Source organism: Tahibacter sp. (assembly GCF_032229445.1).
Taxonomy (GTDB): Bacteria; Pseudomonadota; Gammaproteobacteria; order Xanthomonadales; family Rhodanobacteraceae; genus Tahibacter.
In genome coordinates this window covers 5,197-62,867 of the sequence record NZ_JAVTWC010000054.1, presented here as the reverse complement: position 1 = coordinate 62,867, position 57,671 = coordinate 5,197, and the positions used below count along the sequence as shown (strand labels likewise).

47 protein-coding genes and 1 pseudogene (1 of these 48 running past the window's edge) are annotated in these 57,671 nt (G+C 67.4%); 11 read left to right on the top strand and 37 right to left on the bottom strand.

The annotated features are described in order from the left end of the window. From RUU78_RS10725 to RUU78_RS10685, 9 genes are all read right to left on the bottom strand, one after another. Positions 1-11, bottom strand: the start of a protein-coding gene (locus tag RUU78_RS10725; RefSeq protein WP_313916424.1) for a DUF5682 family protein. The gene continues 2,374 nt to the left of window position 1, outside the view; 11 of the gene's 2,385 nt are visible here — the first part of the coding sequence; the start codon lies at positions 9-11; its stop codon lies off the left edge, out of view. Continuing rightward, positions 8-1,120 (bottom strand): AAA family ATPase, encoded by a 1,113-nt coding sequence (locus tag RUU78_RS10720; RefSeq protein WP_313916422.1) that lies wholly within the window; start codon positions 1,118-1,120, stop codon positions 8-10. Before RUU78_RS10720 ends, RUU78_RS10725 begins: the two co-directional genes overlap by 4 nt. Before the next feature lie 160 nt (positions 1,121-1,280). Then, complete coding sequence (locus RUU78_RS10715) at positions 1,281-5,228, bottom strand: DUF4132 domain-containing protein (RefSeq protein ID WP_313916420.1); 3,948 nt, start codon at positions 5,226-5,228, stop codon at positions 1,281-1,283. A 46-nt stretch (positions 5,229-5,274) separates the two neighbouring features. Then, on the bottom strand, positions 5,275-5,955 hold the full coding sequence (gene ung, locus RUU78_RS10710) for a uracil-DNA glycosylase (RefSeq protein WP_313916418.1): 681 nt from the start codon (positions 5,953-5,955) through the stop codon (positions 5,275-5,277). Further along, positions 5,952-6,800, bottom strand: a complete 849-nt coding sequence (locus RUU78_RS10705) for a response regulator (protein WP_313916416.1) — start codon at positions 6,798-6,800, stop codon at positions 5,952-5,954. Before RUU78_RS10705 ends, ung begins: the two co-directional genes overlap by 4 nt. Positions 6,801-6,866: 66 nt before the next feature. After that, the gene (gene ftsX, locus RUU78_RS10700) at positions 6,867-7,868 is read right to left on the bottom strand and encodes a permease-like cell division protein FtsX (protein WP_313916414.1); all 1,002 of its coding nucleotides are present in this window, start codon (positions 7,866-7,868) and stop codon (positions 6,867-6,869) included. Beyond that, positions 7,868-8,542 carry a cell division ATP-binding protein FtsE gene (gene ftsE / locus RUU78_RS10695; RefSeq protein WP_313916435.1) on the bottom strand — a complete coding sequence of 225 codons (675 nt, stop codon included), beginning with the start codon at positions 8,540-8,542 and terminating at the stop codon, positions 7,868-7,870. Before ftsE ends, ftsX begins: the two co-directional genes overlap by 1 nt. 17 nt (positions 8,543-8,559) lie before the next feature. Beyond that, positions 8,560-9,765, bottom strand: a complete 1,206-nt coding sequence (gspF, locus tag RUU78_RS10690; RefSeq protein WP_313916412.1) for a type II secretion system inner membrane protein GspF — start codon at positions 9,763-9,765, stop codon at positions 8,560-8,562. A 160-nt stretch (positions 9,766-9,925) separates the two neighbouring features. Further along, on the bottom strand, positions 9,926-10,339 hold the full coding sequence (locus RUU78_RS10685) for a glyoxalase superfamily protein (RefSeq protein WP_313916410.1): 414 nt from the start codon (positions 10,337-10,339) through the stop codon (positions 9,926-9,928). A 76-nt stretch (positions 10,340-10,415) separates the two neighbouring features. On the opposite strand from RUU78_RS10685, the gene RUU78_RS10680 reads away from it, so the two are divergent. Further along, positions 10,416-11,264, top strand: a complete 849-nt coding sequence (locus tag RUU78_RS10680) for a helix-turn-helix domain-containing protein (protein WP_313916408.1) — start codon at positions 10,416-10,418, stop codon at positions 11,262-11,264. A 29-nt stretch (positions 11,265-11,293) separates the two neighbouring features. Here the strand turns inward: RUU78_RS10680 and RUU78_RS10675 are convergent, their stop codons facing one another. Then, a complete protein-coding gene (locus RUU78_RS10675) occupies positions 11,294-12,730 on the bottom strand; it encodes an amino acid permease (protein WP_313916406.1) in 1,437 nt (478 codons plus the stop codon). Positions 12,731-12,885: 155 nt separating this feature from the next. Next, complete coding sequence (locus tag RUU78_RS10670) at positions 12,886-14,307, bottom strand: amino acid permease (RefSeq protein ID WP_313916404.1); 1,422 nt, start codon at positions 14,305-14,307, stop codon at positions 12,886-12,888. 185 nt (positions 14,308-14,492) lie between these two features. Between RUU78_RS10670 and RUU78_RS10665 the strand changes: the two genes are divergently transcribed. Further along, on the top strand, positions 14,493-14,756 hold the full coding sequence (locus RUU78_RS10665; protein ID WP_313916402.1) for a hypothetical protein: 264 nt from the start codon (positions 14,493-14,495) through the stop codon (positions 14,754-14,756). Here the strand turns inward: RUU78_RS10665 and gspE are convergent. The 4 genes and pseudogenes from gspE to RUU78_RS10645 form a co-directional block, all read right to left on the bottom strand. Next, positions 14,740-16,260, bottom strand: coding sequence for a type II secretion system ATPase GspE (gspE, locus tag RUU78_RS10660; RefSeq protein ID WP_313916400.1), 1,521 nt, complete (start codon positions 16,258-16,260; stop codon positions 14,740-14,742). The two genes, RUU78_RS10665 and gspE, sit on opposite strands and share 17 nt — an antisense overlap. After that, positions 16,257-18,341: a type II secretion system secretin GspD gene (gene gspD, locus RUU78_RS10655; RefSeq protein ID WP_313916398.1), complete on the bottom strand. Its 2,085-nt coding sequence runs from the start codon at positions 18,339-18,341 to the stop codon at positions 16,257-16,259. The genes gspE and gspD overlap by 4 nt, the downstream gene beginning before the upstream one ends. Further along, complete coding sequence (gene gspC, locus RUU78_RS10650) at positions 18,338-19,279, bottom strand: type II secretion system protein GspC (RefSeq protein ID WP_313916396.1); 942 nt, start codon at positions 19,277-19,279, stop codon at positions 18,338-18,340. Before gspC ends, gspD begins: the two co-directional genes overlap by 4 nt. 122 nt (positions 19,280-19,401) lie before the next feature. Continuing rightward, a pseudogene (locus RUU78_RS10645) lies at positions 19,402-20,754 on the bottom strand (DEAD/DEAH box helicase); the annotation flags it as partial. 222 nt (positions 20,755-20,976) lie between these two features. Here RUU78_RS10645 and trxA point away from each other — a divergent pair. Next, positions 20,977-21,303 (top strand): thioredoxin TrxA, encoded by a 327-nt coding sequence (trxA, locus tag RUU78_RS10640; protein WP_313916394.1) that lies wholly within the window; start codon positions 20,977-20,979, stop codon positions 21,301-21,303. Between the two features lie 213 nt (positions 21,304-21,516). Continuing rightward, on the top strand, positions 21,517-23,487 hold the full coding sequence (gene rho, locus RUU78_RS10635; protein WP_313916433.1) for a transcription termination factor Rho: 1,971 nt from the start codon (positions 21,517-21,519) through the stop codon (positions 23,485-23,487). A 281-nt stretch (positions 23,488-23,768) separates the two neighbouring features. Here rho and RUU78_RS10630 read toward each other — a convergent pair whose 3' ends face one another. The 3 genes from RUU78_RS10630 to RUU78_RS10620 form a co-directional block, all read right to left on the bottom strand. Then, on the bottom strand, positions 23,769-26,534 hold the full coding sequence (locus tag RUU78_RS10630) for a serine/threonine-protein kinase (protein WP_313916392.1): 2,766 nt from the start codon (positions 26,532-26,534) through the stop codon (positions 23,769-23,771). Between the two features lie 70 nt (positions 26,535-26,604). Further along, complete coding sequence (locus RUU78_RS10625) at positions 26,605-27,561, bottom strand: patatin-like phospholipase family protein (RefSeq protein ID WP_313916390.1); 957 nt, start codon at positions 27,559-27,561, stop codon at positions 26,605-26,607. 182 nt (positions 27,562-27,743) lie between these two features. After that, positions 27,744-28,715 (bottom strand): YafY family protein, encoded by a 972-nt coding sequence (locus tag RUU78_RS10620; RefSeq protein WP_313916389.1) that lies wholly within the window; start codon positions 28,713-28,715, stop codon positions 27,744-27,746. Between the two features lie 134 nt (positions 28,716-28,849). On the opposite strand from RUU78_RS10620, the gene RUU78_RS10615 reads away from it, so the two are divergent. Both RUU78_RS10615 and RUU78_RS10610 read left to right on the top strand, forming a co-directional pair. Continuing rightward, positions 28,850-29,434, top strand: coding sequence for a hypothetical protein (locus RUU78_RS10615; RefSeq protein ID WP_313916387.1), 585 nt, complete (start codon positions 28,850-28,852; stop codon positions 29,432-29,434). 109 nt (positions 29,435-29,543) lie between these two features. Further along, a complete protein-coding gene (locus RUU78_RS10610) occupies positions 29,544-30,479 on the top strand; it encodes a hypothetical protein (RefSeq protein ID WP_313916385.1) in 936 nt (311 codons plus the stop codon). Between the two features lie 109 nt (positions 30,480-30,588). On the opposite strand, the gene RUU78_RS10605 is transcribed toward RUU78_RS10610, so the two are convergent. From RUU78_RS10605 to RUU78_RS10550, 12 genes are all read right to left on the bottom strand, one after another. Then, entirely contained in the window at positions 30,589-31,509 is a 921-nt protein-coding gene (locus tag RUU78_RS10605; RefSeq protein ID WP_313916382.1) for a hypothetical protein, read from the bottom strand. Next, positions 31,509-31,826, bottom strand: a complete 318-nt coding sequence (locus tag RUU78_RS10600) for a hypothetical protein (protein WP_313916380.1) — start codon at positions 31,824-31,826, stop codon at positions 31,509-31,511. The genes RUU78_RS10605 and RUU78_RS10600 overlap by 1 nt, the downstream gene beginning before the upstream one ends. Before the next feature lie 265 nt (positions 31,827-32,091). Continuing rightward, positions 32,092-32,760 carry a class I SAM-dependent methyltransferase gene (locus RUU78_RS10595; RefSeq protein ID WP_313916378.1) on the bottom strand — a complete coding sequence of 223 codons (669 nt, stop codon included), beginning with the start codon at positions 32,758-32,760 and terminating at the stop codon, positions 32,092-32,094. Between the two features lie 200 nt (positions 32,761-32,960). After that, positions 32,961-34,271 (bottom strand): type II toxin-antitoxin system HipA family toxin, encoded by a 1,311-nt coding sequence (locus tag RUU78_RS10590; RefSeq protein ID WP_313916376.1) that lies wholly within the window; start codon positions 34,269-34,271, stop codon positions 32,961-32,963. Continuing rightward, positions 34,261-34,599 (bottom strand): helix-turn-helix transcriptional regulator, encoded by a 339-nt coding sequence (locus RUU78_RS10585; protein ID WP_313916374.1) that lies wholly within the window; start codon positions 34,597-34,599, stop codon positions 34,261-34,263. The genes RUU78_RS10590 and RUU78_RS10585 overlap by 11 nt, the downstream gene beginning before the upstream one ends. A 192-nt stretch (positions 34,600-34,791) precedes the next feature. After that, a complete protein-coding gene (locus RUU78_RS10580) occupies positions 34,792-36,042 on the bottom strand; it encodes a tryptophan 7-halogenase (protein ID WP_313916372.1) in 1,251 nt (416 codons plus the stop codon). 6 nt (positions 36,043-36,048) lie between these two features. Then, positions 36,049-37,917 carry a LodA/GoxA family CTQ-dependent oxidase gene (locus RUU78_RS10575; RefSeq protein ID WP_313916371.1) on the bottom strand — a complete coding sequence of 623 codons (1,869 nt, stop codon included), beginning with the start codon at positions 37,915-37,917 and terminating at the stop codon, positions 36,049-36,051. Positions 37,918-38,651: 734 nt separating this feature from the next. Then, a complete protein-coding gene (locus RUU78_RS10570; protein WP_313916369.1) occupies positions 38,652-41,108 on the bottom strand; it encodes a hypothetical protein in 2,457 nt (818 codons plus the stop codon). Positions 41,109-41,440: 332 nt separating this feature from the next. Beyond that, positions 41,441-42,580 (bottom strand): sulfate ABC transporter ATP-binding protein, encoded by a 1,140-nt coding sequence (locus RUU78_RS10565; protein ID WP_313916367.1) that lies wholly within the window; start codon positions 42,578-42,580, stop codon positions 41,441-41,443. Between the two features lies 1 nt (position 42,581). Further along, positions 42,582-43,463 carry a sulfate ABC transporter permease subunit CysW gene (cysW, locus tag RUU78_RS10560; protein WP_313916365.1) on the bottom strand — a complete coding sequence of 294 codons (882 nt, stop codon included), beginning with the start codon at positions 43,461-43,463 and terminating at the stop codon, positions 42,582-42,584. 1 nt (position 43,464) lies between these two features. Then, positions 43,465-44,283, bottom strand: coding sequence for a sulfate ABC transporter permease subunit CysT (gene cysT, locus RUU78_RS10555; RefSeq protein WP_313916363.1), 819 nt, complete (start codon positions 44,281-44,283; stop codon positions 43,465-43,467). Positions 44,284-44,286: 3 nt separating this feature from the next. Further along, a complete protein-coding gene (locus tag RUU78_RS10550) occupies positions 44,287-45,297 on the bottom strand; it encodes a sulfate ABC transporter substrate-binding protein (RefSeq protein ID WP_313916361.1) in 1,011 nt (336 codons plus the stop codon). A gap of 185 nt (positions 45,298-45,482) precedes the next feature. Here RUU78_RS10550 and RUU78_RS10545 point away from each other — a divergent pair, with 185 nt between their 5' ends. Next, positions 45,483-46,127 carry an energy transducer TonB gene (locus tag RUU78_RS10545; RefSeq protein ID WP_313916360.1) on the top strand — a complete coding sequence of 215 codons (645 nt, stop codon included), beginning with the start codon at positions 45,483-45,485 and terminating at the stop codon, positions 46,125-46,127. 165 nt (positions 46,128-46,292) lie between these two features. Here RUU78_RS10545 and RUU78_RS10540 read toward each other — a convergent pair whose 3' ends face one another. Continuing rightward, positions 46,293-46,985, bottom strand: a complete 693-nt coding sequence (locus tag RUU78_RS10540) for a serine/threonine protein kinase (RefSeq protein ID WP_313916358.1) — start codon at positions 46,983-46,985, stop codon at positions 46,293-46,295. A 50-nt stretch (positions 46,986-47,035) separates the two neighbouring features. On the opposite strand from RUU78_RS10540, the gene RUU78_RS10535 reads away from it, so the two are divergent. Continuing rightward, a complete protein-coding gene (locus RUU78_RS10535; RefSeq protein ID WP_313916356.1) occupies positions 47,036-47,524 on the top strand; it encodes a DUF456 domain-containing protein in 489 nt (162 codons plus the stop codon). Positions 47,525-48,450: 926 nt separating this feature from the next. Here RUU78_RS10535 and RUU78_RS10530 read toward each other — a convergent pair. The 5 genes from RUU78_RS10530 to RUU78_RS10510 all read right to left on the bottom strand — a co-directional run bounded on the left by RUU78_RS10530 (position 48,451) and on the right by RUU78_RS10510 (position 55,244). Continuing rightward, entirely contained in the window at positions 48,451-50,673 is a 2,223-nt protein-coding gene (locus RUU78_RS10530; RefSeq protein WP_313916354.1) for a VIT domain-containing protein, read from the bottom strand. A gap of 515 nt (positions 50,674-51,188) precedes the next feature. Beyond that, on the bottom strand, positions 51,189-52,175 hold the full coding sequence (locus RUU78_RS10525) for a zinc-dependent alcohol dehydrogenase family protein (protein WP_313916352.1): 987 nt from the start codon (positions 52,173-52,175) through the stop codon (positions 51,189-51,191). Between the two features lie 196 nt (positions 52,176-52,371). Beyond that, complete coding sequence (locus RUU78_RS10520; RefSeq protein ID WP_313916350.1) at positions 52,372-53,307, bottom strand: response regulator; 936 nt, start codon at positions 53,305-53,307, stop codon at positions 52,372-52,374. Beyond that, entirely contained in the window at positions 53,304-54,641 is a 1,338-nt protein-coding gene (locus RUU78_RS10515; RefSeq protein WP_313916348.1) for an ATP-binding protein, read from the bottom strand. The genes RUU78_RS10520 and RUU78_RS10515 overlap by 4 nt, the downstream gene beginning before the upstream one ends. A gap of 171 nt (positions 54,642-54,812) precedes the next feature. Further along, positions 54,813-55,244 (bottom strand): hypothetical protein, encoded by a 432-nt coding sequence (locus tag RUU78_RS10510; protein WP_313916347.1) that lies wholly within the window; start codon positions 55,242-55,244, stop codon positions 54,813-54,815. 145 nt (positions 55,245-55,389) lie between these two features. Here RUU78_RS10510 and RUU78_RS10505 point away from each other — a divergent pair, with 145 nt between their 5' ends. Genes RUU78_RS10505 through RUU78_RS10495 form a run of 3 tightly spaced genes read left to right on the top strand, consistent with a single transcriptional unit; the run spans position 55,390 to position 57,139 of the window. Further along, positions 55,390-56,214: a universal stress protein gene (locus RUU78_RS10505; RefSeq protein ID WP_313916345.1), complete on the top strand. Its 825-nt coding sequence runs from the start codon at positions 55,390-55,392 to the stop codon at positions 56,212-56,214. A gap of 8 nt (positions 56,215-56,222) precedes the next feature. Beyond that, entirely contained in the window at positions 56,223-56,687 is a 465-nt protein-coding gene (locus tag RUU78_RS10500) for a DUF2721 domain-containing protein (RefSeq protein ID WP_313916344.1), read from the top strand. Beyond that, positions 56,684-57,139 carry an OsmC family protein gene (locus RUU78_RS10495; RefSeq protein WP_313916342.1) on the top strand — a complete coding sequence of 152 codons (456 nt, stop codon included), beginning with the start codon at positions 56,684-56,686 and terminating at the stop codon, positions 57,137-57,139. Before RUU78_RS10500 ends, RUU78_RS10495 begins: the two co-directional genes overlap by 4 nt. 16 nt (positions 57,140-57,155) lie before the next feature. On the opposite strand, the gene RUU78_RS10490 is transcribed toward RUU78_RS10495, so the two are convergent. Next, positions 57,156-57,419, bottom strand: coding sequence for a hypothetical protein (locus RUU78_RS10490; RefSeq protein WP_313916340.1), 264 nt, complete (start codon positions 57,417-57,419; stop codon positions 57,156-57,158). Between the last annotated feature and the right edge of the window lie 252 nt (positions 57,420-57,671).

Below are 57,671 nucleotides of genomic sequence, written 5' to 3'. Positions count from 1 at the left end.
CGCAGGCTCATGGCAGGCGGTGCCGCGCCTCGAAATACGCGCGCCAGTGCGCGCCGGTCTTCTTCGCGACCTTCTGCTCGAAATAGCGCCGCAGCTTGGCGCGGTCGTCGGCGTCGTCCTTGGCCACGGTGCCGGCAATGCAGTCGACGAGGTCGGCCGGCTCGCCGGCGCGCTGTTCGAGAAACCACGCGCGCACGCCGACCGCGTGGGCGACGTTGACCGCCTCGGCCGTCGACATGACCGCATTGAGCGTGTCCATGCTGCCGTCGCGCCGGCCGCTGTCCTGGTGCGCACGCAGATCGCGGAAGGTCGTCACGAGCAGTTCCAGCACAGGCTCGGGCAGCGTCTTCGGAATGCCGCTGCGCGCCAGCAGTTCGGCCGAGGCCTGCTGCACCAGCGCAAGCTCGCGCTCATAGTCGAGGATCGGGAAAACGGTCTCGAAGTCGAAGCGGCGCTTGAGCGCGGCCGACATCTCGTTGACGCCGCGGTCCCGCGTGTTCGCGGTCGCGATGATGTTGAAGCCTTCGCGCGCATACAGCATGCCGTCTTCGCCGCCGAGTTCGGGCACGGCCATGACGCGGTCCGAGAGCATGCCGAGCAGGCAGTCCTGCACCTCCAGCGGGGCACGCGTGATCTCCTCGAAGCGCACGATGCGGCCTTCGCGCATGCCCTGGTACAGCGGCGCCGGCACCAGCGCGCGCGGACTCGGCCCCTCGTTGATCAGCAGCGCGTAGTTCCACGAATACTTGATCTGGTCCTCGGTGATCGAGGCTCCGCCCTGGATCGTCAGCGTGGAGACGCCGCAGACCGCAGTGGCCAGGAGCTCCGACAGCAGTGACTTGGCCGTGCCGGGTTCGCCGACCAGCATGAGGCCGCGGCCCGTCGCGAGCGTGACGAGCATGCGTTCAATCGCGGCGACCGGCGCGACGATCTTGCGCGACACTCCGAGCGCGGCATCGCCGAGCACGAACGTACGCGCCGCCTTGAGACTCAGCGCCCAGCCCGGCGGACGGGGGTCGCGGTCGGCCGCGGCCAGGCGCTGCAGCTGCTCGGCGTAGAGGATTTCGGCGGGCGGCCGCTGCAGCACCGGCGCTGCGACTTCGGGTTTCTTTGTAGCCATGGGAATAGGGAGCCTCTTAACAAGTCGACACTTGCATTTGATTCTGGAGCCCCCTTGACCAAATGCCTGCGCAGCAGGCGTTTGGCGGGGTTGTGGAGACCGGGTGCCGAGTACAAGAGCCGTATGCCGGGACTTGCTCAGGTGTGCGAACCGATTCAGATCAGGCGCACAGCGCCTGCATGTCGCGGATCAGTTCGCTCGCGGCGATCGGGTCGAGTGTCGCGAACGGTTTCGTATCCTGCATGTCGCCCCACTCACTCGGCCTGCCGACCTGCAGCTGCAGCAGGGTCTGCTGCGGATACTCGTCGACCAGGCCGACGATGATGCCGGGCTCGAAGCTCAGCTCGATCGCGAGATCCCCTGCGAGCGGCTTGGTGAAATACCAGATGCCGCCGCCGTCTTGCGCCGCGCCACGCCGCCAGCCCTTGTTGGCGAGGCCGAGCACGCGGCCGGTCGGCACGACCTTGCCCTTCCAGCGCTCGAGATTCAGCATCGCGCGCTCCTCGTCGCTCAGGGCAAAACTCTCGCGACCGAGCTGCGGGAACGGCTGCATCAGTTCGTAGTCCGCGAATAGCTGGCCGAACGCAGCGGCGGCCTGTGCCGGCAGTTCCAGTGCATGCGGCAGGCCCAGGCGGATGTTTTCGCCCTGCGGCAACGACAGCGGTGCGTCGTCCGCATCGCTGTAGCTGCCGTCCTCGGCGACGCGGAAGCACTGCAGCAGCCGCCCGCCCTGGCGATCTGCGCCAGCATCCATCTCGTAGATCCCCCAGACCAGGCGCTGCACCAGATGGCGCAGCAAAGGATGTCCGGCAAGGAACCGTTCGAACACGGCCTGGTCCCAGCGCCGTCGCGTGCACATGGCGATTTCCAGGCGCAGCACCTGCTGGCTCGCGATCGTGCGCGCGTCTTTCTTGAGAAGCTTGAAGCGCTCCACCGCAACCGCGGCCAGCGACGCATCGTCGGTCTTCTTGGGCTTGGGCAGGTCAGCAAGGCGCGCGCCGTCGGCGTCGCGTACGTACGGTTTCAGCGCCTCGTCGAAACCGACGCGGAACTGGCGCGGCCCGAAGTCCAGCAACAAGGTGCCGGCATCGTCGAGCCCCAGATCCGGCGCGAGCCGGTCTTCCAGTTCTTCGGTGCTGAGGCTGCGTGCCTCGGCGATCGCGTCGATCTTCTCGCGCGCCTTGTCCTGCAACCCTTTGAACTTGACTTTCTGCGCGATGCCGTTGAGCAGCATCAGCGCGACGTCGCTGCCGATCGCGGCCAGCACGTCGAGACCGAGCACCGCGCGCGCATGCGCGCCCTCGCCGGGCCAGTTGCGGATCAGCGGGGTCAGCCGCCGCGCCGTGTCGTCGTTGCCGAGCCAGCCCAGCGCGGCCATGCCCCAGCCGTCCTTCGACGGCGCCGCCGCAGCGAGCCAGGCGTTGAACAGGTCCCAGGCGAAATCGCCGAGCGATTCGGGCGTGCAGGCCGCGACCACCTCGGCGATGCCGGGATAGATCTCCTCATTGCTCGGGAACGCGAGCATGCTGCCCAGATGGTCGATCGCCGCATCCGGCAGGGCCTTGCCGTTGCTGCGCAGCAGCGGTCGGCGCCAGCCGCGCGGCGCCCAGAACGCCGGCAGGTTGCTGCGCCGGCTCGGGAACCGGTCCAGCGGATCTTCCGCGAGCATCAGCCGCACGGCCGCGTCGACATCGTCGCGGCCGTAGCGAGCAGCGACGTCGAGGATCACCGCCTCGTGCCCGTTCGCGGCCAGGAAGCGCAACGCCGCACCGGCGCAATCGCGCGCCTCGCCCGCCTTGCCCAGCGCTGGCGCGATCAGCCCCGCCGCCGCGTATTCGGGATGGCGCAGCAGCCAGTCGCGCCCGAACTGGCGCAGCGTCTTGAGCTTGACCAGGGCGCGCGCAGCAAAAGCAGCAAGTTCCACATCGGCAAATTTCAGCGCCAGTTCGGTGAAACTCGACGGAGTGCGCCGGATCGCGCGCAGCGCGCCGGGCCAGACATCCAGGCCGAACCGCGCGAGCATGTAGGTGACGTGCGCATCGGCGCTGCCGTCGCCGGCCAGCCGGTTCCAGACCTCGATCGCGATGCCATCGGGCAGCTGGCCGATCAGACCGCCGTCGACGGTCAGGTACAGATAGCGCCGGTTCGCCTTCATGCGTGTCCAGGCGGAGTGCAGCGCGTCCATGTCGCGGGTCCGCAGCGCCTTGACTGCCTCGTCGCGCAGCGCGGCTTCAAGCTTCTCGTCAACCGCACCGTAGGCCCGGTTGAAACCGAGTTCCTCGACGAACGCGAGCATGTCCTTGCCGGACTTGGCATAGCGCTGCTGCTGCCACTGCCCGAGGACAGCAGCGCGCTCGCGTTCGCCCTCGGGCCAGTGCGCCTGCGTCGGCAGCGCCAGCGGCGCGAGCGCGCTGACGCTCGCCAGCGTCTTGCGCGGCTTGAGCCACGGCGGATCCGCCAGCACGCGCGGCAGGTCGACGGCATCGGCCACCTCGGCAGGACCGTCCAGCTGCGCGACCAGCCGGTCGACTACCGCGACCGCTGGTGCATCCAGCCATGGCCGCAACGCTGGCAGCGCGGCGGCCTGGGCCTGCAGCAGTCCACTGAGCACCGGCACGAACTGTCCAGCCTCGCGGCCGCCGGCAGCGATGACACGCGCCAGCGCGGGAATCGCCGCCAGCGGCCAGCGCTGCGCGGCCACGTTCAGGCGCTGCAGGCAGGTCTTGCTGCTGCTGGCGACGCGAGCCAGCGCCTCGACCGCTTCCGGCACGCCGAAATACGTGAGTACATCGCCCGTGTTGTCGAGCGCCGGCTCGGCGGCGAACAGCGGCAGCGCCTGCAGACGTCGCTCCTGCAGCACAGTGGCGAGTAGTGCTCCGTTGTGGAAAAAATAGCCGTAGCTGATTTTCGCGACCTGGATCGCGGCCAGTCCCGCCGGATCGGTCGCCGTCAGCTGCAGCCAGTGCAGGGCATCGGGCGCAGCCGGCCCGGCCAGTTGCAGTGCGAGTGTGTTCGACAGCTCCGGCGCATCCGGCAGCAGCAGCGCGAGCGTGACCTGACGCGCCGGATGCAGCGCCGGCAGGCTGGCCTCTATCAGCGCCACGCATTCGCGCCACAGCGGCTCGGGCGCCTGCGCCAGGAAGCGGCGAAAGCACAGCTCCTCGGCGCTCAGCGGGTTGCTCCAGTGCAGGCTGGCGACACCGCTGACCTGGCGCGTCACGCAGAGCTTGTGGACCGAGCTGCGCCCACCTTTCCAGTCGTTTTCCAGCGTGACCGCAAAGCCGTGCGCCTGCACCAGCAGTTGCAATGCGCTCGCGAGTCCCTGCTGCTCGATCAGGTAGCGCGCGACGCTGCCCTCGCTGCCATGCGGCACCAGTGCACACGCCAATGCCAGCAGCAGCGCCTGCGATTCATCGCTGCCGTCGAGCCGGTCTTTCGCAAGCCGGGTCCAGGTTTCCAGCAGCAGCGGAAGCAGCGCCGGATCACACCCGGCGAGGTCCAGCTCCTTGTCCTGCCGGATGGCATTCTTCGCCAGCACCCAGGCGCGACGCGTCTCCGAGTCATAGGCAACCGCCGGAAAGCGTCGCGACGGCAAAGGCTCGCTGGCCTTGCCGTCGTAGTCGGGCTGCAGCAGGCGCTTCATCGCGGCGTCGAACTCCAACGGCTCCCCGGCCGCGAGCCAGGGCGGCGTGGCGCCGTGAAGGCTGGGCAGCGGCGGCAGATCGTCGAGGACGACGGCGGCTACGGCTTGTGCTTCTGGCGCAGCCACGGGCGTCAACGTCGCTGCGGGCGAAGCCGCGACGGCCGACGACGCCGGAGTGTCGGCCGGTGCCACAGGCGCCGAATTTTTCTTTTTGTCTTTTGCTGCATTCGTTGCAGCAGGGGAACCTGTGGCAGCGTCGGCACCCGCTTCGACATACCCCTTGCCGGTCTTCTCGCTGACCAGCTTGTCCAGCGCGGAGGCGGCCTTGGCTGCGTCGGCAAAATTCTTGGTCTGGTTTTGCCCCTGGGTCCCGATGCGGCCCCAGCGGATGACGAGATCGGAACCGTCCTGCTCGATTTCCCAGAACTTGTTCGACGCACCTTCGGAGAATTCGAAGCGGCGCATGGTTTCCCTGCTGCGATGGCGAAGCGCCAAACCTAAACGCAGCCGGTTACAGCGTCCAGTCGACCGGCGTGATGCCGTGGCGCACGAGGTATTCGTTGGCCGCGGAGAAATGCCCACAGCCGATGAAGCCGCGGTGCGCCGACAGCGGCGAGGGATGTGGCGCCTTGAGCACCCTATGCCGGCTCGTGTCGATGAGCTTTCCCTTGGCCTGGGCGTAGGAGCCCCAGAGCAGGAACACCAGGTGCTCGCGCTCGCGGTTGAGCACGTCGACGACGGCGTCGGTGAAACCTTCCCAGCCCTTGCCCTGGTGCGAGCCGGCCAGGCCCTGTTCGACCGTGAGCACCGCATTGAGCAGCAGCACGCCCTGTTCGGCCCAGGGCGTGAGGCAGCCATGCCGCGGCGGCACGAAGCCGAGATCACGCTGCAGCTCGACGTACATGTTGCGCAGCGACGGCGGTACCGCCACGCCGGGCTGCACCGAGAAGCACAGGCCATGCGCCTGACCGGGACCGTGGTACGGATCCTGGCCGAGGATCACGACCTTGACCTGCTCAAACGGCGTCGCGTCGAGCGCGGCGAAGATCTGTTTCGGCGGCGGGAAGATGACCTTGCCGCCGCGCAGCTCGCTGCGCAGGAATTCCGACAGAGCCTGCATGTCGGGCCGGTCGAGATAGTCGCCGACGCGTTGCCTCCAGCTCGGCTCCAGCTTCACCCGCGCCTCGGTCATGCGGTTTCCGTCAGCAGCGCGCGCGAATGCTGGCCGACGCGCAGCTGGAACAGCAGCTTGGTGATGAGCAGGCGTTCCTCGATCGGCTTCTCGACCAGATCGTTCGCGCCCTGGCGGATCAGCACGGCCTGATTCTTCGGATTGTCGTCGCCGGTCATGACGAGCACCGGCAGCAGCGCCTTGCCGTAGCCGAAATCGTTGCGGATGCGCTCGAGCAGGTCGCCGCCGGTCAGTTCGCCCTTGAGGTTGACGTCGGTCAGGACGATGTCGGGGCCCGGACCTTTGCCCTGCGCCTTGGCGGTATCGAGCAGGGCGAGCGCGTCTTCGACGCTGACCACATGCAGCACGGTCAGGCCGTGCTTTTCCATCATGCGCCGCGTCGCCAGCGCGACGACACGGCTGTCCTCGACATAGAGCACTTCGCCGGTGACGTTGGACTCGGGCCGCACGTAGCCGCGGATGAACGCGGCCAGGGCGGTGAAGCCGAGCGACTTGTCGAAATAGTCGGTGACCGCGTCGGACATGGTGCGGGCGACCAGGCGCTCCTGCACGTCGCCGGAGACGACCACGATCGGGATATAGGCCTGCGGCGCGTGCTCGCGGATGTACTGGGCGAGTTCCAGCCCGTCCATATCGGGCAGGCGCAGCGCCGTCGTGACGAAATCGACGACACCGGCCTCGAGCTGCTGCTTGGCCTCGGCGCCGGTTTCGCAGGCAAGGACCGTGACGCCCGGCAGGTCGGCCTTGAGCACCTGCTCGATCAGGCGGCGCACGACCTTGGAGCCGTCGACCACCATCACCCGGGGTTCGTCGCTCGATATGTGTCGGGTGAGATGCGCTTCCATTGGTTCCCCCTGAGGAACTCCGTCTTCGTACTGCGCGATGGATGACGAACCGGTCCCGGCGCCCGCTCAGTCCGGGTGGGCTTCGGCCAGATGCCGTGCGGTCGCAAGCATAGCGCCAAGCCACCCCAAAACGGCACTGAGCACCGGCACGGCCAGGGCCGCCAGCAGTGGAAGACCGTGCAGGATGAACCGGTTGTCGTAGCTCTCGAGCAGATGGTTGACGGGCGCATGCAGCGCCCACTGCACCGCGAACACCACGATCAGGGCCAGCGCGCCGCTGAACAGGCCGTACCAGATGCCGGTGTACAGGAAGGGCCGGCGCACGAAGCCCGGACTGGCGCCGATCAGCTGCATGACGGCGATCTCTTCCGCACGCGACTGGATGTCCAGCCGCACCGTGTTGCCGACCACGAGCAGCGTTGCGAGCGCGAGCAGGCCGGCGAGCACGAGCACGCTGCGCTGCGACAGGCCGAGGATCGCGCCGAGCCGGCGGCGCCAGGCCGCGTCGTACTGCACCAGGTCGACCTGGGCCTCGGCGCGAAGATCCGCAAGCACGGCCGGCTCGACCGCGCCCTGCGTCTCCCGCGGGGTCACGATCAGCACATGCGGCAACGGGTTGAACTGCAGCACGTCGAGCGCGTCGGAAAACCCGGACATCGCACGGAATTCCTCCAGCCCCTGCTCCGGCGTGGTCTGCTTGACCGCCGCGACGTCGCCGCGCATGCGCAGCTTCGCCGCGAGCGCGGCACTGGCCTGCGCATCGGCCGCAGGCTTGAGGAACACGGTGATCTCGCGCGCGTCCTGCCAGCCGCCGGCCAGTGCGCGCGCATTGTCGAGCAGGATCAGGAACAGCAGCGGCAGGGCCAGCGCCAGGCCCATGACCAGCGCGGTCAGCGCGGTCGCCCAGGGCCGCGCGAGCAGGCGGCCGAGGCTCGAAAAGAAACTGTAGAGATGCTGGTCGCGCCAGCTGGAAAACCCGAGCCGGCGCCGCGGCGCCGCACGCTCGGCCGCGCGCGGCGGCGGCGCGGTCGCCTTGAGACGGTTGCCGGTAGGCTTCTTCGCGAACATCAATCGTTCCCCGGCCGCCAGTCGTCGAGCAGGCGCCCGTGGTTGAGCACGAGCACGCGCTTGCCCATGCGCTTGACCAGCGGCAGATCGTGGCTGGCGATCAGCACGGTCGTACCGACCTGCTGGAAATCGGCGAACAGCCGCATGATCTCGGCCGACAGCTGCGGGTCCAGATTGCCGGTAGGCTCGTCAGCGATCAGCACGGCCGGCTTCGCCACGATCGCGCGAGCTATGCCGACACGCTGCTGCTCGCCGGTGGACAGCGTCACGGGTTCCGAACGCTCGCGTTCGAGCAGGCCGACCTTGTCGAGCGAGGCACGTACGCGCTTGGCGATCTCCTCGCGCGACAGCCCGGCGATGATCAGCGGCAGCGCGACATTGTCGTAGACGCTGCGGTCCATCAGCAGGCGGTGATCCTGGAACACCATGCCGATGCCGCGGCGCAGTTCCGGGATGCGGCCGCGGCGCAGGCCGTGCAGGTTCTGCCCGTTGACCGTGACATGCCCGCGCGTCGGCCGTTCGATCAGCGCGATGAGCTTGAGCAAGGTGCTCTTGCCTGCGCCGGAATGCCCGGTCACGAAGGCCATCTCGCCGGCGCCGAGTTCGAACGACAGCTCGTGCACGGCCTCCTGCCCGGACGGGTAGCGCTTGGTGACCTGGTCGAAGCGGATCATCGGCGCGCCACCATCGCTCACTTCACCATCTGGTTGAGGTTGAAGATCGGCAGCAGGATCGCAAGCACGATGAACAGCACCATCGCGCCGACCAGCAGGATCACCGCGGGACCCAGCACCGCGGTCAGCACCGCGAGCCAGCGATCGAGTTCGCGCGCCTGGTGCGCCGCGGCCTCGTCAAGCATGCGCTCGAGCTGGCCCGAGCGTTCGCCGCTTGCGATCAGGCGCACGGCCACCGGCGGGAAATAGCCGCTGTCGGCGAGCGCGCGCGAGAACGCGCCGCCTTCGCGCACCTTGTGCGCGGCGCGGCGCAGCGCTTCGCGCATCGGCAGGTTGGGCACGACCTGGGCCGAGATCGCGAGCGCATCGAGCAACGGCACCGCGCTCGCGCTGAGCAGGGCGAGCGTGCGCGCCGCGCGCGCCGTGTTCGACGCGCGTGTGAGCTTGCCGACCAGCGGCAGGCGCAGCAGCCAGCGGTGCCAGACCATGCGCACCGCGTCGCGCCGCAGCGCGAAGCGCAGCGCAATCACCACTGCGACGAGCCCCGCGAACAACACGATGCCCCAGCGCTTGACCAGCTCGGACAGGCCGATCAGCAGCGTCGTCGGCAGCGGCAGTTCCTGCTTCATGCTCGCGAATACGCCGACGATCTGCGGCACCACGTAGACCAGCAGTCCCGTGACGACGGCAACGGCGACGAGACTGAGCAGGATCGGATAGGCCAGCGCGGTGAGCATCTGCTGGCGCAGCGCATCGCGCGATTCGGCGTAGTCGGCGAGACGTTCGAGCACGGTCGACAGCCGTCCGGACTGCTCGCCCGCGGCGATGGACGCACGATAGATTTCCGGAAAACTCTCCGGGTAGTCGGCAAATGCCGCGGCCAGCCCGGCCCCTTCCATGACCCGCGAGCGCAGCGCGACGACGAGGCTGCGGGAGCGCTCGTCCTCGCCCTGTTCGCCCAGGGCGGCGAGCGCTTCGTCGATCGGCAGTCCGGCCGCGAGCAAGGTCGCGAGCTGGCGCGTGAACAGCGCGAGCTGCGGCGTCGACAGGCCGCGCCGGCCCAGCGGCGAACTTTGCTGCTTCTCGTCGACCTGCGTCACATCCAGCGGATTCAGCCCGCGCTCGCGCAGGATCTGCCGCACGGCCCGCGCGGTATCACCCTGCAGAACGCCGCGCTGGGTCTTGCCGCTGGCGTCGAGGGCTTGATAGGCGAATGCCGGCACGCGGACGGTTCCGTTCGGGGAGAACCGGATTGTGTATGGAATCCCAGAACAGTGGTAGCGGACGGCCGGCGCAGGCGTGGTCGGCGCTGCGACGGCCTGCGCGCGGTCAGGCGGCTGCTCTGATCAGTGCGATCTGATCAGTGCGATCTGATCAGCGTGGTCAGATCAGTGTCACGCCCGCTGGCGGCTGCATCTCGCCAACGGTCTTCCAGAACCAGATCGTATGGCCCGCCGGGTCGACGACCGCGAAATTGCGGTCGCCCCACCACTGCGTGGACAGCGGCTGCGTGATCGCAATGCCGCTCCCGACGAGCTGGTCGTGGTAGGCATCGACGTCATCGGCCTCGACATAGATTTCGACCGCGCCGGTCAGCGTGCCGCCATCCTGCGGCCGCGACAGCATGAGCATCGCGCCGGCGCGCTGGACGATCGCGAAATCGAGCTGGCCGTCCTTGCCGACCACGCCCATCAGGTGTTCGAAGCCGAGCTTGTCGAGGTAGAAACTGCGCATCGCATCGACCGATTCGACGAAGCGCAGCGGCATCACGCCGGCGGGTCTGGCAGCAGTATTCATGGTGTCTCCTTGCGGGTTGCGGTGACGGAAGTATCGGCAGACACTCGCCGCGTTTCATCTACTTTATGGAGTAGACATGGGCGTGGCCTGGGCCGAATTCGGACTGCTCGATGAAGCCGGTTTCGGCAGCTACGAGAAGCGCGCGCTCGTCACGCTGGCCGTGCACGGCGTCAGCGACGCCGCCACGCTGTGCCGCGAAGGCGACATTCCGACCTCCAAGATCTACGCCGCGATGGAGAAACTCGCGCGGCTCGGCCTGATCGAGGTGCGCCGCTCGCGCCCGCAGCTGTACGCGGCGCTGCCGCCGGAACCGCTGATCGAACGCCTGAATGCACTCGCGCGCGAGCGCGCCGAGGCGTTCGCGACCGCCTCGGCCGGATTGCGCGCGGCGTTCGAGAAGCTGCCGCGCAAGCTCAAGGGCAGCCAGGCGCGCGTCGATCTCGCGCTGGGTGCCGACAGCCACATCAAGCGCCATGTGAGCCGCCTTGCCGGCGCGCGGCGGCGCGTGCTGTCCTACCTCGAAAGCGGCGACATCAACGCCATGCGCACGTTGCGCGACCAGGGCTTCGACGTGCTCAAGGCGATCGCGCGCGAGCGCGAGCGCAGCGGCGTGGAACACCGCGTGATCTTCGGATTCAGCGATCGCTCCGCGCCGCGCCTGCTGGAGTTCCTGCGCGAGTTCTCCGCATCCACGCGCACCCTCAGCGGCGTGCGCTACAGCGGCGAGATGGGCCATCCCTTCCATGTCGTCGACGACGACATCGTGATCCTCGCACTGGACCATCCCTTCGTCGGCGAAGGCCGTTTCGCCTCGCTGCTGGTGCAGGACGCCGGCCTCGCCGCACAGCTCACCGAAGGCTTCGAACAGCTGTGGCAGCGTGCATTGAAGAACCTGCGCGAGATCCGCGCGTGGCCCGGGCGTTAGTTGCCCGGGCCTGTTGCGGGTCTTCCGTACTACGCTTTCTTCGCCAACCCGCTGTGGCGTATGCCGTAGCCGAAATAGATCACGAGCCCGGCCAGCATCCACAGGCCGAAGCGCTCCCAGGTCACCAGCGGCAGACCGGTCAGCAGCCAGATCGAGAACACGATGCCGATGATCGGCACCAGCGGCACGAGCGGCGTGCGGAACGCGCGCTTCACTTCCGGACGCGTGCGACGCAGCACGACGATGGACGCGCAGATCACGATGAAGGCGCAGAGCACGCCGACGTTGACGAGTTCAGCGAGATCGCCGATCGGCAGCGCGCCGGCGGCCAGCCCCGTGAGCACGCCGAGGATCAGCGTCGGCCGGTACGGCGTGCCGTAGCGCGGATGCAGCTTGGCGAACCACGACGGCAGCAGGCCGTCGCGGGCGAGCGAGAACCAGATGCGCGCCGCGGCGAGCATGAAGGCGAACACCACGCTGATGATACTGGCCACGGCCACGGCGGAGATCGCCGCACTGATCCAGGTCAGGCCCAGCGACTGGAACGCGTTGGCCACCGGCGCGTCGTTGTTGAGCGTGCTGTAGTGCGCCACGCCGGTGATCACGAACGAAATGGTCAGGTACAGCACCATCGACACACCGAGCGACAGCAGGATCGCGCGCGGCAGGTCGCGCTGCGGGTTCCTGGATTCCTCGGCCGCCGTGGTCAGGGTGTCATAACCGAACACCGCGAAGAACACGACCGAGGCTGCCGCCACGACGCCCTGGAAGCCGAAATGCGTCTTGCCGTCGGCGCCGACGACTTCCGGCGGAATGAACGGAAACCAGTTCGCCGTATTGATGTAGAACGCACCGACGCCGATCACGAGCAGCACGCCGATGACCTTGACCGCGACGACGATGGTGTTCAGGCGCGCACCAGTCTCGGTGCGCACGGTCAGCAGAACCGCCACGCCCATCGCGACCAGGGCCGCGATCACATTGAACACGCGCCCCTCGCCCGTACCCATCGCACCCTGCGCCCAGACCGGCAGATGGATACCGACATGCGCGAGCAGGTTCTGCAGATAGCCGGACCAGCCGCTCGCGACCGCGGCGACGATCAGCGCATATTCGAGCAGCAGATCCCAGCCGATCAGCCAGGCCACGCCTTCGCCGAGCACCGCATAGCCATAGGTGTAGGCGCTGCCGGTGACCGGGATCATCCCTGCGAATTCCGCATAGCACAGCGCCGCCGCGGCGCTGGCGATGCCGGCGATGATGAAGGCCAGCGCGACCGCCGGTCCCGCATTGGCCGCCGCCTGCTGCCCGGCCAACACGAAAATACCGACCCCGATGATGCCGCCGAGGCCGATGGCGGTGAGCTGCCACAGGCCCAGCACGCGGCGGAATTCGCTGCGCGAGCCCGCTTCGCTCTGCAACTGCTCTATCGTCTTGTGACGCGTGATCTGTCGGATGAGGCTCATGGTTCCCTCCCAGGAATCGGGGCGATCATAGCGGAGCCGGACGCGGCTGCGCGGGTGCCGGACGCCGCGTTGCCAGGTGCTGTAACGATGCGGCGCACCAGGGCACGCGCATCGGGCCTTCGTCGCGTAGCGCAGCACGCGCCAGCCTACGGCCATCAATCCGGTGTGCGAGCCGACCGGCCGCGCAACAGATAGAAGACCGGCACGCCGAGCAGCACGATGACCAGCCCAGGCCAGGTATACGCCGGCTTCCAGATCAGCAGACCCACGCCGATGGCGCTCGCGAACACGATGTACAGCGCCGGCAGCACGGGATAGGCAAAGGCCCGGTACGGCCGCTCGAGGTCGGGCCTCGTGCGGCGCAGGCGGAACAGGCCGGCGATGGTCATCACATAGAAGATCAGCGTGGCGAGGATCACGTAGTCGAGCAGGTCGCCGTAGCGGCCCGACAGGCACAGCACGCAGGCCCATAGCGCCTGCAGCCACAGGCCCCAGCCCGGCACGGCATTGCGGTTGAGGTTGCCGGCGCGCGCGAAGAACAGGCCGTCGCGCGCCATGCTGTAGTAGACGCGCGCACCGGCGAGCACGAGGCCGTTCACGCAGCCGAACGTGGATACCATGATCAGCACGGCGATGAGTCCTGTGCCCCAGGATCCGAACGCGGCCTGCGCCGCGGCCACGCCGACGCGATCGGATTCTGCGTGCGCGATGCCGTCGAGCGGCAGCACCGCGAGATACATCAGGTTGGCGACGAGATACAGGCTGCACACAAGCACGGTGCCGAGAAACAGGCTGAGCCCTACGTTGCGCCGCGGGTGGCGGATCTCGTCGGCGACCGATGCGGCGCTGTGCCAGGAGTCCGACGAGAACAGCGCACCGACCATGGACACCGCGATCGCCGGCAGCAGCGCGAGCGCGAGCCCTTCCGGCGTCGCCGCGGTGCGCTGCCAGGCCTGCGCCCAGTTGGCCTGCCAGACGTCCGCATTGGCGCCGAGCAACAGCCCGAAGCCGATCAGCGCGAGCACCGCGCCGATCTTCGCCAACGTGAATACCGTTTGTATCCATTTTCCATAGTTCACGCCGCGCGCGTTGACGAAGGTCAGCGTGAGCACGACGGCGATCGCCACGAGCTGCGCCGCCGTGAGGCGGAACCCGCCCACCTGCAGCAGCACGTTGGCGTCGCCGAGCGACGGCACGAGATAGGCCGTGAACTTCGCAAACGCCACGCCGACCGCGGCGATGGACCCGGTCTGGATCACCGCGAAGAACGACCACCCGTAGAGAAAGGCCGGCAGCTTGCCCCAGGCTTCGCGCAGATAGACGTATTGCCCGCCGGCCTTCGGAAACATGCCGGCAAACTCGGCGTAGCTCAGCGCACCGGCGACCGTCATGAAGCCCGAGATCAGCCAGACCAGGATCAGGTAACCCGCCGAACCGGTAGTGCGCACGATATCGGCGCTGACGATGAAGATGCCCGAGCCGATCATAGTGCCGGCGACGAGCATGGTGCCGTCGAGGAGGGTCAAGGAGCGGCGGAACCCATTCGCTTGCGCATCGCTTGCGATCTGTTGCGTCATGACTGCGCTCCCTGCTGATCGGCCGATCTTAGCGAGACGAAGACCACGTCGACGAGGTAAATTCCTGCGTGCGAAGCGCTGAATAAGTCAGTTGTCGTGCGACCGCCCGATTTCGAACTGCAATCGGCCGCAGAGCACTACCTGCCCGCGTCACCACTCAACCGTCTTGCCAGTCGGGAAACGACATGAACAGACACTGGGCATTCTGGAAGCGAGGCTGGTGGGCATGGCTGTTCGTGCTCTGCGCCAACGTTTCGATGGGACTGCTGGTTATTCCGCTGGCGATCGCCTTCCGCGACAACAAGAGTCTCTATTGGGTATCCGCGCTCGTCCTGTGGTTCGTCGTAGGAGCACCGCTCTGGGGCTGGATATTCGAGCGGTTTGCCTCCGACTCGGCACGCGTTGCGACGAACCGCGCCGGCGAAGCGTTGCCTAATCCTCCCGCGTAACCCTCAACACCTCATCCACCGACGTCACACCCGCCAGACACTTCGCCCACCCATCCGCCGCAATCGCCGCTGCGCGCGTACGCGCGTAGCGTTCCATGTCGGCCTCGGATGCGCCTTCGTGGATCTGGCGGCGGAAGTTCTCGTCGACGGCGATGAGTTCGTAGATGCCGGTGCGGCCGCGGTAGCCGGAGGATCGGCCGACCAGGCCATCCGCGGGCTTGTACAGCAGCGCGTGCGTGTCGGTGGGCTGGCCGAATGCGGACAGTTCGCGCGGCGTGGCCGCATACGCTTCGCGCGTGGCCGGGTCGAGCACGCGCACGAGACGCTGGGCGAGTACACCGATCAGCGACGAGGACAGCAGGAACGGTTCCACGCCCATGTCGCGCAGGCGCGTGACGGCACCGACCGCCGAATTGGTGTGCAATGTGGATAAAACCAGATGTCCCGTCAGCGACGCCTGCACCGCGATCTGCGCGGTTTCAAGGTCGCGTATTTCGCCGACCATGACGACGTCCGGATCCTGGCGCAGGATCGCGCGCAGTCCGCGCGCGAAGGTCATCTCGACCTTGGTGTTGACCTGGGTCTGGCCGACGCCGTCGATGTAGTACTCGATCGGGTCTTCCACGGTCATGATGTTGCGGCTGGCGTCGTTGAGCTTGAGCAGCGAGGCGTACAGCGTCGTGGTCTTGCCCGAGCCGGTTGGACCGGTGACGAGGAAGATGCCGTGCGGCCGCGAGATGATGCTTTCCAGCCGCGCGCGATCGTCAGCGGCCATGCCGAGCTGAATCAGGTCGAGGCGTCCGGCCTGCTTGTCGAGCAGGCGCAGCACCACGCGTTCGCCGTGGCCGGCCGGGATCGTCGACACGCGCACGTCGACCGGGCGGCCGGCAATTTTCAAACCGATCCGGCCGTCCTGCGGCAATCGCTTCTCGGCGATGTCGAGCTTGGCCATGACCTTGATGCGGCTGACCACGGCGTTCGCGACGGCCTTCTGCGGCGACAGGATCTCGCGCAGCACGCCGTCGATGCGGAAGCGCACGACGAGGCGGTTCTCGTAGGGCTCGACGTGGATGTCCGACGCGCCTTCCTTGACCGCCTCGGTCAGCAGCGCGTTGATGAGCCGGATGATCGGCGCATCGTCGTCGCTCTCGAGCAGGTCCTCGGGCTCGGGCAGGTCGTCGGCGATGGAGCGCAGGTCCATGGACTCGTCCATGTCCGAGACCACGCCGCGCGCGTCGTCGCCCTGTTCGTACAGGCGGCGCAGCAACTGCTCGAATTCCGCGGCGCTGTGGCGCGTGAGCTTGAGTGGCGCGCCGAGATAACGGCGCAGTTCGGCCAGCACCTCGGGCTTTACGCCGTCGCGGCAGGCGACCTCGGCGTGATCGTCGTGCCAGGCGACGAGGGTCGCGCCGTTGCGCCGCGCGAAACCGAAGTTCGGCCGCGCCGGGCGCACGACGCGCGCAGCGTCGGCGGTGCCGGTTGGCGGCAGTCTCGCTTCACTCACTTGCCGCCTCGGTTGGCTTTCCTCGCGCCGCCCTTGCCCGTGGCCGGCGGCAGTGTGGCGGGCGTGGCCGGACCATTCGGATCAGACATGAAGTCATGCATTTCCGGGATCACCGGCTGGCGTTCCTGGGGCGTCAGCGCCTCGCGGTTGCCGCGCATCTGCAATTGTTCGGTGCGGATATAGTTGTACTTTTCGCTCGACACCGACTGCTCGGTGGCCGCGTCGCGCAGGATCTTCGGATGCAGGAAGATCATCAGGTCGCGCTTGTTGAGGCGGTTGCTGCGGTAGCGGAACAGGTTGCCGAGCACCGGGATGCTGCCCAGTCCCGGCACCTTCTGGTTGCTGTCGTTGGCCGTCTGGTCGGTCAGCCCGCCGAGCACCAGGGTCGCGTCATCTGCGACCAGCACGCTGGTCGTGAGTTCGCGCTTGTTGGTGATGAGGTCCACCGCGCCGTCCACCGACGGAGCCAGCGACGATACCTCCTGATGCAGATCCAGGCGCACCGAATCGCCTTCGTTGATATGCGGCGTGACCTTGAGGGTCAGGCCCACGTCCTTGCGCTCGATGGTCTGGAACGGATTGAGCTGGTTGTTCGTGCCGCCGGTGCCCGAGGCGTTGGTGTACTGGCCGGTCTTGAACGGCACTTCCTGCGCGACCTTGATGGTTGCCTCGGTGTTGTCGAGCGTGAGCACGGACGGCGTGGACAGCACGTTGGACTTGCCGTCGCCCTTGAGCATGCGCAGCAGGAAGCCGAGATTCACGATGTCGCCGAGGCCGGGCACGTTGGTGACGCCGGTGATGTAGCCCAGCGACAGGCCGGTGCCGAGCGCGCGTGGGTTCTGCGCCACGTCGATGATGTTGCCGCGGCCGTCCGAACCGGTGAAGTTGGTGCCGCCGATGAAGTTGTTGTCGGCGCCCTCGATGGGCGCCTGCCACTGCACGCCGATCTCGCTCGCGGTCTCGTCGGACACCTCGGCGATGATGGCTTCGATGAGCACCTGCGCGCGGCGCACGTCGAGCTGGCGGATCACGCCTTCGAGCGAGCGGAACACCGCCGGCGAGGCACTGATGATCAGCGCATTGGTTTCCTCGTGCGCCTGGATCGTCGCGCTGCCGCCGCCGGTCGCCGCGCCCGTGCTGCCAGCCGCACCGGGCGTTACCACCGCCGCGCCGCTGGCGCTGACTTCGTTGTTCAGCGTGCTCGCCACGCCGGTGAGGATCGGCACCAGTTCCTTGGCTTTGGCGTAGCGCAGGTAGATCACGTTGGTGCCGCCGCCGCTCTGCAGCGGCGTGTCCAGGTGCGTGACCAGGGTGCGCAGGCGCAGGCGGCCGCTCTTGGCGCCGGCGATCAGGATCGAATTGGTGCGCTCGTCGGCAAGGATGCGCGGGCTTTCGCCGCTGGCCTGGGTCGCCTTGTCCTCGGCGAGGATGGTCAGCGTGCGCGCCATCTCCGACGCATTGGCGTGCTGCAATGGCAACACTTCCACTTCTGTATCCGACACCGTGTCGATGCGCGCAATGATGCCGGCGACGCGCTGCACGTTGCTGGCGCGGTCGGAAACCACCAGCGAGTTGCTGGTCTGGTGCGCGATCAGCTGCGCCCCCTGGGGCAGCAGCGGGCGCAGGATCGGCACGAGCTCGGCCGCCGCCACGTGCCGCAGCGGCACGATCTGGGTCACGATCGCGTCGCCCGATTCGGCGGTCGCGACGCTGTTGCCGCCTTCGGCCTGGGCCATCGCCTCGGGCACGATCTTGATCATGCTGCCGGCCGGCACCGCGGCGTAGCCGTGCACGCGCAGCACCGAGAGAAACACGTCGTAGATCTCGTCGGGCTGCATCGGCCGCGCCGAAATCACGCTGACCTTGCCCTGCACGTTCGGACCGACAATGAAGTTCTTGCCGGTGATTTCCGACACCGTCGCGATCAGCGCCTGGATGTCGGCGTCCTTGAGATTCAGCGTATGCGTGCCCGGCGGATTACCGGCCGCCGACGGCGGCGGCTGCGCAACCGCGCTCGCGGCGGCGAGCGACAGGGCGAAAGCCAGCAGGCAGGTTCGCAACGAGGCAGATATGCGCGTCATTTGATGTTCACGCTGAGAGTGACGGGCTTGCCGTCGCGATTCACCGTGACGGTGACGCGACTGGCGTTCTTGAGGGAATCGACGACCTGGGTCGCACGCCCCATGGAATCCAGCGGTACGCTGTTGATCGACGTGACGACATCGGTGGGCTGCAGGCCGAGCTGCGCGATCAGTGCCGCGTTCGGTCCGCCGGACAGGCGCACGCCCGCCATGCGGCCGTTTTCCATGACCGGCTGTGCGCTGATCTGGCGCATGAGTTCGGAGGGATCGGAGACGCCGAGCTGCTGCTGGATGCGCGAGAAATCGACGGCGCCCTGCGCCATCTGCGGCGCGACGAAGACGGGTGTGGCCGTCGGGATCTGATCGGGTGCCGGCGCGCTCGCCGAAGCTGGCGAGGTGTTGCGGCCGGCCGCGGCCGGCTGTGCTGCCGTGGCCGCCGACGTGGCCGGTGTGCCGGGCTGGTCGTACGGCAGGCCCAGTGTTTCCTGCACGCCTTCGTGCAGCAGGATCACGCGATCGGGGTAGACGCCATCGAGACTCGCGCCGCCGGGCAAGGCATCGCCGACACGATAGGCGCGCTCGCCGGTTACCGCATCGGCGATCACCGCCATGCCGGCGCGCGGATCGGCCTCGGCCAGCGTCCCGCGCAATTGCAACTGCAAGGTCGTCGCCGGTGCGCTGCGAGCAAGTTCCGCCGTGGTCAGACCGGCGTTGCCGAACAGATGCCACTTCGACACGCTGACGGCCGCCTTGCCGCTGGGCGCCGGCACCGTCGCGATCGGGACATTCGCATCCGTGTCACCGCCCGTGGGAACGAGCAGCCAGAGCATCTTCACCGCGAGCCAGACACAGGCGAGTGCGAGCAGGCCGCAGACCAGCATGCCGCCGAGCAGGGAAACCCGCTCGACCTCGCTGCTGTTCCATTCCCGCATGGCCATGACTGCCATCGTCTTCCCCCTGCTCTGCCGCCTACCGCCTACGACGCATCCGGTGCCGCGGACGCAGCACCGCTCTTTCCACCGCCGCCGTGACCACTGCCGCCGCCACTGCCGCCACTGCCGCCACTGCCACCTCTGCCACCACCACCACCACCTCCGCCGCTGCGCCCGCGCCCGCCACTGCGCCGGCGCTTGGGCTTGCCGTCGGTCGGTGCGGGCGGCGGTGCATCGGCCGCGTCGGCCGCGTCGTCGATCGCGTTCTGCGCATCGGAAGGATGCGCGACACGCTCACGCCTGGCCGGTACGATCAGCAGTTCACGTGTGACCGTCGCGACCGGGATCTTCTGCGCGATGAACCGCTCGATGTCCGGCAGGCCCATGGCGTAGAGGTCGCAGGCAAAACTGATCGCATCGCCCTCGGCGCCGAGGCGCGCAGTACGGCCGATGCGGTGCACGTAGTCTTCCGGGTCGTGCGGCAGGTCGTAATTGAACACGTGGCTCACGGCCGGGATATGCAGACCGCGCGCCGCCACGTCGGTAGCCACGAGCACGTCGACTTCGCCGCGCTGGAAGCGTTCGAGCAGTTTCTGGCGCTTCTTCTGCGGCACGTCGCCGGACAGCGCGCCGACACGGAAACCATGCCGCTCCAGCCGCGTCGTCACGCGCTCGGCGACAACCTTGGTGTTGACGAAGACGATGCTGCGCTGCACGTCATCGGTCGCCATGAGATTCAGCAGCAGCGGCATCTTTTCTTCGGTCGCCGGGAAATACACGCGCTGACGCACGCGCGACGCGGTGACCGATTCGGTCTCGGCCGACAGCTTCTCCGGATTGTTCATGTGCTCGTAGGCCAGCTCGAGCACGCGGTAGCTCAGCGTGGCCGAGAACAGCAGGCCGAGACGCTTGTCGCGTGGCGGCAGGCGGCGCATGAGGAAGCGCACGTCCTTGATGAAGCCAAGGTCGAACATGCGGTCGGCTTCGTCGATGACCATGACGTCAACCGCGCGCAGGCTGAATACATGCTGCTTGAAATAATCGATCAGCCGGCCCGGCGTGGCGATGATGATGTCGACGCCGCCGCGCAACTGCTCGCGCTGCTTGTCGTAGTCCACGCCGCCGTAGATCAGTGCCGACTTCAGGCCAGTGCTGCGACCCAGATTCTTGAAATCCTTGTCGATCTGCATGGCCAGCTCGCGCGTCGGCGCGAGTACCAGGCAGCGCGGATCGGTTTCCTTGCGCTCGGCCAGGGCCGGCAAGGTCAGCAGACGCTGCATGGCGGCGACGAGGAAGGCGCCGGTCTTGCCGGTGCCGGTCTGGGCCTGGCCGGCGACGTCGCGCCCGGCCAATGCGACCGGCAGGGTCAGGGCCTGGATCGGCGTGCAACGCGTAAAGCCGGACTCGTGCAACCCGGCGAGAAGGCTGGGGTGCAGGTCAAAACTATCGAAGAAACAATCGGTTAATACTTGTTCGGACATTCAACTGGCCAGATGATCCGGGGTGTGCCGTCAGGCGGCGGTCCCCGGGGGACTTGAGGATCATTCCACAGACCCAACTTGAAACGCGCGGATAGTTGGGCTGAAATGCCGCCCTCCCCCACGCCCCTTCCACACTCCCGCCTTGCCCAGCAACGCGCCGAGTGTAGCCTAAACCCAAACATTTCCGCAGCTTGGCGGAAATTCTTAAGACGGAGAATTCCCTTGAGCCAGCTGATCGCCCATACCAGCGACGACAATTTCGAGACCGATGTACTGCAGTCGGCCGAACCGGTCCTGGTCGACTTCTGGGCCGAATGGTGCGGCCCCTGCAAGATGATCGCGCCCGTGCTCGATGAGCTTGCTGCGAACTATCAGGGTCGCATGAAAGTGGTAAAGGTCAACATCGACCACAATCAGAAGACCCCGCGCAGCTATAACGTTCGCGGCATCCCGACCCTGATGATCTTCAAGAACGGCAAGGTCGAGGCGACCCAGATCGGCGCGGTTTCCAAGACCCAGCTGACCCAGCTCATCGACCGCACCATCTGACGTTCCGCAGCAGCCGCAACGGTCAGCGCCGCACATGGGCGGACGGTCAGCACCTCGTCCGTCCATGCTTTACGCGTCAATCTCACAGTGCTAACGTAGTTCCCGTTGTTCGGGGCGCAGCGCCCCACTCCTTCCGGTTAATCCCCTGATTCCATCCCGCCAGCCTACCCATGCTGGCCAACGGCGCCCATGCGAGGTCTGCCCGTGTCTGATATCGAGAACAAGGAAAACGGCTCGGCCGCAACGGCTGACGCACGCCCCGAATCCAGCCCTGCCGAACCGCGCGTGTCCCGCCGCGAAGCCCAGGCCGCCCGCGCCGCCGCCAAGGCGGAAGCTGCGGCCCGCGCTGAAAGCGGCGCCCCCGCCGGCGACGCACCGCCCCCCCCGGCCGCAGCCGCACCACCGGCTCCGCCGCGCGAAGAGCGCCAGGAACGCACAGCGCGCGAAGAGCGTCCGGCTCGCGAAGATCGCCAGGAACGGCAGGAGCGCAACGGCAATACCGAACGCGGCAATCAGAACAACGATCTGTTTGCCGGTTCCGGCAATGCCGACAGCGGCAACAACGGCAATGGCAACAATGCCGGCAATGGCAATGACGGCGACAACGGCAACCGCCATCGTGGCGGCAACGACGGCGGCAACCGCAACGAGGCCGGCAACGACGGCGGCAACGGCAACGATGGCGGCAACTACGACGGCGGCAATGGCAATGACGGCGGCAGCCAGAGTGCGCAGGGCCAGAACAACGGCCCGCAGCAGGGTGGCCACAACCAGGGTCAGGGACAAGGCCAAGGACGCCGCGAAGGCCGCAACCGCAATCGCAATCGCCAGAACCGTCCGCAGCAGCAACAGATGCGCGGCGGCAACTACGACGACGAAATCCCCGATGAGCGCAACGGCGGTGGCAGCGGTCCGCTGATCAACCTGACCGAACTCAAGCGCAAGCCCGCCGCAGCCGTACTCGAGATCGCTGAAACCCTGGGCATTCAGGAAGGTGTCGCCCGCGCACGCAAGCAGGACGTCATCTTCAACATCCTCAAGGCCCACGCGCGTGCTGGCGGCGGCATCTGGGGCGAGGGCGTGCTGGAAATCCTGCAGGACGGCTTCGGCTTCCTGCGCTCGGGCGACGAGTCCTACCTCGCCGGCCCCGATGACATCTATGTCAGCCCCAGCCAGATCCGCCGCTTCAACCTGCGCACCGGCGACTACATCACCGGACGCATCCGTCCTCCGAAAGACGGCGAACGCTACTTCGCGCTGCTCAAGGTCGACGACATCAACAGCGAGCCGCCGGAAGCGTCCAAGAACAAGGTCCTGTTCGAGAACCTGACCCCGCTGTTCCCGCGCAAGTCGTTCCGCCTCGAACGCGGCAACGGCTCGTCGGAAGACATCAGCGGCCGCATCCTCGACCTGATCTCGCCGGTCGGCAAGGGCCAGCGCGGCATCATCGTGTCGCCGCCCAAGGCCGGCAAAACGATGATGCTGCAGAACGTCGCGCAAGCCATCGTGCACAACCATCCGGAAGTGCACCTGATCATCCTGCTGATCGACGAGCGCCCGGAAGAAGTGACCGAGATGGTGCGCGGCGTGCGCGCCGCCGAAGTCATCAGCTCCACCTTCGACGAACCGGCCGCGCGCCACGTACAGGTCGCCGACATGGTGATCGAGCGCGCCAAGCGTCTGGTCGAGCACAAGCGCGACGTGGTCATCCTGCTCGATTCGATCACGCGTCTTGCGCGCGCCTACAACACCGTCGTGCCGAGTTCCGGCAAGGTGCTGACCGGCGGCGTGGACGCCAACGCGCTGCAGCGCCCGAAGCGCTTCTTCGGCGCGGCACGCAACGTCGAGGAAGGCGGTTCGCTGACCATCCTCGCGACCGCGCTGGTCGACACCGGCTCGAAGATGGACGAGGTGATCTACGAGGAGTTCAAGGGCACCGGCAACATGGAAGTGCATCTGAACCGCCGCATCGCCGAAAAGCGCGTCTACCCCGCCATCGACATCAACCGCTCCGGCACGCGCCGCGAGGAACTGCTGATCGATCCGGACATGCTGCAGAAAATCTGGATTCTGCGCAAATTGCTGCATCCGATGGACGAGCTGACCGCGATGGAGTTCATGCTCGACAAGATGAAGAACACCAAGTCCAACGACGAGTTCTTCGCGACGATGAAGCGCGGCTGATACGCGCGGTTCGTTCGCCCAAAAAAGCGCGGCTACGGCCGCGCTTTTTTGCTTTCAGTCCTCCTCTTCAAGGGGGGTGAAGGGCAACCGCTCAGAACCGAAGGCTCGCGTTGCCCCGAACGCCCAGCGGGCCGGGTGGGCTGGGATGGGGATGGTGTTTGCCGAGGTAAAAGGCCGCGCCTTGAATCCACCTGCGCGCTCCAAAGCTCCCCACGCACAAAGTCGACACGTACACCCACACTGACACCATCCCCACCCAACCCTTCCCTTGAAGGGGAGGGCTAAAGACGCGCCATCCCCAGCGCAAGCGCCGTGCGTTCCGCCTCGGCACGCGAGATTTCAGCCGGCAGCAGCGACTCCCGCAGTACCGGCAGCGCCTGTTCCAGCAACGCACGCGCCGCTTCCGATGCGCCTTCTCTCACACGCACCGCAGCCAGCTCGCTGCGCGCGATGGCCAGATCGATCGGCAGTGTGGCGCCGGCTTCGAAGCCCGCGATCGCCGCCTCGAGTTCGCGGCGCGCCGTTGAAATGTCGCCGCCGTCGAGCGCGAATGCGGCGCGCGCGCGGCGCATGTGCAACACGATGGGATGCGTTTCCGGCACCAGCACGCGCCAGCGCGATTCGGCCTCGGCGAGCAGGGGCAGGCCCACAGCGGGACGGTGCTGCTGCCGCGCGAGCAGCACAAGCTGCCAGGTCAGCATCGCGTATTCGACCGAGTCCTCGCCGTCCAGGCGCGCCGCGCGTGCGCGCAGGTCGGTAAGCAGTGCAAGCGCACGCGCCGACTGGCCTGCGCGGCCGAGCGTGCGTGCCTCGCTGCGCTCGATGCGACGACGGAACTGGTTGTCGGCGTCGATGCCGCCGTCGTCGAGGATCTGCCGGGCCGTGCGGAACTCCGCAAGTGCCGCCGCGTAGTCGCCGGCATTCTCGAGGAAGCCGCCGTAGTTGCCGTGCGACGTCGCGCGATCGACCGCGCCTTGCAGGCCGGCCTCGCCCATATGCCGGTCGGAACGGCGCAGATAGTCGATCGCCTCGCGGTAGCGGCCCAGTTCGTTGAGTACGAGGGCAAGATCGTTGGTCAGCACCATCATGCGCGCACCGCCGGGATCGACCATGCGTTCCTGCAGTGCAATCGCGCGACGCAGCAGCGCCTCGGCCGCCGTAGCGTCGCCGGCCATGCTCAGCGCATTGGCCTTGGCGCGCAGCAGCACGATGTGCTCCGGCGATTCGGGCGGGCGCTGCGCGTCGACGCGAGCGAGCGCGTCGTCGACGACGGCCAGCGCTGCATCGTTCTCACCCGAGCTGCCGAGCAGGCTCGCCAGTGGCTGGGCAATCTCCAGATACAGCGGCAAGGGTACGTCGGGCGTGCGCCGGGCCAGTTCCAGCGCCTCGCGCAACGGCGCCATTGCCTGCTCGTCGCCGCTGCTGCGGTGATAGGCCATGCCCAGTGACTGCAGCGTGCGCAGGCGCGCGACCGCGTCGTCCGGCGCAAAGCGTTCGCGCCAGATGCGTGCCTGCTCCACCACCGCGAGCGCCGACGCGGTATCGCCCTGCAGCCCGAGCAGGCTCGCGTATTCGTCGTAGTCCTCGGCCAGACGCAGCGCCTGCGCGCGGTCGGCCGGCTCGACGCCGGCGACACCGTCACGCATCAGCACCAGCGCCGTGGCCACGTCGCCGAGGTCGCCGTACAGCTGTGCGAGCAGCCGCTGCATCGCCTTGACCAGCGCGGGATCAGAGCGCACGGCCAACTGTGCGCGCGCCGCATCGAGCAGGCCGCGCAGGCTCACCTCGCGGCTCATCGCGTTTTCCGGCGCGGCGGCGTCGAACGCATCGGTGAGGAAGGTCAGTGCTTCGCGCGCCCGCGCGGCATCACGCTCCGACGCTGCCAGCGCCTGTTGCGCCGCGGCTTCCGCGGCAAGCGCGCGTGCGCGCGCCAGATCGAGGCGCCAGACGAACATGCCGGCGGCGAACAGCGCGAGCACCACCGCGGCAGTCCCCAGGCGATGTCGCTGCAAGAATTTGCGCAGACGGTAGGCGCGCGTCAGCCGCGCCGCGCGCACCGGCCGGCCGTCGCGATAGCGCTGGATATCGTCGCGCAGCGCACCGGCGCTGGCGTAGCGGCGCGCGGGATCAGCATCGCTGGCCATGGCGACGATGCCGCCGAGTTCGGTGTCGAGTAGCAGCGGTGCGAGATCCGCGATCGCCGCGCCGCTGTCGACGCGGCGCGCGGTGATCAGTTCGCGCAGCAGCACGCCGAGGCTGTAGATATCGCTGGCCGTGGTCACCGCGCGGCCTTCGCGCTGTTCCGGGCTTGCATAGCCCGGCGTGAACACGCGCGTGGAATCGTGTGCCGGAGCGTCGACGTCGACGAGGCGCGCGACGCCGAAATCGAGCAGCTTGACCTGCCCGTCGCGCGCGACCAGCACATTCGCCGGCTTCAGGTCGCGATGCACGACGAGGTGCCGGTGCGCGTGGCCGACCGCGTCGAGCATGGCCTCGAACAGCGCGAGGCGTTCGTGCAGTCGTGGCGCGTGCAGCGCCGCGTGCTGCAACAGCGGCAGGCCATCGACATATTCCATGGCAAGCCACGGCTGCCCATCAGCGGTTTCGCCGCCGTCGAGCAGGCGCGCGATGTGCGGATGATCCAGGCCGGCGAGGATCTGCCGCTCCTGGCGCAGCCGGCGCAATCCGTCGCGTGTCGGAAAACCGCGCAGCAACTTGATCGCGACCTGCTGCACGAAGCCGCCGTCGACCCGCTCGGCCAGCAGCACCGTGCCCATGCCGCCGGCACCCAGTTCGCGCAGCAGCCGGTACGGACCAAGGCGTTCGCTGCGCGGTGCCGCGAAATTCACGGCGCTCGCATCGATGGCGCGCGCAAGCGGATCGTCGTCGTCCGCATCCGCGGCCAGCAGGCGCGCGAGCAGTGCACGGTCCGCGGCATCCAGCGGTGAATCGGTCAGCGCGGCGGCTCGCGCGGCGGCTGGCAATGCACGCAGCCGCTCGAACTCCGCGTCGAACCGGTCCAGCGAACCGGCGGCCGGGTCGCTCATCGGCACATCCCGCAGACGCCTGGGCCGCGCGCGGTGCGCTGCTTTCGCTGGATCAGCACGAGGCCGCGCCTCAGCGCCAGCCTTGCGACCGCTTCACGCGCTGCCAGCGCGCGAGCGCCTCGCGCGTGCGCTGGCGGCCGATCTCGATGACTTCCGCCGCGCGCTGGAATTCATAGAACGCACAGACGTTGCGCGGAATCGAGATGACCAGGTCCGGCGGCTGCGCGGCGAGCTTGTAGCGCGTCAGCGTTTCCTGCACCACGTCGAGCGAGCGTGCGAACAGGTCGAGCACGCCCGGTTCGTGCAGCACGACGCGCTTGGTCGCGCGCTTCTCGAGAAGGCGGCCCCAGATCGCACCGATGCGGCCGATGCCGGCACGCTGCGCGTCATCGGGCTCGGGGACTTCCGGGCGCGTGATCGGCGTCTCGCGCTCGGCCACGCCTTCGGCCTCGGCATTGACGTCGACTGCGATGGTCGCATCGGTGAGATCACGCAAGGTCGGCGTGACGGGGACGGGATTGAGCAGGCCGCCATCGACGAGCCGACGGCCCTGGTAGCGGTGCGGGCGGAATACGGTAGGAATGGAAATCGAGGCACGGATCGCATCGAAAAGCGAGCCGCGCGAGAACCACACTTCGCGCTGCGCATCGATGTCGACGGCGACCGCGGTATAGCTGATCGGCAAGTCTTCGATGTTGGTTTCGCCGACCAGGTCGCGCAGTGCGCCGATCACGCGATGGCCCTTGATCAGGCCACCGCCGCGCCAGCTCCAGTCGACCAGGCGTAACACGTCGAAGGTCTTCAGGCCGCAAGCCCACTCGCGATATTCGGTCAGCTTGCCCGCGGCATAGACGCCACCGACCAGCGCGCCCATCGAGCTGCCCGCGACGGAACGGATCTCATAGCCCTGCGCGCGCAATTCCTCGATGACGCCGACATGCGCGTAGCCGCGCGCACCGCCCGAGCCCAGCACCAGGGAAATGGCGCCGCGACGCGGCGGCTCGGTGACGCCTGCAGGCAGATTCATGCGGACTCCGGAAGAAAACTAGTGGCCTGTAACGGTTGAATCGGTGGAGGGATCGCGAGGGCGCGATCGTGCAGCACGCCGCTGCGCAGCGCGGCCAATAGCCCAGGCTATCGGCCAATCGATGAGGACGTACTGCCCGGCCAGACCGGGTGAGCTGCTATCGATTTGTCCGCTGCAGGCCACTATTGATAGGCGCCAATGGACAATTGCAGCAGGATCTTCATTTCCTCGCGCAGACTCAGCGGCGCGATCACTTCGGCGTCCGGGCCGTACTTGAGCACGTCCATGAGCAGTTCCTTGGAATTGCTGTACGGCACCTTCAGCTCGTAACGCCCGTCGCTCAGGAATTGTCCCTGCTGCTGCGAATGCCAGTGCTCGTCGGCGACCCAGCGTGCCGCATGCGGCGAAAAGCGCAGCGTCGCCCAGGCCCTCGGTGCTCCCGAGAAGATGCCGTAGCTTGCGGCCAAGTGCTGGTTCAATTCGGCGTCATCGCGATCGATCGCCTCGGCATCCTGCATCTGCGGCGCGGCAATGCGATCCACCGCGAAGCTGCGCAGGCCCTCGCGCTCGTGATCCCAAGCGTCGAGATACCAGTTGTCGCGGTAGTGGGCCAGGCGCTGCGGCGAGACCAGGCGCTCTGTGGTCGAGCCGGTCGAACGCGCCTTGTAGCGGAACTTGAGCTGGCGCCGCGCCATGACCGCGCCGGCCACCACGCGGAAACTGATTTCGTCGAGCTTGCGCATGCCGCTCGCGATCACGCGTATGCGTTCGATCGGCAGGCGCGCGCCGCTGCTGTGGTCCGAGAGCAGGCTCTGCATGCGCTTCTCGAACGGCGCGAGCGCATCGGCGAGAATGCCCGGCCCGCTACGCGCGACCAGTTCGTTCAACGCGAGCAGCGCCGACAGCTCGTCGCTGGTCAGCCACAGCCCGGGAAGTTCGAAACGCTCGGCCTCGGCTTCGTCGTAGCGGAACGCCGCCTGCTCGCCCTCGCCGCTTTCGATCGGAGCGCCCAGCGCATCACGCAAAAACGCGATGTCGCGGTAGAGCGTCGCGCGGGAGCAGCCCAGTTCGTCCTTCAGACGCTGCAGGCTGACGGGATAGCGCGACTTCTTCAGCAGCCGGTGCAGGCTCAATATGCGTTCGTATCGGTCCATGGCCTTGATTGTGGCGGCTGGCCGGTTACCGGCGCTAGTCCACGGACGAACGACCCAGCCTGTCGCCGTCCCGCGTGGATTTCCGTATAGGATTCCAACTCTAACCGTTTGCAGTCTCAGTTCCGGAGAAGCCGATGTCCGTGTTCAAGACCCTGGCCGGTCTCACGCTGCTGACGCTGGCCGGCAGCGCCACCGCCGCGCCGCGCGACGAGCTTCACGCTGCCTACAGCCGCTTCCTCGCCGCGACCAGCTTCCGCGCCACCGTGACCGACGTGAACAAGGGCCAGCAGTTGTCCGCGATGCACTTCGTCGCGCCCGACCGCTATCACATCCAGAACGGTCAGGGGCAGATGGAGCAGATCCTGATCGGCGACGACGCCTATACCCTGATCGACGGCAAGCGCGTCAAGCTGCCGATGCCGATCAAGGTCGGCCGCATCGTCGGCCAGTACCGCAATCAGGCCGCGCTCGACGAACTCGCCCGCGACCTCGACGTGACCGCGCTCGGCGAGGACACCGTCGACGGCACGCCGGCGAAGGTCTACACCTATACCCAGACCGAACCCGCCCGGGCCGACGTCACGGTGTGGATCGGCATCGCCAGCGGCCTGCCCCTGCAGCTCGAATCCGAAGGCCGCTTCATGGGCGTGAAGTCGAAGACGCGGCTGCGGTATTACGACTACGACGACGCGTCGATCCGCGTTACTGCGCCCGAATAGCGCCGCCGGCAGCGACGCCGACCACATCGCGCAGAGGCCGCGAACGGGCGCCGGCCACACTACCGGCAGACGCCGCGGCGCCGCCACCAACTCCGCTATGCTGCCGCGCATGCCCTCGCCCGCCATCCACCTCGGCCTCGATGCCGTCATCTTCGCGGTGACGGCCGAGGCACCGCGCATCCTCACCGTGCGCGGCGCCAACGGCGACGACGCACTGCCTTCCGGACCGCTCGATCTCGAAGCGCATTCCACGCTCGAGCGCGGCGTCCGCGACTGGGTCGCCCAGCAGGCCGGCCTGGCCCTGGGCTACGTCGAGCAGCTCTATACCTTCGGCGACCGCTTCCGCGACCCGCGCGAACGCGCTGGCGGCGCGCGCGTGATCTCGATGACCTATCTGGCACTTGTGCGCGAGCAGACCCTGCCCGCCAGCCTCGGCGCCCAGTGGCGCGACTGCTATGGCTACCTGCCCTGGGAAGATTGGCGCCGCGGCCGTCCCGATCTCATCGAGCGCGAACTCGCTCCGCGTCTGCACACCTGGGCCGGCAGCGACGCGCGCAAGCATGAACGCGTCGACCTGACCTTCGGCCTGGACACCGCGCCGTGGGACCCCGAACGCACGCTCGAACGCTACGAACTGCTATGGGAAGCCGGCCTCGTCGCCGAAGCCAGGCGCGAGCGCGATGCGGCGGCACCCTCGGTACCGGCCAGCGGCAGCGCACTGGCGCTCGACCATCGCCGCATCCTGGCGACGGCGCTGGGCCGCGTGCGCGGCAAGCTCAAATACCGGCCGGTGGTGTTCGAACTGCTGCCGCCGGAATTCACCTTGCTGCAATTGCAACAAGTGGTCGAAGCACTCAGCGGCAACCGTCTGCACAAGCAGAATTTTCGGCGGCTCGTCGAAAGCGCCGGCCTGGTGGAAGGTACCGGCCGCCTGGCGACCGCCACCGGCGGGCGGCCGGCCGAACTGTTCCGCTTCCGTCGCGAAGTGTTCCGCGAACGGCCAGATCCCGGCGTCTACTTTCCGGGCGCCTGGTGGAGTCGCTGAGACGATAGCGTGCCCGCCGGCAGGCCAAACTCCTGGTCGGGATACATCCGCAAACCGCCGGTTCAGCGGAGCGTCCCGCGCTGCATCCTCGAGCGCATCGGCCGCGTCCCTACCGCATGGTCAGCAGATAGATCCCGATGTCTCCGGTGCTCTGCGAGACATTGCCGAGATTGCACACGCGCACCTGCACCGTGTTGGCACTGACCACGCGCAGCGGCTGTATCAGCATGTTCGGGGGCAGCGCCACACTGGACTGCAGGTTGAACAGCAGCAGGTCGTTGACCTGCGCACCCGAGATCGAGAGGTTGTAGTCGTTGCAGTCGTTCGCACCGACGGTGACGGCGATGGCGCCGTTGCTGTAGCCACCGGCGACCTTGCCGCGCGTGATGCTGTCGTTGGCGATCGCCGCCGTGCCGACCGCGCCGTTGGCGATTTTTTCCGCCGTGACCGCGTCGGACGCCAGTTCGGTCGTGCCCACCGCCCCGGTGAAGATCTTCGACGACGTGACTGAATCCGCAGCCAGCCGGGAATTCGTCACCGCGCCGGTCAGGATGTTCACGGTTCCCACCGACCCACCGGCCAGTATCGGATTGGGGTAAGTGCCGGTCAGCGCGCCGCCGGCCGGCCCGCCGATGCTGCCACTCAAGCTGTATTGCGCGACCGGGGCTGTAGCCACGGCCTGACGCGGCAGCAGCGGCGTGCCTTCCACGCTGACCTGCAGGTAAAGCTGCGTGCCAGTGAACGCGCCCGGGAAACTCAGCGACACATTGAAGATGCCGTCGACGACCGGAAAGTCGGTCTCGGTAACCGTCGTGCCGACCTGATTGCCACCGGTCGGCTCGTCATACAGCGCAAACGCCAGATCGAAACTGCCATTGGCGGGCGCCCCGCTCTGCTGCAGCCGCCCCTGATAGGTGAAATCCGGCAATTGTGGAGAAGGCTGCGCGAGCGCCGAGCCGGCACAGAGCAGACACAGCATCACAAGGGCGACGCGATGCAACACGTCACGGGAACAGGAAACGGTCTTCATCAGTTGCACTCCTCGAAATCACCGGAGAAGACGCTGTCGCGGCGCTGACCGCCAGGACCGGCCCAATAACCGGCCTGCAGCGTGAACCCGCCGCCACTCGCAGTACCGACGGCAGGCTGACCCAGACTGCCCTCCAGTACGCGACAGCCGCCCGGCGATCGGCTGGTGCCGCCACCGGCGGCGATGACATGGCTGCTGATCTGCTGCGCCAGCGCCGGGCCCGCGAGCAGGACGGCGGCGAGCAGGACCAGCCGGAGCTGCCGTGCGGACGCGCGCTGCGCCGCAAACAGCGGTTGGTAGGGCGACACGGTGCGCATGGGACGAACCTCTATTTCGAAAGTCGTTTCATCTAAGCAAACGCCTGACTGCGGCGCGCCGAACAGCGAGGTTCGAGAAACGTGACCACGCGCACAATCCGGCACCCGTGGCAGAGAAACGTACGAAATAGCAACGGGAGGCCAGCGCGGCGGAACGGCAGCTCAACGGCATGCGCAAAACCGGCCCTGCCCGAATGCTGATCGCAGCCAGGACACCGCTAGCGGAAAACCGGCAAGGAATGCAGCCCGCAGCAAGCGGGAGTTGCTAGGCCGGGTTGTAGGCGACCCACCCCTTGAACGTAAACCCGGCATAGAACAGCTCGACGGTGTCGAATCCGGCTTCCTGCAACAACGCCACTTCCTGCTCCGGCGAGAGCAGCGGCAACCGGCTGCCTATCGTGGCGACCGTATTGCGGATATCCGCCGCAGGAACGCCGGCGAACGCCGCATAGCGATTCAGCCAGCGCACCTTCTGGTCATCGGCTTGCGGGACGCTGTGGTGCGCGACAACCAGCGGCGCACCGGGCTTCAGTCGCCGGCGCAATTCTGTCAGCGTACGCAAGCGCTCGTCGGCGGACAGGAAGTGCAGGGTCAGCAGACACGTGGCGCCGTCGAACGGTCCTACCGGCGCGCTGTCGATATAGCCCTCGCAAAGCTCGACGCGCGATGCGAGCGGACCCAGCGTTGCAGTCGCCAGCTTCAGCATCTCCGCCGACGGGTCGACGCCCACGAAGCTCCAACCCTCATGCGCCTCGGCAAAGACCTTCAACTCCAGGCCACCACCGGCTCCGAGGACGAGGACATGGCCATCCGGAGGAACGGCCTCGGCGAGCAGCAGCATGGCCATGCGTTGAAGCGCGTGGAAACCCGGAACCTGCCTGACGGGACTTTCGGCGTAACGGGCAACGGCTTGCGGATCGGAGAAAGTCGACACCAGGTGCTCCAACAGCCGATTGGAGCGGCATGCTATCGCAATGCCGCTCAGACCTCCTGGAACTGACAGAGCATCCAGGCGCAGTGCGTTGCGGCCGGGCCTGTTCCGGAACTATGCAACGGGCACCACTCAAGGAATCAAAGCCGGATGCCGCAGCTTGCGAACGTTGAAGTACGCCTGCATCACATCGCCGGGCGCCACTATCCGGCGTCGCCGCGAATCTCCGTGGCAAGCCTGGCGATGCCGGCGGCATTGCCCGACAGCGCATGAAATGCGTAGGGATTAAGAAACTGCCGGCCCCAGAAAAAGCGCCGCTCCGCCGCGCCAAGCCCTGCCTCGTCGCAAACACCTCGCCAGTGTTCCGCGATAGCCCGAAGCTGGCCTTCGACTAGCGCGATGGCCTCCTTCTGCGAGAGCAGAAAATGATGCGCGGCCTGGACGCACGATTCGATCTGGCTATTGCGGTCATTGCCGCTGATCAGCATCGCCTGCGTCGCTTCCTGCCCGGTCCGGGACTGAGGGCAGATGTCATATGCTGGCGTGAGCAAGAGTTTTTCGCCGTCCCAGAACGCCGCGTGGTTGCGCGCGTGGTCATCGGTGTTGCCGCACAGTACGTTGAAGACGATGCGCGCGAAAAGATCACGGAGCGTCGCAGCCGGATGAGTGAAGCGTCGCCGAATGATCTCGGCCAGATCCTGGTAGCTTGCATAGGCCGCGAGCATCTCGTCCAGCGCGAGCACCGTGAGCGCCGACACCATGGAACGGCGTAGCCAGCGGCCATTGCTCCGGACGCGATCAAACCGCTCCACCAGCAACACATCCTTTCCGGCCACATGCGCCAAGCACACCGGCGCCACCGCGACACCGGACAGCGCGGCGAGCCGCATCGCCACGAACTCCGCTTTGACCACGCTGTAGAAATCGGACGACGAGGAAAACTTCGCTACATATCGGACATCGCCATCGTTGATCAACGCCTTCGGACGTGCGCCACCAATGGAGCTGCCGTGTTGCAAGGCCTGGGCAAGCACGGGTGAAAGCGAGAGACCGTTCTCCAGTCGCTCGGCCGACTCGACCAGTTCCGTCAACGACGCCGTGGCGACGCTGCGGGGCCGGTACTCCGTCGCGGACATCTGGAAGTCCAAGGCGCCGATGCGGTCGGAACCGGATTCCAGCAAGAACGCCAGTTCCGGAAACTCCATGCCCGGGTCATCACGCCGTGTCCCAAACAGACGATTGAGGATGACGCGCCGCCCCCAGGCGTCCGGCGCAGCATCGCGCAGGCACCCCGGCATCGCGAGCCCTGGCAACAGCGGCAATTCGCCCGCTTCCAGTGGCAGCTCCGGCAAATACAGCGGAATTGCATCGCTCCGCGCGAGGTAGCTGCGACCGTAGTTGAAGATCGCCAGTCGCCCTTCCGCGTGTAGCCGCCCAGCCACTACCGGCTCGGTTGCGCCAGGAAGCCAGACCCAGACGAAGGCCTCGTCGTAGCGAAGGGCCTCAGAAGTCATCGTTCACCAGCTTCCGGCCTTTGTAGACGTGCCGCGGCAGCAAGGCAATGCGGTCATCGGTGCGCCCAGCCAGCGCTCGCAGTCCCTTCTCATCCGTGTCGAAGAGCTTGATCCCGACCAGGGCCGCAGCCTCGAACATCAGGCCGACCTCGACCTTCGCATCGCCCTTTTCCACCCGCTGCAAGGTACTTCGCGACACGCCCATCCGGTCGGCGAGTTCCTGGCCCGTCAGTCGGTGCTGGAGGCGGCCAAGGCGGATCATCTTGCCCAGCAGGGCCAGGCTGTCGTCGGTATAGCGGGAATAGGTGCGTCTTCTAATGGTTGGCACCGCACCACCCCCCGTGACTCATGAGTCGACCAAATCGATGCGATATGGAGCGTAGATGAGTCTAATGCCGACAGGAACGCGGGTCCACCTTGCGGGATAAGATCAGCCGATCACGCAGATCCATCGTTGCACCCCTCACATGCGATACACACGGCAGTGACATGAGTCACAAGACTGACCTGAGCATCTTGTTCAACCCAGGTCACGCCGCAGCCAGAACGGCCATTGCCGATACGTCGCCGGCGCGGCATAGGTATCGTGCAGTCGCTGGCGATAGTGCGTGTGCACGGCGGTCATCTCGGCGAGGAACGCATCGCGTGCAGCCGCAGGATCTCCGCTTCCATCGCTCCATTCGATCGCATTCGCCGCACTCTCCGCCGAAGCGAGCGCATGGAAGATGCCTTGCGACGCAATCGGATCGAACGACAGTCCGGCATCGCCGATCGCGAAGAAGCCCGGCGCGGCGCCTGCGAGCGCGGTGCGATCGAGCACGGCGCTGCCGGCAGGCCGCGCATGCACGGTTTTGTCGGCAGACGCCGGCAGCACATCGGCGAGCACGGCGTGGCGCCGCGCCTTGTCCAGCAGTGCGGGCAATGCCTTCAACGCACGCAACTCCGCATCGTCCGCATCGAGATGGAACGCGAGCACACGCTGGCCGGACGGCACGCGCACGCTGTACCACCAGCCGTTGCTGTCGGCACAGACCCGCGTGCAGCGGTCTTCGTCGAGGGCATCGGGCGGCAGGTACGCGTGCAGGCAGATCAGTTCGTCCTCGACGCGGCGCGCGATGCCAAGCTGGCGCGCGACGGCGGCGTTGCGGCCCGTGGCATCCACGAGCACGGGGGCGCGATGGAGGGCATTTTGCGTTTCACGCGCGGCGGCCGGCCGGCCGGTGTCCACGCACCAATAGTCACCGTCGCGCGTGACGCGCAGCGCGCCGCAGTCATCGATCAGCACGGCGCCCGCAGCCACCGCAGAGGCGCGTAGATCGGCGTCGAAACGCGCGCGATCGAGATGCCAACCGGGACCGTTCGGGTCGCGCAGGTGATCGAACCAGACCGGCCCGTCGCGCTCCCATTGCGACACGGTAGCGCCGCGTTCGACATGTCCGGCCGCGACGAAACGATCGAACGCACCGCAGCGTTGCAACAGTACCCGAGCAGCCCCGGGCAGCGATTCGCCGATGCGGGGCACATCTGCTCCAGCGAACACCTCGCGGTTGTCCGACGCCGCAGCACCGACAGACACGTCGCCGCAGTCGAGCTTGCCCGCACCGATCGGATCGCCGATGCGCGGCACAGCCGCATCGGCCCGCGCCGTTCGATCACGCAACGCCGCGCGCTCGAGCAGCAGCACCCGCCGACCCGGTCGCAAGCGGCATGCCAGCACCGAGCCCGCAGGCCCGGTGCCGACGATGATCGCGTCCCAGTCAGTGACGGGCACGCGGCGTCACGCCGTGGTCGTAGGCGTTCCCAACCGTGCGATCTGGCGCATGCGCGCGTCGGTCGCGGTACGTTCGGCTTCGCTCATGTCCTTGCCGCCGCGGTCTTCGACCTGCATCACCGGCGGGAAGTCGGGATCGTCGGCGATGCCGGGCCGCACCTCGACGATGCCCTGCCGGTCGAAGTGCTCGACCATGTTGACCAGTTGCTGCTGGTAGCCCACACCCAGCGTGCGGTCCCAGTCGGAACGCTTGTTGAATGCGGCGAGGCGTTCGTCGCGCGGCAACGCGGCGTCCATGACCTTCCGGTAGTTTTCCACATCCAGCACCTGGTTCGGCACGCGCGCGGGCCAGAACGTGGGCAGGTACGGGTCGTAGTTGGGCTGGTAGCCGGAGCGGCAGCTCGCCGTGTCGGTCTGCCAGGGAATCGCCATCCAGCGCGTGATGGATCCGGGAAACTGGGCGTACAGCGGACCGTCGTAGGACGTCGCTTCGCCGGGTGTGAGCGTGGTGCCGTAGTCGGGCTCGGGGTTGTCCTTGGCGCGGTGGCGCCAGCGGTACGGCTCGAGGTACATGGTCGCGTGGCGCACCGGCCAGGTCATCTCGCAACCGGGATGGAACGCATCGGCGAGGCAGAACTCCAGCGCGGCGCGGTCGAGCATAGCCGGCTGCTCGGCCAGCGGCACCTCGTCGATGTCGCCGGGCGATGACGCCGCGGGATCGTAGTCCGCGATGAACTGGCCGTTGGCCCAGTAGTCGAGCAGCGCGAGCTGGGTCGTGGTCAGCGCGTTCATGGCGCGTGGGATCGGCGGCATGGGCACGTCCATCGCGTCGCCATAGACCCACGGCCAGGGCTTCTGCGAAATGTCGCCATCGAGCGGATTGCGGAACGAATTGGCAACCGTGCGCCGCAGCTCCTTGTAGGTATCGCCCGGCTGCGACAGCTTGTGCAGGTAGGCCGGGTCCAGGAAGTGCTGCGGCATGCCGTAGCCGAAGCCGGCAGCGAAGCCGGCGTTCATCCACTGCAGGTCGCACAGCGCGGTGAAGATCGGCAGCAGATCGTGCCGGAACGACGGGCGGGTCGGCGCGGGCAGCTGACCGGCCTGGATGGCTACGTCGGTCATCAGCGCATACATCGTGCGCACGGATTTCTGCTGTGGGCCGTAGTTCGGCGGGGCCACGACCACCCAGGCCGGGGCGACGTCGAGGTCACGGCCGTCGAGCCGCACGCGCGCGGTGACGGGGCCGTCGCTGGTGTCGTCGTACCAGCCGTCGTTGTTGGCGAAGGTGACCGGCGGCTTGCTCGTGATGGATGCGGACTTGCCGTGCCCGCCGAACACGAGCAGGCGGCCTTGCGCATCGGTGCGCAGCTCGCCGAGTTCGACTGCGATGTCCATGAAGGTGCCGCCGTCGAAGTGATACGGCGGTCCCTGCGTGGCCGGCGTGCTGATGCTGCGCGGCTTCGGTGTGATGGAAAGCTTGCCGCGTGCCGGTACCGGAACGTTGGCGTTGCGGCGCGTCGACGGCGTCGCGGTCAGGGCTTCGGGAATATCCAGCGCGAGCTCGAAGTTGTACCAGGCCGCCTTGTGATTGGCCAATTCCACGGTCCATTCGATCTCGGCCCCTTCGTCCATGCGCAGTTCGCGCACGACATGCCCGGCGGCGTTGTAGCCGTAGACGCGGAACTGGGCCACTTCACGCTTGAGCGCACCGGCGGCATCACGGTAGTAACCGGGCGGCTGCGGTGCGGGCTCGGTTACCTGCGGGCCGATGTAGTAGCCGTCTTCTTTCGCGGAATTGCCGACGCGGGCGATGCCGATGGACGGATGGATCTTCGCGCAGACGATGCGTTCGTCCGGCCTGGTGTCATGACTCATGAGCCCCCTCCGCTGAGTATGCGACGCCCGCGATCGGCGATCGGCCGCGGGGCCGGACGACTCTCGCGCGATTCTGCAGGAGCGTCAAGCAAAGTGCACATGATAGCTTTTGACGCAAATGCCGCTACGACGAACGCCTCCGTGCGACGGTTGCGGCATGGGCGGGCGGCGCGCACCGGACGGCGTGCCGGCGCGCATCGCAGGGCAGCCACGGCGCGAAACACCTGCTGCGGCGCTCCGCTTCCCGGCCGACATCGACCGGACGCGCCATTGTCGCGCCGTCGCAGGAGCGACGCCCGGCTCTCGGAAACCCCAAATGATCGATCGTCTTCGTGTCTACGGGACACTCGCGCCCGGCCGCCCAACGCACGTGACCTGGCCGACGTTCCGGGCACCTGGGGCCGGCCACGGTGACGGGCATCCTGCTGGCCGAAGGTGGTGGCGCAGCGGCCGGCTTCCCCGGCCTGGTCCTCGAAGCGCACGGCGAAACGGCGCACGGACTGATCTTCCATTCCCCGGCGCTGCACGAACGCTGGGCACGGCTGGATGCGTTCGAAGGCGACTGTTATGCACGCGTGCCAATCGTCGCGCGGCCCACGCACGTCCGGCCAGTGGATGCCTGTGTCTACCGCCTCAGCGACGCGAGCTTGCCGCTAGGGTTCGTGCGGCGCGGGCAAGGAGTGCGGTTTGCCGCGGCGGGCTCGCATGGCGAGCCCGCCGGTATTCGGCCCGCGCTACCACACCCGTTCAGGCAGCGGACCATCGCGTGTGGCTATCCGTCCGTCGTTGACGATGAATCGGCTGAACTTGTCGGTCGGCACTGCGAACACGGCCGGCACACGGCCGCGCACGGCGTCCGCAACGTTCAGCACGATGCGCGCGACGCGGTCGCTGTCGAGTGCGATCGCGCGCGGCTCGCCGCAGAAGGTGTAGCAGGGATAGAGCCATTCGGCGGTGAGCAGGCCTTCCTTGGCATCGTAGCGGCGCAGTTGCAGGTGGTCCTTGCGCTCGGTCGCGAGCAGTGCGAACGCGCCGTCGGCGGACACGCTGAACTTGGCGCCGCTGGACGCATTGGCCGGTGTGGTTGCTTCGGTTTGCCACAGCATGGCGCCGTCCTGCGGAGCGATGCGCGAGATGCGCGTCACGGCCGCGCCGTCATAGCCGGGGTATTCGGCCAGGTAGATCGCACCGCCGACGCGCACGATGTCGACCGGCCCAGTGCCGCCGGTATAGGCGCGCTTCCACAGCACGTTGCCGTCGGTACCGATGGACCACAGTTCGCGCGCGCCGGACGGCCATGCACCGAGGCTCGGCCCGTGCGCAATCGCGATCACGCTGCCGTCGGCAGCGACGGAACCGTCGGCGATGTCGATCGCATTCAGCGGATTGGGACTGTCGCCGATGCGCGTCGCATTGCCCTGCAGGTCGTAGCGCATCAGCGCCGACTTGCCATCTGCCGTGCCTACGCTCGCGACGATGACACCGGCGGGATGGATCGCGACGGAAAACAGGCGCCCCTGCAGCCGGGCCGCGCCGATCGGCCGGCCGGCCGGATCGAAGCTGAGGAATTCGTGCGCAGCCGGTTCGGAGCGGAAGAAAACCAGCGTGCCGTCGTTGAGCACGTCGGAAAACTGTGCCGCATGGGGCGGCGGTGGCGTGCCTCCGAACGGCGGCGGCAGCACGGTGCCCGGCGCCAGCGGAATCGGCGTGATCGGCAGCGAGGACTGCCACAGCGGCGCGCCGTCGGCCGCGGCATGACAGGCGAAGCCCATCGTCGACACGGCCGAACCCGTGCCCCAGCGCCGCTGCGTCGTGCACAGACGAGTGGCATTGGCCGAGAGGTTCCACAACTGCGCGCCGGGCTCCATCGCGCGGCGCCAAGCCAGGGTGCCGCCGCTGCCGATCTTGCTCAGATACAGGTTGACCGCGAAGTCCCGGTTGGGATAGCTCATGACATACGTGCTGCCATCGGCGACGACCTGATCGAGCAACGTGCGCGCCTCGGGTGCGCTCGGTTCGGTCGCCGGCGCCGTGACGATGGCGCCGCTCGCGTCGACCGCGACGAGTTGCGTGGTGCGGAGATTGCCGATGCCATAGCCGGCGAGCAGCACCAGGCCATCGGCGCGCGCGGCGGGCGGCCAGAGGTAGGCCAGCGGCAACGCCGTGGTCGAAAGGATGGCGCCGCTGGAGGCCAGACGCACGAGACGCGAACCTGCGGAGATCGAACAGCCGAGAGCCGCCCCGGCGCCCGGCAGCGCGACGACGCGCTGGAAGCCGCTCGCGTCGGTGCAGGGCTCGCGGGTCCAGGAAAGAGCGCCGCCAGCATCGATGCGATGAACCGCGCCGTTGCCGGCGATGATGACAGCGCCGTCGCTCGCCAGCGCCGCATCGGACACGAAGTCGGCGCGGCCCTGGGTTGCCGTGCGCCACTGCAGGCCGCCATTGGCCGCGAGCTTGATGACCGTGGGATTGCCGATCGTGTAGCCCGCGTTGGGCGAGTGGCCGGCCAGCAGAACGGATCCGTCCGCCGCGACCAGCACGGTATTGAGTTCCAGCGCGCTGGCGTTCGACGACCAGCGCAGCTCACCGGCGCTGCCGTAGCGCCGGATCGCCGCCTGCTGGCTGCCGGCGGCCTGCGCGACGAGGACGACGCCGCCGTCAGGCGTGACGGCGAGGCTGACGTTGGTGACCGGTTCGGCCGCGTCGCCGAGCGGGATGGTCGAGATGATCTGGCCGTCCGCATCGATCCGCACGAGGTTCTGCTGGTCGGCGAGCCAGACTCGGCCGTCGGGCGTGGCCGCGTAGTCGCGGCACCAATGCGGCGTGGATACCGTCCAGAGCCGCCGGAGGCGGGCATCGACGCGCGCCACGGCGCAGCTGCCGCCGGGTGACTCACGAAGGATCGCGCCGCCATCGGCGAGCAGCACGCCGCGGTCGTACTCCACCGCCGAGGCCAGGTCCGTCACGCCCGCGATCGTCGTGCCGGCCGCATCGGTGCGGCGTACGGCATCGTAGGAAAACGTCCACAAGCTGCCATCCGCGGCAAAGTCTAAACCCGCCGGCGCGAGCGGCAGGGTCTGCTGAGGGTCATACCAGCGCCAGCCAGCCGCTCCCGCCGAAGCGGCGAATACCAGTGCCAGCATGGCAGCGGCGGCGCGCGCGCCGATTCCCTGCATGAAATACCTGTCCATCGTCAATTCCTCCCGAAAGGATGCCTGTCGAGGACGTGCCAGGGCGAATTGTCCCCCAGGAGGGTGTTGGGAAAGGGATGAAGTCCCTTTCTCAATCGAACAGCGCAAGCGGAGTTTGCCGACGTTCTCCGGGCAGGCTGCTTCTCAACAGCCTGCCAGGCAAGGCTATCGGTGGTTTCGGTGCCGTGGGTGGGTGTCCGTTTCCACCGCCGCCACTGCCCCCGCACCGGCCGGGCATTGAGAAGAATGGGACGATGGCAAATGTTCGTTCCGCGTATTCGTCCTTCGACCCGGGAGCAAACACTGCAGTGTCTCCGGCTCACGGGCGCCCATCAGCGCCAGCGCGCGAGCGCAGCCTGCCCGTAGCGCGGATGTACGACGCGCCGCCGCGTGACATCCGGTTCACCGCTGTTGCCGGCCAGCGGAAACACGGTCAGATGGCGCGGCTGCACCGTCACGCTCATGCCGGACTGCAGCGAGCGGCGCTGGGACTCCTCGCCACCGAGTTCGACTTCGAGCGTCTGTCCGAGCGCGGGAACGTCGAGTTCCACGTGGGCCACGCTGCCGGCCAGATAGATATGGCGCAGCGTCGCGCGCCAGCCGGACTCCAGCGGCGTCGGCGTCAGTGCGAGATGTTCCGGCCGCACATACGCGACACCGCTGCCGTCGGCGATGCCATCGAGGCCGTCAGCGTCGAAACGCTGGTCGCCCGCATGCAGACGCCCGCTCTGGATGCGCACGGGCAGCTTGTTGGACTTGCCGATGAACTCGAACACGAACGGCGTGGCTGGCTGCTGGTAGATCTCGTCCGGCGTGCCGACCTGCTCGATGCGGCCCTGGCTCATGACGACGACGCGGTCGGCAAGCTCCAGTGCTTCTTCCTGATCGTGCGTGACGAATACCGTCGTAAGGTTCATCTCTTCGTGCAGGTGACGCAGCCAGCGGCGCAGAGTGACACGGACCTGCGCGTCGAGCGCGCCGAACGGTTCGTCGAGCAGCAGCAGGTCGGGTTCGGTCGCGAGGGCACGCGCGAGCGCGACGCGCTGGCGCTGGCCGCCGGAGAGTTGCGAGGGATAGCGGCCGGCCATGCCGTCGAGCTGCACGCGCTTGAGCAGCTTGTCGACGCGATCGGCGATCTCGGCCTTGCTCGGCCGACGCGCACGCGGCCGCACGCGCAGGCCGAAGGCGACGTTTTCGAACACGGTCATGTGGCGAAACAGGGCGTAGTGCTGGAACACCAGGCCAACGCCGCGATCACGCGCACCAACGCGCAGCAGGTCGCGGCCATCCTGGGTCAGCTCGCCCGAATCGGGGAAATCCAGACCTGCCAGAATGCGCAGCAGCGTCGTCTTGCCCGAGCCCGACGGACCGAGCAGTGCGATGAATTCGCCGGGCGCGATGCTGAGGCTGACGTCGTCGAGTGCACGGAAATCGGCGAAGCGGCGCGCGAGATGGGTGATGGCGATGGTCATGTCAGTGTCCGCGCGGCGCGCGGGCGGCGAGTTCCGCCCCGTAGCGCCATTCCAGGAAAGTCTTGAGGCCGAGCGTGAGCAGGGCCAGGAGCGCCAGCAGCGACGCGACCGCGAAGGCGCCAGCGTAGTTGTAGTCGTTGTAGAGAATTTCCACATGTAGCGGCAGCGTGTTGGTCAGCCCGCGGATATGGCCCGACACCACCGATACCGCACCGAACTCGCCCATCGCGCGCGCATTGCACAGCAGCACGCCGTAGAGCAGCGCCCAGCGGATGTTAGGCAGGGTCACGCGGAAGAAGATCTGCCAGCCGCTCGCACCGAGCACGCGCGCGGCTTCCTCCTCGTCGCTGCCCTGCGACTGCATCAGCGGAATCAGTTCACGCGCGACGAACGGCAGCGTGACGAAGACCGTGGCCAGCACCAGCCCGGGCACGGCAAAGATCAGCTTGATGTCGTGTGCCTGCAGCCAGGGCCCGAACCATCCCTGCGCGCCGAACAGGAGCACGTAGATCAGTCCCGATACGACGGGAGATACCGAGAACGGCAGGTCGATCAGCGCGCCCAGCAGCGCCTTGCCGCGGAAATCGAAGCGCGTCATGGCCCAGGCCGCGGCGACGCCGAATACGGTATTCAGCGGCACGGCGATCGCCGCCACGAGCAAGGTCAGCTTGATCGCCGCGATCGCCTCGGGATGCACCACGGCTGCCACATAGGTGCCCAGCCCCTTGCGCAGCGCCTCGACGAAGACCGCGGCCAGCGGCAGCACCAGGAACAGCAGCAGGAAACCCAGCGCCGCGGCAATCAGCAGCCCAGGCACGAGGCGGCGGCTGCACGGTTGCGCGCGGCGCGGCGTGCGTGCGGCAGTTTTCAGGACGGCTTCCATCTCAGCGCTCCGCCCAGCGCCGGCTCCAGCGCTGCAACAGGCTGATCGCCAGCAACAGCAGGAACGACAGGGCCAGCATCACGACGCCGACCGCGGCGGCACCGGCATAGTTGAATTGTTCCAGTTGCTTCACGATGACCAGCGGCAGGATCTCGGATTTCATTGGGATGTTGCCGGCAATGAAGATGACCGAACCGTATTCGCCGACCGCTCGCGCGAGCGCGAGCGCGAAGCCGGTCAGCAGGGCCGGCAGCAGCAGCGGGAACAGCACGCGCGCGAAGGTCTGCAGGCGACTCGCACCGAGCGTGGTCGCGGCTTCCTCGATATCGCGGTCCAGCGACTCGAGCACCGGCTGCACCGTACGCACGACGAACGGGAAGCCGACGAAGATCATCGCGACCAGCACACCGAGTGGCGTGAAGGCGACCTTGATGCCGAGCGGTGCAAGCCACGCGCCGATCCAGCCCTTCGGCGCATACAGCGCGGTCAGGGCAATGCCGGCGACCGCGGTCGGCAGTGCGAACGGCAGATCGACGAGCGCGTCGAACAGGCGCCGGCCCGGGAACGAGTAGCGAACCAGCACCCAGGCCACGAGCAGGCCCACGACGGCATTCACCAGGGCCGACAGCAGCGCCGCGCCGAAGGACAGGCGCAGCGCCGCCAGCACCGGCGGCGCGCTCAGCGTATTCCACAGGCCTTCGAGACCGATGCCGCTCGCCTTCACCACGAGCGCGGCGAGCGGCAGGAATACGATCAGCCCGAGATACGCCAGGGTGTAGCCGAGGCTGAGGCCGAACCCGGGCAGTACGCGTCGCGACATCGCTTACTTGCCGATGCCGAGCTGGTCGAACACACCGCCGTCGGCGAAGTGCGTGGCCTGGGCTTTCTTCCAGCCGCCGAACTGCTCGTCGATGGTGAAGGTGTTGACCTTCGGAAACACCGAGGCGTACTTCGCCGCGGCCTTTTCGTCGTAGGGACGGTAGTAGTGCTTGCCAGCGAGTTCTTGCGCCGCGGGCGTATAGAGGAACTTGAGATAACCCTCGGCGACCGCGCGCGTACCGCGCTTGTCGACGACCTTGTCGACGACGGCGATCGGCGGTTCGGCCAGGATCGAGATCGACGGCACCACGATCTCGAACTCGTCCTTGCCGAGTTCCTGGCGCGCGAGCAGCGCCTCGTTCTCCCAGGCCAGCAGCACATCGCCGATGCCGCGCTGGACGAACGTCGTCGTCGAACCGCGTGCGCCGGTGTCGAGCACGGGAACGTTCCTGAACAGCGCGGCGAGGAACTCCTTCGCCTTCGCGTCGTTGCCGTCGGGCTGCTTGAGGGCGTAGCCCCAGGCGGCCAGATAGTTCCAGCGCGCGCCGCCGGAGGTCTTGGGGTTCGGGGTGATGACTTCGACGCCGGGCTTGATCAGGTCGTTCCAGTCCCTGATGGCCTTGGGATTGCCCTTGCGCACGAGGAAGACGATGGTCGAGGTATAGGGTGTGGAGTTGTGCGGCAGGCGTTTCTGCCAGTCGGTAGCGATCAGTCCTTTCTCCGCAACCGCGTCGATGTCGTAGGCCAACGCGAGCGTCACCACATCGGCCTCGAGGCCGTCGATGACCGAGCGCGCCTGCTTGCCCGAACCGCCATGCGAAGCGTTCACCGTGACGGTATCGCCGTGTTCCGCCTTCCACTGCGCAGCAAATGCCGCGTTGACATCTTTGTACAGTTCGCGCGTCGGATCGTAGGACACGTTGAGCAGCGAGACTTCCGCCGCCCAGGCAGCGCTGCTGGCAACGCAAAGCCACAGCACAGAGCCGGCAAGTGTGGAACGCAACGAGGCGCGCATGGTATTCCGCCACCGAGGGAAGAGGGTGAGCGCAGCCTAAACTCCACCCGGCCAAGCTTGAATTGACGCGCCGTTATCACCTTATGCCATTAGCCGTGTTGCAAAACCGCGCAGGTACTAACCCCGCCCCGGCGACGGCGGCGTTGCAGCCTTCGCCGGCAGCCCGCCGACGCAGGGGAAACACCATGGCCACACTCGTCCTGGCGCGCGGATTCCAGTGGAAACGCAGTTCCGCGATCAGCGCCACGCTCGCCCTCCACGCCCTCGCCGCGCTGGCGATCCTGGCTCCGCCGGCGTTTGTCGCCGTGCAGAAGGCACAGGAACCGCTGGTGCAGCCGATCACGCTCAAGCGTGAAGAACCACCCCCGCCCCCGCCGCCAGTCCTCAAGGTCGAGCACAAGCCCAGGACGCCCGTCGTGCGCGCACCGGCGGCGCCCAAGCCCGAACCCGTGCGCGCCGATCCCGTCGTCACCGCCGAGCCGACGCCGATGTCGTATCCGGCCGCGCCCGAACCCACCCTGGTCGCCGAGCCCGCCGCGCCGGCGGAGACTGCACCGAGCGCGCTGGGTTACAAGTCGATGAAGGCCGTTCCATATCCGCGCATCGCGGCGACACAGCGCATGGAAGGCACGGTGATCCTGCGCGTGCTGGTCGGCGCCGACGGCGTGCCGCAGGAAATCCAGATCGACAAGTCCTCGGGCCATCTGGTGCTCGACCGCGCGGCACGCGACGCGGTCATGAAGTGGCGCTTCGAGCCCGGCACGCGCAACGGCGTGCCGTTTGCCGCCTACGGCCTGGTGCCGATCGCGTTCAAGCTGACCGAACTTTGAGTCGGTAGCACGCTCCCTCAGTGCGTTGCGGCGGCAGGGACGCTGTCGCAACGCTTTTTCCGCCTCGTTGTTGGGCGGAGAGGAAAGAGACGACAGGAGTGAGAAACGAGTGAGGGCCGGCGACGGTCTGTGTCCGGCGCGTTTCCCAGGGAAGAAGCCCGCGCGTCAGGTCGGGCCGCGCTCGTCCTGCGGCCGGCGCCGCGATGACAGCGCACCGCCGTCGTCGTCCCAATAGCCGAACCAGCGTCGCGCGATGTGCTTGTAGACGCGCTTTCCGGTCGCTTTCCACGCTCGCGCGAGCCACGAACGACGCTTGAGCAGACGCCGCTCGACCGGCGTCAGCGCTTCGGGACAATAGGTGCGCTTGTGCTTGAGCAGATGGCGCAGGTCCTCGCGCGCGAGCATGCGGAACCAGCCACCGCGACCCCGGCTTATCCAGCAGATCTGGAAATCCAGCACCGCCGGCGTGCCGTCGTCGCGCACGAGCCAGTTCGGTTCCTTCGCCAGATCGTTATGCGCCAGACCGCGTTCGCGCAATGCGCGGATCAGCCGGTGCGCCTGGCGATACCAGCGTGGATCGCGCGGCTGCGCCGACTGCATTGGCGCGCCGGCGATGTAGCTGCGCTCGAGCACATGACCGTCCCAGCGCAGCAGTTGCGGCACGCCGTCGATGCCGCGCAAGCGGTCGAGACCGCGCGCCTCGTGCCGCGCCGCCCAGCGCGCGAGTCCACGCAGCAGCCAGTGCGCGCTGCGCGTATCGCGACGGATGAAAATCGCCTCGCCGGCTTGTACGCGTTCGATATGCCCAAACGTATCGGCCTTGAGCAGTTCGCAGGTTTCTGCCGGACTATGCTTCATTCCGGCAGCGTAGCATGGGGCGCCGCGCCGGCTTTCCACAGGGCTTTTGAATGACGATCGCGTTGTACATCCTCGCCGCGGCCATGATCGTGATCGGCCTGATCGGCACCGTGCTGCCGGCGCTGCCCGGCGTGCCGCTGCTCTACGCCGGCATGTTCCTCGCCGCCTGGACCGGCCATTTCGTGCATGTCGGTCCGCTGACACTCGGGCTGCTGGGCCTGCTCTGCGCGCTGGCGATCGCTGCGGACATCGTCGCGAGCCTGCTGGGCGCCAAGCGTGTCGGCGCCAGCACCTGGGCGCTGGTCGGCGCGGCGATCGGCACGCTGGGGGGATTCTTCTTCGGATTGCCGGGCCTGATCCTCGGCCCATTCGCTGGAGCACTTGGCGGCGAGCTGATCGCTGGCGGCACGCTCAGGCAGGCGACCCACGTCGGCGTGGGCACCTGGCTCGGCATGCTGTTCGGCACGCTGGTCAAGGTTGCGCTCGCGTTCGCGATGATCGGCATCTTCGCGTTCGCGCTGCTGATTCCGGCGGGTTGATCGCGGGATGTGCCATAGCGCGCCGGCGAGTTCGAACTGGCGCAGGTCCACGGCCACCGTGTCGGGGGCAGCAACGACGATCAGCGCTTCGCCGCGCAGGCGCCCGTGCTCCGTGCGCCACACCAGTTGCGACCAGCGCAAGCCATAGTTGCGCAGTGCGTCGCGCGCCTCGCGCGATGGCGCAGCCCGGCCCCAGGCGTCGTCGGCAACCGTGGCCGGCACGTCGATACGCAGCGGCACGGCGATGAACTGCAGCGAGGCGGCCTGTGTCGACGGCCATTCGCGATGTAGCTTCGCGCGCGTTGCCTCGTCGAGCTGCACCCTGCCGGCGAGCACCGTGGCGCGATACGGCAATTCCTCGCGCACGGCCTGCACGTGGCCTGACGCGTCGCGCACGCGGCGAAACCGGACATAGCCCGGGTTCGCCTCCACCGGCGTGCGCGCGTCACCGGTGAAAAGACGGCCGAACAGGCGCAGCCACGCGGTGCGCTGCCCCAGCCCGCAGCTCTCGACGACGAGTCGGCTGTCGTGATCGAGCACACTCGCATCCAGCAGCGGAAACTCCCGCTGTGCCAGCACCCGTTCGAGCGCCTGCACGCCGGCCAGTTCTCCGCGCGCGAACACCGGCACGCGCAGTCCCTGCCACTGCGAGCCATGCGCGACGAGGCGCACGGTTCCCCAGGGCGCTGCACCGCGCAGCGGCGAACGCTGCAGGAACTCGCGCACATCGGCCAGGGAACGCGCGCTCGTCACCAGCGTCCCCGTCTCGTCGGCGCGTGCGGCGTAGTAGTCGCGCGCCGCGGCAAAAAACGCGTGGCCCGGATTGTCATCGGCCAGCAGGAAGGTCACGTTCTCGCGCGCCCCCGCCGCGGCGAGCGAGAACAGCAATGCGACCGCAGCGCAGATGACCCGCAGCGCGCGGGCATTCACTGCCTCGACCTCACGGCACGCTGCAGCACGCGATCGGGAAAATCGCTGAAGCCCCGCACATCGACGAGGACTGCGTAGCGGCCGAGGCGCAACAGGACGCTGTCGCCAAGTTCGAGCCAGAGGCGCAGATCGGGACGCAACTCGAGCAGACGCACGTACGCTGGACTGTCGCGACGAACACGCAGCAGCGGTTGACCCGGTTGGTAGGCGAGATCGACCAGTCCGTCGCGCGTGTCGCGGAAGCGGCGTCCACCGACCTCGCGCAGGGGCTGCGCGGTCGCGGCGACCGCGTGGCTCAGCGCCGGCTGCAACTGCGCCGCGAGCAGCAACGCGTTACCGCTCCCACCCGCGTAGCCCACGACCTGCGATGCACGCATCGGCGTGGGCTGGTTCACGCTCGTGCCAGCGTCCTGTGTGCGCACCGCATCGTCGATGGCGACGAAGGACGTGTACGGCGTCAGCAGCGAATAGTCCAGGCCGAGCCGCGTGATGTCGGCCCGCTGATCGGCAGAGGCGGAGGCCTTCGCGTCAGCGGCTCCCAGGTCGAGACGATCGGCCAGCACACTGCGCGCCCACAGCGCGCGCAGCGGTGCATTGGCCGCGGAAGAGCTGCCCGCGGCGACATCGACGACCGCTTCATACGGCCCGCGCCCGCCGATGCCGCGCAGGCGGATCTGCCCCTGCGCCGCGCCGCGGTACTTGCCGATCAGCACGATCGGTCGCTGCGCGAACAGGTCGGGAATCGGCGTCGGCGACACGTCGTAAGCATCGAAGCCTTCGAAGGTCGCCTGCACGCCGGTCAGCAATGGCTGCTCGACGTAGCGGCGGAACGCCTGTGCCTGCGGCTTGCCTTCGTCGAGATTCTCGATCATGACCGCCTCGCCGGTACCGGCGCGCGCGATACGCTGGATCACGCCCTTGTCGACCGACGCGCCGACGCCGAAGGAAAACACGCTCGCTTCGTGCAGGTGGCTGCGGATCAGGCGTGATACCGCATCGTCCGCCGGAATCACGCCGTCGGTCACGACGACGATGGAACGCGCCATGCCGGCGCTGCGCGGCAGCGCATACGCACTGTTGAGTGCCTGCAGCAGATCGGTCGAACCCGATGCCGTGTTGCCGTCGATGAGGCGCAGGGCGCGCTGCAGATTGTCCGGCGTGCCGGCCAGCGAGGCGTCCTTGGCCATCGCCTCGGAACCGCCGGCGAACAGCAGCACATTGAAGCGGTCCTGCGGCCGCATGCCGGCGAGCAGTTCGCGCAGAACGAGCTTGGCGAGATCCAGCGGTGCGCCCGTCATCGAGCCCGATACGTCGACGAGGAACACATACTCGCGTGCCGGCACCTGCTCGGGCCGCACGGATACCGGCGGCTGCAGCGTCAGCAGAAAGAAACTCTCGTCGCTTCCCGGATACAGCAGCAGCCCGCCGGCAATCTCGTCGCCCGCGTAACGGAAACGCAGCACGAAGTCGCGCGTCATGGCGTCCACTTCGTCGTCGGCCAAAGCGACCGTTGCGTGCCGCGGATCCGTGTGCTGCACGTCGAGGCGATGCGACGGGCTTTCGATCTGCGCGAACGGCAGCGGTCCGGCGAGTCTCGCGGCGAGCCCGAAGCTGTAGTCGGTGACCTCGGGCGCGGCTGAGGTGGACTGTCCCGCCGTACGTTCGGCGTAGTCGCCGCGGCCGCCGAACGTCGTCGGCAGGAAGAATTCGTAGACGCCTTCGCGCGGCTGCAGCAGTTCGGTGTACTGCAGCGCCACCTCGATGCGGTCGCCGGGCAGGATATTGGCCAGGCGCATGCGGAAGATGCCTTCGCCATGCTGCTCGAGCAAGGCCGTGTTCTTGCCTGCAGCCTTGGCTTCGCCGTACTCGGTGCGCGCGGCTTCCTTCTCGCGGATCACGCCGCGTACGACGCGTTCCCCGACGCGCATGGTCAGGCCGTTCACCGCCGCGCGCAGCGAGGCCGGAAATACATAGACGGCCTCGATCGGCGCGCTGCCGCGGTTCTCGAAAGTCTGACGCAGCTCCACTGCCGCGATCGTGCCGACGATGTCGACATCGGCCTGGGTTTGCAGCAGCGGCAGACGCTCGATCCGCGCCGCATCCGTGCCGATGACCTGGAAGTACGGCGTCTCACTCGCCATTGCCGTGCCGGCGAATGCCGCAACCAGCAGCGCAACCAGAAACAGGCCCACGCTCCGACCCCACGAATACCCGTGCATGCGAACTCTCCCCAAAAGGCCTGTGTGCGAATCGCCGGGACTGCGCCGGCATGACCAACGGGCAAGGAGACGAAAGCACCGGGCGACATCGTCGCGACCTCCGGCACATTGTTTGCGGCGAGCCTCGCGCGACACTGCCGCGTCCGAGAAAAATGCCCCTGTCATCTGCAACGGCGGAAACCACGGTGCAGCCGGCGCCGCACACGAGTCCGCCGCCAATCGGCAACAAAGGCGAACGCAGCACCTTCGTGCCGCGCGCCGGGCCAGTCGACCCGCTATTTCTACGGCTATACGCCGCTGATGGAATTGCGCGCCAAGACCGAGATCGCGCTCGTACTGAAGTTTGATCGCCGGAAGTTCAACGACTTCGTCATCGGCCAGGCCTGCTGCCGCCCTACCTCGACAAGGCAGTCGAGCAGGAATTCATCCCGTCGCTGCAATGAGTCGCACCGCTACGCCGCGCGAGCGGCGCAGCGGGACAGGCCTCATCAGATCACACCTAATCAGATCAGGCCTCACGCATTCGGCAGCAGCAGAACCTTGCCGTCGCGTTCGCCCGCCGCGGCGGCAGCCACGGCCTGCTTGATCTCGCGCAGCGGAAACGTGGCCTGCACGGATGCGCGCAGCTTGCCGGTCGCGATGAACTTGCCGATCTCGCCGAATATCTCGGCGCGCCGCTGCGGTGTCGCGGTACGGAACCATTGCGACAGCCAGAAACCGCGCAGCGTGATGTCGCGGAAAACAAACGACGCCGGCGAGATCTGGCACGGTTCGCCACTCATCGCCCCGTAGTTGACCAGCGTCGCACCGGCGGCGAGACAGCGCGCGAGGTTGTCCGTGGCGGCGCCGCCGACCGCGTCGATGCCGAGCTTTATCTCTGCCGAGCCGGTCGCCTCGGCCACGCGCTTGGCGAGCTTGTCGCCGTCGACGAGCACGATATCGCCGCCAGCGGCCCTGACCGCTTCCACGGCCGATTCGCGCCGCACGACGTTGACACAGTTCAGGCCGCGCAACTTGGCCAGACCGATGAGATAGCTTCCTACCGCGGAATTCGCCGCATTCTGGATAACCCAGTCGCCGGGCTGCAGCGCGACGAAGTCGCTGAGCATCAGCGACGCCGTCGGCGGGTTGATCGACAGCATCGCCAGCTGCTGCACGTCGAGGCCGTCGGGCAGGACGACCAGTCCCTTGGCGTCGGCGATCACATGCGTGCGCCAGGTACCGACACCAACCGGCAAAAGCACGGTACGACCGCTCAGGTTCGCATCGACGTCGGCGCCGAGTTCCACGACACGACCGACTCCCTCATTGCCACCGACCGCCGGCAACGGCGGCAGCAATCCGTATTGACCGGTGAGAGTCAGCACGTCGGACGGGTTGATCGGTGCCGCGAGCACTTCGATGAGCACCTGCCCCGCGGACGGCGGCGGCAGTGTCATGTCGACGATATCGATGACGTCCTGCGGCACCGGGCCACGTTCGCTGTATTCGGCCTTTTTCATGTGCGATCTCCGGGAATATGCGCCGATGCCACAGCCGCGCACCGGCGTGGCCTGGAGCACGGATCCTAACAACCGTTTGATTACGCGGGTAGCCCGGCGCTGGCGCGACAGGAAAGAGGTGAGAGATGTGAGAAACGGGTGACGGTGTGCCGCGCGCACGTGCGCATTTCTCGCCTATCTCGCCTCACTACTCCACTCACGCCCGCAGCCGGGCCTGATCGCGGATGCGCCGGAGATAGTCGAGCACGCGGCTGGACAGGCTGACTTCGCGCGGCGCCTCGACGACATGGCGGCGCAGCCGATGCGGTTCATGGCGCAGCTCCCGATGCCGCTCCAGCGCCGCCTGCAGCGCGCGCCTGAGCAGTTCGCGCGACAGCGGCTTGGGCAGGAAGCGGAAGACCTGCCCCTGATTGATCAGATCGATGAGCAGGCGGCCATCGCGCAGCGACGAACAGGCGATCGCCAGCGTGCGTGGACTGGCTTGCTTGAGCAGCTTCAGCGCGCCGATCACGTCGTCGCTGCTGTGCCGCAGCTCAGCGAGTATGACGCCATATTCCTGTTGCTCGATGCGCGCGAGCGCTGCTTCGACACTGGTTGCCGGCACGACGAGACTGCCAGGCGGCAGCAGTTCGCGCACGATGGTCACGCTGAGCGGGTCCTCGTCGAGTACGAGCACCGGCGCGAAGGCGATCTCGCGCACCGGCTCCTGCGCTGACGCGACCGCAACGACCGGCGGGGTCAGGCGCGCGAACTCATCCTGTGCGATCCGCGCCGCATCCGCGATCGTGTCCTGCAGCTTGAGCGCGTCCCAGGGCTTTTCGACGAAGCGGAAAATCTCGCCTTCATTGACGGCCGCTTCGACTGCGGCGAGATCGGCGTAGCCCGTCAGCAGCAGACGCATGCTGCGCGGAGAGTGGTCGCGGATCTGGCGCAACAGGTCGACGCCGTTGATAGTCGGCATGCGCTGATCGCTGACGACGACATGCACCGGGCGCGAGCGTACCCAGTCGAGCACCTGCACCGGATTCGTCGTTGCCAGCACGTCATACCGGCTGCGCAGCAGCAGCGACAACGAACGCAGGATGCGCTCCTCGTCGTCGACCAGCACGACACACGGCTTGTCGGCGTTCACGCCGGCACCTTCGCTACGGCCTTCGACAGGGGCAAAGCGACGACGAAGCGCGTGCCCGAGTCTGGCGTCGACGTCGCGGCGATGCGTCCGCCGTGCGCCTGTACGATCTGCTGGCAGATTGACAGGCCCAGGCCGGTGCCCTGCCCAATCGGCTTGGTCGTAAAGAAAGGTTCGAAGATCCGCGGCAGCACATCCGGCGCAATGCCGCGGCCGTTGTCCTGCACCGCGATCAGCGCATAGCCACCGAGCGCCTGCGTGCGGATCATGATCATTCCCTGTTCGTGATCGATGGACTGCGCGGCGTTGCTGATCAGGTTCAGCAATACCTGGTTGATCTGCGCCGGTGCGCAACGCAGCGGCGCGAGTTCGCCATAGCGGCATTGCACCTGCACGTTGCGCCGCTTGAGGATGTGGCCGGCGATGCGCAGCGCGGCGTCGATGAGGCCGTGCAGGTCGACACCCTCGATGTGCGCCGCGTCGACACGGGAAAAATCCTTCAGGTTTCCGACCAGATCGGCGATCTGGGCGACGCCGTGCAAGGTATCGTCGAGCAGCGCCGACAGGTCGCCGAACAGCGACGGGTCGAACGCAGCGCGCGCCGCGCTCAGGCGTTCGGCGCGCTGCTGCCAGTCCTGCGCGTCCCCGTCCAGCGTCGCGTCGAGCAGCGCGGCGCCGGCATGAGCGAGTTCGGCCGCACCGGGCAGCAGGTCACGTGTCATCGTGAGATTGTTCTGCACATAGCCCAGCGGCGTGTTGATTTCGTGCGCCAGCCCGGCGACCAGTTGGCCGAGCGTCGCGAGTTTTTCCGATTGGACCAGGCGATGCTGCGAGGCTTTGAGGCGGCGATACGCGGCTTCGAGTTCCTGCGCGTGCTGGCCGACGCGCAACTCAAGCGCACGCAACACGTCGAGCACCACACCCATGCCGGCATAGTGACCGGTCGTGTCGAGCACGACGAAATCCTCGGTGATCGGCTGGCGCAGGCTGCGGCCGATCAACTGGCCCGCGGCCTCGATGCTGCTGTCGATGGACAGGCTCAGCGGCCGAGCATCCATGAGTGTCGTCACCGCGCGACGGCCGTGCAGCTCACGGCCGTAGGGCTGCATGTAGACGCGCAGCATGAGCTCGTGCCGGGTGACGCAGCCCAGCACGCGCCCGCCTTCGACGACAGGCAGCGACAACAGCTTGGCGTTGGCGGCATCGAGGAAACGCTCGCCGGCTTCGGCCACGCTGCACCGGGGTGTCAGCGGGGTCACCGGCAGCAGCAACGCGGCCAGGGCGTCCGCGGCGGCGCCTGCCGGGGGGGCGGGCATGACACGTGTAGGAAGGTTCATGGCGTACGGCGCGCAATTCGCATGGCGGCAACGCGCCCAGGCTAGCCGTCGGATGCGTCACGCCGATGACGCGCCACGCAGACACGACGCGGCGATCCGCCCCTGATCGCACTATGAAAAAAAGCTATTTGTTGCCGAAAGCCCGCGGCCGTCGCGCCGCGGGCTGCCCGATCAGCGTGTGCTGATGACGAACTTGCCGAAATCGACACCGATATTGATGCCCTCGCCCGTGCCGGCCAGGGCGAGGGAGACGTCGCCCTTGGTCACGACACTCGCTGCGGAAGACTTGACTGCGCCGGCATGAGCGCCACCCGAAACGTAGGTGCCGAGCAGGTCCTTGATGTCGTGGACTTCGGAGAACTTGCCTTTGCCGTCGTCGATGCGCTGCTTGCCGAACGTGATGCCCCCGCCCTTGGTTCGGATCTTCACCTTCAGTGTCTGTCCGTTGTCGCAGCGGATCGTGCCGCTGCCGCTGGCAGTCTTGTAGAACGCCGACCAGCCCGACATGCTGAAGTCCATTTCGCAATCGATCGATGCAGCCGCAGCACCCTGAGCGGCCACGAGCAGCACAGCGGAAACCAGTACACCTGTCGTCTTGTTCATGAGCTACCTCCGTGCAACGAAGCGGGGGGCTTATGATGCGCCCGAATCGCGTCAAACGGCGATGACGGCGTTGTCCGCCGATGCCGCGCAGGCCGCCGCGCGCGCCTGCTAAGCTACGGTGCAACCGGGCTGCGGAGACCGCGTCGTGAGCACCTTAGACGTCCTTGTCCATCTGCGTCAGTACAGCGGCGATCCGCCCGCGTTACGCGCCGCGCTCGCGCTGAGCCGCCGGCTGGACATCCATCTGCACGGGCTCTATGTGGCACCGATTCCGCCGGCGGCCTTCACATCGCCGGAAACCGTCGCCATGCTGGTGCACGAATCCGACCGGCACTTCCGCGAAGCCGGCGTTGCCGACGCCTGGTGGCGGCAGCGCCTGACCGACGCCGGTGCGCGCGGTGAGTGGCTCGTCGCACAAACCGACTCGCTCGATGCGATCGCCTATGCGGCGCGCTGGAACGACCTGATCATCATCGAACGCCCGCAGCAGCAGCCGGACGCGCCGCTGGGCTGGGGTCTGGTATCGCGCAGCGCCTTCGCGGCCGGCGTGCCGTTGCTGGTCATTCCGGAAAGCGCCGAAGTCGGCGACCTCGGCCGCCGCGTCGTGGTGATGTGGAACGGCTCGCGCGAGGCGATACGCGCGGTGCATGGCGCACTGCCGATATTGCGCACGGCGGAAACGGTCATCGTGCTGGACGGTGAGAGCCGCGGCAGTAGCGGCGGGCTGCTGCATCTGCCGCGCTTCGATCTGCGCAGACACTTTTCCAACCATTCGATTGCAGCGGAGTTCCAGCCGTACGCGGCGCCCGACGACCGCGGCGCAGGACTGCTCGCCGCGGCTCGCGCGACCGGCGCGGATATCATCGTGATGGGCGCCTGGGGGCATTCGCGCATTGCCGAACTCATCGTCGGTGGCGTCACGCGCCATCTGTTCCAGAACGCCGACCGCGCGCTTTTGGTCGCGCACTGAACGAAACCATGGCCCAACCGATACCCATCGACGACATCGCCCACGTCATCCAGCTGTCGGTCGCGCCGGTCTTCCTGTTGACCGGTGTCGGTGCGCTGCTAAGTGTGCTGACGAGCCGCCTCGCACGCGTCGTCGACCGCGCGCGGCGCCAGGAGGACAAGCTCGAACACCTTTCCGCCGAACGCCAACCCGACGTGCTCGACGAGCTGTGCAAACTGTCGCGGCGCGCGCGCCTCATGAACTGGTCGATCAGCCTGGTCACGTTCTGCGCATTGCTGGTTTCGAGCGTCATCGTCGTGCTGTTCGGCGGTGCGCTGTATGGCATCGATGTCAGCCTGCCGGCCGCAGCCCTGTTCGTGCTCGGACTGATCTGCCTGATCGGCGGGCTGCTGGTTTTCCTGCGCGAGATTTATCTCGCCACGATTCATCTTCGCCTGGGCCCGTTCCAGAATGGCGCGAGGAAGCGAAAATGAGCGAACACTTGGCCCGCGTCCACTGGCAGCGCGACGGCGCCGCATTCACGGATCAACGCTATTCGCGCGCGCACCGATGGGAATTCGACGGCGGCGCAAAGATCGCCGCCGCGGCATCGCCGAACGTGGTCGCACCCGCGCTGACCGATGCGTCAGCGGTGGATCCGGAAGAAGCGTTCGTCGCTGCGATCGCGAGCTGCCACATGCTCTGGTTCCTGTCGCTGGCCGCTGCGGCAGGCGTCTGCATCGACAGCTATGACGACGAGGCCGTAGGAATTCTGCGCCAGGTCGACGGCCGGCTGGCGATCGCCGAGGTCGTGCTCCGCCCGCGCCTGCGGATCAGCGGCGCGCCTGCGAGCGCGGAACGCATCGCGGCTCTGCACGACGCCGCACATGACCGCTGCTTCATCGCCAATTCGGTGCGTTGTGGGATCCGCGTCGAGCCGGGCTAACGGGTCCGACTCGGTTTCATTCGTCCTTGCGATCCGACACATGCACGACCTTGCCATCGGCGATCCACAGCTGGATCAGGCGACCGCGGCGGCGATACGTCCACTGTTCGCGCTGGCCGGATTCGGTTGGCTCCGACTCCACGCTGTCGGGGGAGCCCGCGACCTCACGAACGCGCTCCGCAGTGTCACCTCGCGACACCATGCGTGAGCCGAAGCGCGCGCTTTGCGCCATTGCCATCGTGCCGAGCAAGAGGCCAAGCAAGAGAACCACGTACTTCATTGCGCTCCCCGAAAGTCGATTCCAGTATGCCTACGGATTGCCTGCGTCCGTGTTACCGCACTTGCCGACTCGCGATGGCGTACGTCCGCTCCCGGCGCCAGCGCTGCTGCGGGCTGGCAACGCCGTCTCGACCCTGAACTCAAGCACGGAAGCAGCTGGCAGTACACAAGTCAGCGTCGTGGTTGGCGCAACCGTCGGCCATCCGGTCGGTTGCGCCAACGGCCGGAAGGCCGCCACCGTCCCCCACCCGCG

Coding starts and splice junctions, on each gene's coding strand:
- RUU78_RS10720 (WP_313916422.1), bottom strand. CDS start 1,120: ATGGCTACAAAGAAACCCGAAGTCGCAGCGCCGGTGCTGCAGCGGCCG.
- RUU78_RS10715 (WP_313916420.1), bottom strand. CDS start 5,228: ATGCGCCGCTTCGAATTCTCCGAAGGTGCGTCGAACAAGTTCTGGGAA.
- ung (WP_313916418.1), bottom strand. CDS start 5,955: ATGACCGAGGCGCGGGTGAAGCTGGAGCCGAGCTGGAGGCAACGCGTC.
- RUU78_RS10705 (WP_313916416.1), bottom strand. CDS start 6,800: ATGGAAGCGCATCTCACCCGACACATATCGAGCGACGAACCCCGGGTG.
- ftsX (WP_313916414.1), bottom strand. CDS start 7,868: ATGTTCGCGAAGAAGCCTACCGGCAACCGTCTCAAGGCGACCGCGCCG.
- ftsE (WP_313916435.1), bottom strand. CDS start 8,542: ATGATCCGCTTCGACCAGGTCACCAAGCGCTACCCGTCCGGGCAGGAG.
- RUU78_RS10685 (WP_313916410.1), bottom strand. CDS start 10,339: ATGAATACTGCTGCCAGACCCGCCGGCGTGATGCCGCTGCGCTTCGTC.
- RUU78_RS10680 (WP_313916408.1), top strand. CDS start 10,416: ATGGGCGTGGCCTGGGCCGAATTCGGACTGCTCGATGAAGCCGGTTTC.
- RUU78_RS10675 (WP_313916406.1), bottom strand. CDS start 12,730: ATGAGCCTCATCCGACAGATCACGCGTCACAAGACGATAGAGCAGTTG.
- RUU78_RS10670 (WP_313916404.1), bottom strand. CDS start 14,307: ATGACGCAACAGATCGCAAGCGATGCGCAAGCGAATGGGTTCCGCCGC.
- RUU78_RS10665 (WP_313916402.1), top strand. CDS start 14,493: ATGAACAGACACTGGGCATTCTGGAAGCGAGGCTGGTGGGCATGGCTG.
- gspD (WP_313916398.1), bottom strand. CDS start 18,341: ATGACGCGCATATCTGCCTCGTTGCGAACCTGCCTGCTGGCTTTCGCC.
- gspC (WP_313916396.1), bottom strand. CDS start 19,279: ATGGCCATGCGGGAATGGAACAGCAGCGAGGTCGAGCGGGTTTCCCTG.
- RUU78_RS10630 (WP_313916392.1), bottom strand. CDS start 26,534: ATGAGCGACCCGGCCGCCGGTTCGCTGGACCGGTTCGACGCGGAGTTC.
- RUU78_RS10625 (WP_313916390.1), bottom strand. CDS start 27,561: ATGAATCTGCCTGCAGGCGTCACCGAGCCGCCGCGTCGCGGCGCCATT.
- RUU78_RS10620 (WP_313916389.1), bottom strand. CDS start 28,715: ATGGACCGATACGAACGCATATTGAGCCTGCACCGGCTGCTGAAGAAG.
- RUU78_RS10615 (WP_313916387.1), top strand. CDS start 28,850: ATGTCCGTGTTCAAGACCCTGGCCGGTCTCACGCTGCTGACGCTGGCC.
- RUU78_RS10610 (WP_313916385.1), top strand. CDS start 29,544: ATGCCCTCGCCCGCCATCCACCTCGGCCTCGATGCCGTCATCTTCGCG.
- RUU78_RS10605 (WP_313916382.1), bottom strand. CDS start 31,509: ATGAAGACCGTTTCCTGTTCCCGTGACGTGTTGCATCGCGTCGCCCTT.
- RUU78_RS10600 (WP_313916380.1), bottom strand. CDS start 31,826: ATGCGCACCGTGTCGCCCTACCAACCGCTGTTTGCGGCGCAGCGCGCG.
- RUU78_RS10590 (WP_313916376.1), bottom strand. CDS start 34,271: ATGACTTCTGAGGCCCTTCGCTACGACGAGGCCTTCGTCTGGGTCTGG.
- RUU78_RS10575 (WP_313916371.1), bottom strand. CDS start 37,917: ATGAGTCATGACACCAGGCCGGACGAACGCATCGTCTGCGCGAAGATC.
- RUU78_RS10570 (WP_313916369.1), bottom strand. CDS start 41,108: ATGGACAGGTATTTCATGCAGGGAATCGGCGCGCGCGCCGCCGCTGCC.
- RUU78_RS10565 (WP_313916367.1), bottom strand. CDS start 42,580: ATGACCATCGCCATCACCCATCTCGCGCGCCGCTTCGCCGATTTCCGT.
- cysW (WP_313916365.1), bottom strand. CDS start 43,463: ATGGAAGCCGTCCTGAAAACTGCCGCACGCACGCCGCGCCGCGCGCAA.
- cysT (WP_313916363.1), bottom strand. CDS start 44,283: ATGTCGCGACGCGTACTGCCCGGGTTCGGCCTCAGCCTCGGCTACACC.
- RUU78_RS10550 (WP_313916361.1), bottom strand. CDS start 45,297: ATGCGCGCCTCGTTGCGTTCCACACTTGCCGGCTCTGTGCTGTGGCTT.
- RUU78_RS10545 (WP_313916360.1), top strand. CDS start 45,483: ATGGCCACACTCGTCCTGGCGCGCGGATTCCAGTGGAAACGCAGTTCC.
- RUU78_RS10540 (WP_313916358.1), bottom strand. CDS start 46,985: ATGAAGCATAGTCCGGCAGAAACCTGCGAACTGCTCAAGGCCGATACG.
- RUU78_RS10535 (WP_313916356.1), top strand. CDS start 47,036: ATGACGATCGCGTTGTACATCCTCGCCGCGGCCATGATCGTGATCGGC.
- RUU78_RS10530 (WP_313916354.1), bottom strand. CDS start 50,673: ATGCACGGGTATTCGTGGGGTCGGAGCGTGGGCCTGTTTCTGGTTGCG.
- RUU78_RS10525 (WP_313916352.1), bottom strand. CDS start 52,175: ATGAAAAAGGCCGAATACAGCGAACGTGGCCCGGTGCCGCAGGACGTC.
- RUU78_RS10515 (WP_313916348.1), bottom strand. CDS start 54,641: ATGAACCTTCCTACACGTGTCATGCCCGCCCCCCCGGCAGGCGCCGCC.
- RUU78_RS10510 (WP_313916347.1), bottom strand. CDS start 55,244: ATGAACAAGACGACAGGTGTACTGGTTTCCGCTGTGCTGCTCGTGGCC.
- RUU78_RS10500 (WP_313916344.1), top strand. CDS start 56,223: ATGGCCCAACCGATACCCATCGACGACATCGCCCACGTCATCCAGCTG.
- RUU78_RS10495 (WP_313916342.1), top strand. CDS start 56,684: ATGAGCGAACACTTGGCCCGCGTCCACTGGCAGCGCGACGGCGCCGCA.
- RUU78_RS10490 (WP_313916340.1), bottom strand. CDS start 57,419: ATGAAGTACGTGGTTCTCTTGCTTGGCCTCTTGCTCGGCACGATGGCA.